The organism is Curvivirga sp. (assembly GCF_965219885.1).
In the GTDB taxonomy this organism is placed as follows: Bacteria; Pseudomonadota; Alphaproteobacteria; order UBA8366; family Aestuariispiraceae; genus Curvivirga.
Map to the genome: position 1 here is coordinate 2,097,501 of NZ_CBDCOT010000009.1, position 57,671 is coordinate 2,155,171.

The 57,671-nt window shown below is 42.7% G+C and carries 55 protein-coding genes, 1 tRNA gene and 2 rRNA genes (2 of these 58 cut by a window edge); 32 read left to right on the forward strand and 26 right to left on the reverse strand.

Translation table 11 applies throughout. The features are described 5' to 3' along the window. The 9 genes from ACOQOA_RS15380 to ACOQOA_RS15420 all read left to right on the forward strand — a co-directional run. A 23S ribosomal RNA gene (locus tag ACOQOA_RS15380) occupies positions 1–2,660 on the forward strand; it begins 83 nt to the left of the window's first position. 161 nt (positions 2,661–2,821) lie between these two features. Then, positions 2,822–2,937, forward strand: a 5S ribosomal RNA gene (gene rrf / locus ACOQOA_RS15385). 153 nt (positions 2,938–3,090) lie between these two features. Beyond that, positions 3,091–3,167: transfer RNA gene (locus ACOQOA_RS15390), tRNA-Met, on the forward strand. A 461-nt stretch (positions 3,168–3,628) separates the two neighbouring features. After that, on the forward strand, positions 3,629–4,477 hold the full coding sequence (locus tag ACOQOA_RS15395; RefSeq protein ID WP_420549494.1) for a LysR family transcriptional regulator: 849 nt from the start codon (positions 3,629–3,631) through the stop codon (positions 4,475–4,477). 130 nt (positions 4,478–4,607) lie between these two features. Beyond that, on the forward strand, positions 4,608–5,654 hold the full coding sequence (locus tag ACOQOA_RS15400; protein ID WP_420549495.1) for an LLM class flavin-dependent oxidoreductase: 1,047 nt from the start codon (positions 4,608–4,610) through the stop codon (positions 5,652–5,654). Position 5,655: 1 nt separating this feature from the next. Next, on the forward strand, positions 5,656–6,162 hold the full coding sequence (locus ACOQOA_RS15405; protein ID WP_420549496.1) for a flavin reductase family protein: 507 nt from the start codon (positions 5,656–5,658) through the stop codon (positions 6,160–6,162). A gap of 23 nt (positions 6,163–6,185) precedes the next feature. Then, entirely contained in the window at positions 6,186–6,383 is a 198-nt protein-coding gene (locus ACOQOA_RS15410; RefSeq protein WP_420549497.1) for a tautomerase family protein, read from the forward strand. Positions 6,384–6,394: 11 nt separating this feature from the next. Next, positions 6,395–7,174 carry an alpha/beta fold hydrolase gene (locus tag ACOQOA_RS15415; protein WP_420549498.1) on the forward strand — a complete coding sequence of 260 codons (780 nt, stop codon included), beginning with the start codon at positions 6,395–6,397 and terminating at the stop codon, positions 7,172–7,174. 145 nt (positions 7,175–7,319) lie between these two features. Beyond that, positions 7,320–8,447, forward strand: coding sequence for a response regulator (locus tag ACOQOA_RS15420; protein WP_420549499.1), 1,128 nt, complete (start codon positions 7,320–7,322; stop codon positions 8,445–8,447). 8 nt (positions 8,448–8,455) lie between these two features. On the opposite strand, the gene ACOQOA_RS15425 is transcribed toward ACOQOA_RS15420, so the two are convergent. Beyond that, positions 8,456–9,427 carry a DNA-binding response regulator gene (locus ACOQOA_RS15425; protein WP_420549500.1) on the reverse strand — a complete coding sequence of 324 codons (972 nt, stop codon included), beginning with the start codon at positions 9,425–9,427 and terminating at the stop codon, positions 8,456–8,458. Between the two features lie 249 nt (positions 9,428–9,676). Here ACOQOA_RS15425 and ACOQOA_RS15430 point away from each other — a divergent pair, with 249 nt between their 5' ends. The 3 genes from ACOQOA_RS15430 to ACOQOA_RS15440 all read left to right on the forward strand — a co-directional run bounded on the left by ACOQOA_RS15430 (position 9,677) and on the right by ACOQOA_RS15440 (position 13,718). Then, on the forward strand, positions 9,677–10,903 hold the full coding sequence (locus tag ACOQOA_RS15430; protein WP_420549501.1) for a response regulator: 1,227 nt from the start codon (positions 9,677–9,679) through the stop codon (positions 10,901–10,903). A gap of 77 nt (positions 10,904–10,980) precedes the next feature. Further along, the gene (locus ACOQOA_RS15435) at positions 10,981–11,844 is read left to right on the forward strand and encodes a phosphate/phosphite/phosphonate ABC transporter substrate-binding protein (RefSeq protein WP_420549502.1); all 864 of its coding nucleotides are present in this window, start codon (positions 10,981–10,983) and stop codon (positions 11,842–11,844) included. Beyond that, positions 11,829–13,718 carry an ATP-binding protein gene (locus tag ACOQOA_RS15440; RefSeq protein WP_420549503.1) on the forward strand — a complete coding sequence of 630 codons (1,890 nt, stop codon included), beginning with the start codon at positions 11,829–11,831 and terminating at the stop codon, positions 13,716–13,718. Before ACOQOA_RS15435 ends, ACOQOA_RS15440 begins: the two co-directional genes overlap by 16 nt. A gap of 74 nt (positions 13,719–13,792) precedes the next feature. On the opposite strand, the gene ACOQOA_RS15445 is transcribed toward ACOQOA_RS15440, so the two are convergent. Both ACOQOA_RS15445 and ACOQOA_RS15450 read right to left on the reverse strand, forming a co-directional pair. Further along, positions 13,793–15,151 (reverse strand): sensor histidine kinase, encoded by a 1,359-nt coding sequence (locus ACOQOA_RS15445; RefSeq protein ID WP_420549504.1) that lies wholly within the window; start codon positions 15,149–15,151, stop codon positions 13,793–13,795. Between the two features lie 3 nt (positions 15,152–15,154). After that, the gene (locus ACOQOA_RS15450) at positions 15,155–15,700 is read right to left on the reverse strand and encodes a heme NO-binding domain-containing protein (RefSeq protein WP_420549505.1); all 546 of its coding nucleotides are present in this window, start codon (positions 15,698–15,700) and stop codon (positions 15,155–15,157) included. A gap of 268 nt (positions 15,701–15,968) precedes the next feature. Here ACOQOA_RS15450 and ACOQOA_RS15455 point away from each other — a divergent pair, with 268 nt between their 5' ends. Then, positions 15,969–17,969, forward strand: coding sequence for a methyl-accepting chemotaxis protein (locus ACOQOA_RS15455; RefSeq protein ID WP_420549506.1), 2,001 nt, complete (start codon positions 15,969–15,971; stop codon positions 17,967–17,969). A 7-nt stretch (positions 17,970–17,976) separates the two neighbouring features. On the opposite strand, the gene ACOQOA_RS15460 is transcribed toward ACOQOA_RS15455, so the two are convergent. Continuing rightward, positions 17,977–18,846, reverse strand: a complete 870-nt coding sequence (locus ACOQOA_RS15460; RefSeq protein ID WP_420549507.1) for a LysR family transcriptional regulator — start codon at positions 18,844–18,846, stop codon at positions 17,977–17,979. A 146-nt stretch (positions 18,847–18,992) separates the two neighbouring features. Between ACOQOA_RS15460 and ACOQOA_RS15465 the strand changes: the two genes are divergently transcribed. After that, positions 18,993–19,418, forward strand: a complete 426-nt coding sequence (locus tag ACOQOA_RS15465) for a DoxX family protein (RefSeq protein ID WP_420549508.1) — start codon at positions 18,993–18,995, stop codon at positions 19,416–19,418. Positions 19,419–19,484: 66 nt separating this feature from the next. After that, positions 19,485–20,225 carry a pirin family protein gene (locus tag ACOQOA_RS15470; RefSeq protein WP_420549509.1) on the forward strand — a complete coding sequence of 247 codons (741 nt, stop codon included), beginning with the start codon at positions 19,485–19,487 and terminating at the stop codon, positions 20,223–20,225. Positions 20,226–20,263: 38 nt separating this feature from the next. Here the strand turns inward: ACOQOA_RS15470 and ACOQOA_RS15475 are convergent, their stop codons facing one another. Continuing rightward, the gene (locus ACOQOA_RS15475; protein WP_420549510.1) at positions 20,264–21,250 is read right to left on the reverse strand and encodes a GlxA family transcriptional regulator; all 987 of its coding nucleotides are present in this window, start codon (positions 21,248–21,250) and stop codon (positions 20,264–20,266) included. A 267-nt stretch (positions 21,251–21,517) separates the two neighbouring features. Between ACOQOA_RS15475 and ACOQOA_RS15480 the strand changes: the two genes are divergently transcribed. The 4 genes from ACOQOA_RS15480 to ACOQOA_RS15495 are packed head-to-tail and all read left to right on the forward strand — an operon-like array spanning position 21,518 to position 25,667. Then, positions 21,518–23,071 (forward strand): trimethylamine methyltransferase family protein, encoded by a 1,554-nt coding sequence (locus ACOQOA_RS15480; protein WP_420549511.1) that lies wholly within the window; start codon positions 21,518–21,520, stop codon positions 23,069–23,071. Positions 23,072–23,086: 15 nt separating this feature from the next. Beyond that, complete coding sequence (locus ACOQOA_RS15485; RefSeq protein WP_420549512.1) at positions 23,087–24,193, forward strand: mandelate racemase/muconate lactonizing enzyme family protein; 1,107 nt, start codon at positions 23,087–23,089, stop codon at positions 24,191–24,193. Between the two features lie 11 nt (positions 24,194–24,204). After that, positions 24,205–24,936, forward strand: coding sequence for an SDR family NAD(P)-dependent oxidoreductase (locus ACOQOA_RS15490; protein WP_420549513.1), 732 nt, complete (start codon positions 24,205–24,207; stop codon positions 24,934–24,936). Next, positions 24,933–25,667, forward strand: coding sequence for an SDR family NAD(P)-dependent oxidoreductase (locus tag ACOQOA_RS15495; protein ID WP_420549514.1), 735 nt, complete (start codon positions 24,933–24,935; stop codon positions 25,665–25,667). Before ACOQOA_RS15490 ends, ACOQOA_RS15495 begins: the two co-directional genes overlap by 4 nt. A gap of 18 nt (positions 25,668–25,685) precedes the next feature. On the opposite strand, the gene ACOQOA_RS15500 is transcribed toward ACOQOA_RS15495, so the two are convergent. Genes ACOQOA_RS15500 through ACOQOA_RS15515 form a run of 4 tightly spaced genes read right to left on the reverse strand, consistent with a single transcriptional unit; the run spans position 25,686 to position 30,168 of the window. Then, positions 25,686–27,029 carry an NAD(P)/FAD-dependent oxidoreductase gene (locus ACOQOA_RS15500; protein ID WP_420549515.1) on the reverse strand — a complete coding sequence of 448 codons (1,344 nt, stop codon included), beginning with the start codon at positions 27,027–27,029 and terminating at the stop codon, positions 25,686–25,688. Then, positions 27,026–28,522, reverse strand: coding sequence for an aldehyde dehydrogenase (locus tag ACOQOA_RS15505; protein WP_420549516.1), 1,497 nt, complete (start codon positions 28,520–28,522; stop codon positions 27,026–27,028). Before ACOQOA_RS15505 ends, ACOQOA_RS15500 begins: the two co-directional genes overlap by 4 nt. Positions 28,523–28,524: 2 nt before the next feature. Then, positions 28,525–29,442: a dihydrodipicolinate synthase family protein gene (locus ACOQOA_RS15510; protein ID WP_420549517.1), complete on the reverse strand. Its 918-nt coding sequence runs from the start codon at positions 29,440–29,442 to the stop codon at positions 28,525–28,527. A gap of 21 nt (positions 29,443–29,463) precedes the next feature. After that, a complete protein-coding gene (locus tag ACOQOA_RS15515; protein WP_420549518.1) occupies positions 29,464–30,168 on the reverse strand; it encodes a GntR family transcriptional regulator in 705 nt (234 codons plus the stop codon). 172 nt (positions 30,169–30,340) lie between these two features. On the opposite strand from ACOQOA_RS15515, the gene ACOQOA_RS15520 reads away from it, so the two are divergent. From ACOQOA_RS15520 to ACOQOA_RS15535, 4 genes are all read left to right on the forward strand, one after another. Beyond that, positions 30,341–31,411 carry a quaternary amine ABC transporter ATP-binding protein gene (locus ACOQOA_RS15520; RefSeq protein WP_420549519.1) on the forward strand — a complete coding sequence of 357 codons (1,071 nt, stop codon included), beginning with the start codon at positions 30,341–30,343 and terminating at the stop codon, positions 31,409–31,411. A gap of 18 nt (positions 31,412–31,429) precedes the next feature. Further along, on the forward strand, positions 31,430–32,374 hold the full coding sequence (locus ACOQOA_RS15525) for an ABC transporter permease (RefSeq protein ID WP_420549520.1): 945 nt from the start codon (positions 31,430–31,432) through the stop codon (positions 32,372–32,374). Positions 32,375–32,425: 51 nt separating this feature from the next. Then, complete coding sequence (gene proX, locus ACOQOA_RS15530) at positions 32,426–33,412, forward strand: glycine betaine/L-proline ABC transporter substrate-binding protein ProX (RefSeq protein ID WP_420549521.1); 987 nt, start codon at positions 32,426–32,428, stop codon at positions 33,410–33,412. A gap of 98 nt (positions 33,413–33,510) precedes the next feature. Then, positions 33,511–34,494, forward strand: a complete 984-nt coding sequence (locus tag ACOQOA_RS15535) for a GlxA family transcriptional regulator (RefSeq protein ID WP_420549522.1) — start codon at positions 33,511–33,513, stop codon at positions 34,492–34,494. Between the two features lie 10 nt (positions 34,495–34,504). Here the strand turns inward: ACOQOA_RS15535 and ACOQOA_RS15540 are convergent, their stop codons facing one another. The 7 genes from ACOQOA_RS15540 to ACOQOA_RS15570 form a co-directional block, all read right to left on the reverse strand. Continuing rightward, entirely contained in the window at positions 34,505–35,107 is a 603-nt protein-coding gene (locus ACOQOA_RS15540; RefSeq protein WP_420549523.1) for a hypothetical protein, read from the reverse strand. 65 nt (positions 35,108–35,172) lie between these two features. Next, positions 35,173–36,075, reverse strand: a complete 903-nt coding sequence (locus ACOQOA_RS15545; RefSeq protein ID WP_420549524.1) for a flagellin — start codon at positions 36,073–36,075, stop codon at positions 35,173–35,175. Positions 36,076–36,085: 10 nt separating this feature from the next. Continuing rightward, positions 36,086–37,813, reverse strand: a complete 1,728-nt coding sequence (gene flgK, locus ACOQOA_RS15550; protein ID WP_420549525.1) for a flagellar hook-associated protein FlgK — start codon at positions 37,811–37,813, stop codon at positions 36,086–36,088. Positions 37,814–37,861: 48 nt separating this feature from the next. Beyond that, on the reverse strand, positions 37,862–38,332 hold the full coding sequence (locus ACOQOA_RS15555) for a hypothetical protein (RefSeq protein ID WP_420549526.1): 471 nt from the start codon (positions 38,330–38,332) through the stop codon (positions 37,862–37,864). Positions 38,333–38,342: 10 nt separating this feature from the next. Continuing rightward, entirely contained in the window at positions 38,343–38,603 is a 261-nt protein-coding gene (locus ACOQOA_RS15560) for a hypothetical protein (RefSeq protein ID WP_155154627.1), read from the reverse strand. Further along, entirely contained in the window at positions 38,603–39,856 is a 1,254-nt protein-coding gene (gene flgE / locus ACOQOA_RS15565) for a flagellar hook protein FlgE (RefSeq protein WP_420549527.1), read from the reverse strand. Before flgE ends, ACOQOA_RS15560 begins: the two co-directional genes overlap by 1 nt. 22 nt (positions 39,857–39,878) lie before the next feature. Continuing rightward, positions 39,879–40,541 (reverse strand): flagellar hook assembly protein FlgD, encoded by a 663-nt coding sequence (locus ACOQOA_RS15570; protein ID WP_420549528.1) that lies wholly within the window; start codon positions 40,539–40,541, stop codon positions 39,879–39,881. Between the two features lie 270 nt (positions 40,542–40,811). Between ACOQOA_RS15570 and ACOQOA_RS15575 the strand changes: the two genes are divergently transcribed. The 6 genes from ACOQOA_RS15575 to ACOQOA_RS15600 all read left to right on the forward strand — a co-directional run bounded on the left by ACOQOA_RS15575 (position 40,812) and on the right by ACOQOA_RS15600 (position 45,687). Beyond that, on the forward strand, positions 40,812–41,645 hold the full coding sequence (locus ACOQOA_RS15575; RefSeq protein ID WP_155154624.1) for a flagellin: 834 nt from the start codon (positions 40,812–40,814) through the stop codon (positions 41,643–41,645). An 83-nt stretch (positions 41,646–41,728) separates the two neighbouring features. Next, the gene (gene fliD / locus ACOQOA_RS15580; RefSeq protein WP_420549529.1) at positions 41,729–43,411 is read left to right on the forward strand and encodes a flagellar filament capping protein FliD; all 1,683 of its coding nucleotides are present in this window, start codon (positions 41,729–41,731) and stop codon (positions 43,409–43,411) included. A gap of 11 nt (positions 43,412–43,422) precedes the next feature. Next, the gene (fliS, locus tag ACOQOA_RS15585; RefSeq protein WP_420549530.1) at positions 43,423–43,845 is read left to right on the forward strand and encodes a flagellar export chaperone FliS; all 423 of its coding nucleotides are present in this window, start codon (positions 43,423–43,425) and stop codon (positions 43,843–43,845) included. 57 nt (positions 43,846–43,902) lie between these two features. Next, a complete protein-coding gene (locus ACOQOA_RS15590; RefSeq protein ID WP_420549531.1) occupies positions 43,903–44,640 on the forward strand; it encodes a sigma-70 family RNA polymerase sigma factor in 738 nt (245 codons plus the stop codon). Between the two features lie 89 nt (positions 44,641–44,729). After that, positions 44,730–45,170 carry a hypothetical protein gene (locus ACOQOA_RS15595; protein WP_420549532.1) on the forward strand — a complete coding sequence of 147 codons (441 nt, stop codon included), beginning with the start codon at positions 44,730–44,732 and terminating at the stop codon, positions 45,168–45,170. Positions 45,171–45,189: 19 nt separating this feature from the next. Further along, entirely contained in the window at positions 45,190–45,687 is a 498-nt protein-coding gene (locus ACOQOA_RS15600) for a hypothetical protein (protein WP_420549533.1), read from the forward strand. Between the two features lie 45 nt (positions 45,688–45,732). Here the strand turns inward: ACOQOA_RS15600 and ACOQOA_RS15605 are convergent, their stop codons facing one another. From ACOQOA_RS15605 to ACOQOA_RS15620, 4 genes are read right to left on the reverse strand one after another with little or no spacing between them, the layout of a single operon-like run. Continuing rightward, entirely contained in the window at positions 45,733–46,539 is an 807-nt protein-coding gene (locus tag ACOQOA_RS15605) for an SDR family NAD(P)-dependent oxidoreductase (protein ID WP_420549534.1), read from the reverse strand. Positions 46,540–46,550: 11 nt separating this feature from the next. Then, entirely contained in the window at positions 46,551–47,519 is a 969-nt protein-coding gene (locus ACOQOA_RS15610; RefSeq protein ID WP_420549535.1) for an LLM class oxidoreductase, read from the reverse strand. A 15-nt stretch (positions 47,520–47,534) separates the two neighbouring features. After that, a complete protein-coding gene (locus ACOQOA_RS15615) occupies positions 47,535–48,314 on the reverse strand; it encodes a CmcJ/NvfI family oxidoreductase (protein WP_420549536.1) in 780 nt (259 codons plus the stop codon). A gap of 48 nt (positions 48,315–48,362) precedes the next feature. Further along, positions 48,363–48,665: a DUF1330 domain-containing protein gene (locus ACOQOA_RS15620; protein WP_420549537.1), complete on the reverse strand. Its 303-nt coding sequence runs from the start codon at positions 48,663–48,665 to the stop codon at positions 48,363–48,365. A 117-nt stretch (positions 48,666–48,782) separates the two neighbouring features. On the opposite strand from ACOQOA_RS15620, the gene ACOQOA_RS15625 reads away from it, so the two are divergent. Then, positions 48,783–49,691, forward strand: a complete 909-nt coding sequence (locus ACOQOA_RS15625) for a LysR family transcriptional regulator (RefSeq protein ID WP_420549538.1) — start codon at positions 48,783–48,785, stop codon at positions 49,689–49,691. A 101-nt stretch (positions 49,692–49,792) separates the two neighbouring features. After that, entirely contained in the window at positions 49,793–50,497 is a 705-nt protein-coding gene (locus ACOQOA_RS15630; RefSeq protein ID WP_420549539.1) for an NAD(P)H-dependent oxidoreductase, read from the forward strand. A gap of 45 nt (positions 50,498–50,542) precedes the next feature. Here the strand turns inward: ACOQOA_RS15630 and ACOQOA_RS15635 are convergent, their stop codons facing one another. From ACOQOA_RS15635 to ACOQOA_RS15650, 4 genes are read right to left on the reverse strand one after another with little or no spacing between them, the layout of a single operon-like run. Then, entirely contained in the window at positions 50,543–51,310 is a 768-nt protein-coding gene (locus ACOQOA_RS15635; RefSeq protein WP_420549540.1) for a maleate cis-trans isomerase family protein, read from the reverse strand. Further along, entirely contained in the window at positions 51,310–52,482 is a 1,173-nt protein-coding gene (locus ACOQOA_RS15640; protein WP_420549541.1) for a M24 family metallopeptidase, read from the reverse strand. The genes ACOQOA_RS15635 and ACOQOA_RS15640 overlap by 1 nt, the downstream gene beginning before the upstream one ends. A gap of 29 nt (positions 52,483–52,511) precedes the next feature. Continuing rightward, on the reverse strand, positions 52,512–53,735 hold the full coding sequence (locus ACOQOA_RS15645) for a diaminopropionate ammonia-lyase (RefSeq protein ID WP_420549542.1): 1,224 nt from the start codon (positions 53,733–53,735) through the stop codon (positions 52,512–52,514). 24 nt (positions 53,736–53,759) lie between these two features. Beyond that, the gene (locus tag ACOQOA_RS15650; protein ID WP_420549543.1) at positions 53,760–54,938 is read right to left on the reverse strand and encodes a M20 aminoacylase family protein; all 1,179 of its coding nucleotides are present in this window, start codon (positions 54,936–54,938) and stop codon (positions 53,760–53,762) included. A gap of 130 nt (positions 54,939–55,068) precedes the next feature. Between ACOQOA_RS15650 and ACOQOA_RS15655 the strand changes: the two genes are divergently transcribed. Continuing rightward, positions 55,069–55,536: an Lrp/AsnC family transcriptional regulator gene (locus ACOQOA_RS15655; RefSeq protein ID WP_155153447.1), complete on the forward strand. Its 468-nt coding sequence runs from the start codon at positions 55,069–55,071 to the stop codon at positions 55,534–55,536. Between the two features lie 4 nt (positions 55,537–55,540). On the opposite strand, the gene ACOQOA_RS15660 is transcribed toward ACOQOA_RS15655, so the two are convergent. Continuing rightward, the gene (locus ACOQOA_RS15660; protein WP_420549544.1) at positions 55,541–56,749 is read right to left on the reverse strand and encodes a GAK system CofD-like protein; all 1,209 of its coding nucleotides are present in this window, start codon (positions 56,747–56,749) and stop codon (positions 55,541–55,543) included. 76 nt (positions 56,750–56,825) lie between these two features. Beyond that, positions 56,826–57,671, reverse strand: the 3' portion of a protein-coding gene (locus tag ACOQOA_RS15665; protein ID WP_420549545.1) for a CaiB/BaiF CoA transferase family protein. It continues 381 nt past the right edge of the window; the window shows 846 of its 1,227 coding nt (coding positions 382–1,227); the start codon falls outside the window, past its right edge; its stop codon occupies positions 56,826–56,828.

Genomic DNA, 57,671 nt, shown 5'->3' on the forward strand with positions numbered 1-57,671 from the left:
GAGTTGCCAAAAAACTTTGATACCGGGATGTCCGAATGGGAAAACCCACCTCTTTGAGGTACCGGCATCTGAATATATAGGATGTTGGGGCGAACCCGGGGAACTGAAACATCTAAGTACCCGGAGGAAAGGAAATCAACCGAGACTCCCTGAGTAGTGGCGAGCGAAAGGGGACCAGGCCAGTGGCCTGTCATTAACAACTGGAACACTCTGGAAAGTGTGGCCATAGTGGGTGATAGCCCCGTACAGGTACAGTTGATGACAGGTCCTTGAGTAGGGCGGAACACGTGAAATTTTGCCTGAATATGGGGAGACCATTCTCCAAGCCTAAGTATTACCATGCGACCGATAGTGCACAAGTACCGTGAGGGAAAGGTGAAAAGTACCCCTATAAGGGGAGTGAAAGAGACCCTGAAACCGGATGCCTACAAACAGTCGGAGGGACATGAGTCCTGACGGCGTACCTTTTGTATAATGGGTCAACGACTTAATCTAGCGAGCGAGCTTAAGCCGATAGGTGTAGGCGCAGCGAAAGCGAGTGTTAATAGCGCGTATAGTTCGTTGGATTAGACCCGAAACCGAGTGATCTAGCCATGGGCAGGTTGAAGATGCAGTAACATGCATTGGAGGACCGAACCAGATAATGTTGAAAAATTACTGGATGACCTGTGGCTAGGGGTGAAAGGCCAATCAAACTCGGAAATAGCTGGTTCTCCGCGAAATCTATTTAGGTAGAGCGTCGAGTGAATACCCACGGGGGTAGAGCACTGGATGGGCTAGGGGGGCGCGAGCCTTACCAAACCTAACCAAACTCCGAATACCGTGAAGTACTACTCGGCAGACAGACTATGGGTGCTAAGGTCCATAGTCGAGAGGGAAACAGCCCTGACCACCAGCTAAGGTCCCTAAATCGTGGCTAAGTGGGAAAGGATGTGAGAAGGCCAAGACAACCAGGACGTTGGCTTAGAAGCAGCCATCGTTTAAAGAAAGCGTAATAGCTCACTGGTCTAGTTAAGCCGTCTTGCGCCGAAGATGTACCGGGGCTAAAGCCACGTACCGAAGCTGTGGACTTACATTTATGTAAGTGGTAGCGGAGCGTTCCGTAAGCCGCTGAAGCGGGCACCGTGAGGGTCCGTGGAGGTATCGGAAGTGCGAATGTTGACATGAGTAGCGATAAAGAGTGTGAGAAACACTCTCGCCGAAATCCCAAGGGTTCCTGCGCAAGGCTAATCCGCGCAGGGTGAGCCGGCCCCTAAGCCGAGAGCGAGAGCTGTAGGCGATGGGAACCAGGTTAATATTCCTGGGCCTGTGGATGAGTGACGGATGGCGTAAGTTGTATTTGCTTATCGGATTGTGAATGCAGCGAAGCTGTTCCAGGAAATAGCCTCCACATGTAGACCGTACCCTAAACCGACACAGGTGGGATGGTAGAGCATACCAAGGCGCTTGAGAGAACTGCGTTGAAGGAACTCGGCAAAATACTCCCGTAAGTTCGCGAGAAGGGAGACCTGTACTTGGGCAACCAGGTATGGGTGGCACAGAAATGGGGGTGGCGACTGTTTACTAAAAACATAGGGCTCTGCGAAGTCGAAAGACGACGTATAGGGTCTGACGCCTGCCCGGTGCCGGAAGGTTAAAAGGAGTAGTGAGAGCTGCGAATTGAAGCCCCGGTAAACGGCGGCCGTAACTATAACGGTCCTAAGGTAGCGAAATTCCTTGTCGGGTAAGTTCCGACCTGCACGAATGGCGTAACGACTGCCCCACTGTCTCCAACGCAGACTCAGCGAAATTGAATTCCCCGTGAAGATGCGGGGTTCCCGCGGTTAGACGGAAAGACCCCGTGCACCTTTACTACAGCTTCGCAGTGGCATCAGGATCTATATGTGTAGGATAGGCGGGAGGCTTTGAAGCGGGTACGCCAGTATTCGTGGAGCCAACCTTGAAATACCGCCCTTGTATATTTTGATGTCTAACCGCGGTCCGTTATCCGGATCCGGGACCCTGCGTGGTGGGTAGTTTGACTGGGGCGGTCGCCTCCCAAAGAGTAACGGAGGCGCGCGATGGTGAGCTCAAGACGGTCGGAAATCGTCTGATGAGTGCAATGGCAAAAGCTCGCCTGACTGTGACACCGACAGGTGGAACAGAGACGAAAGTCGGTCATAGTGATCCGGTGGTCCCGCATGGAAGGGCCATCGCTCAACGGATAAAAGGTACGCCGGGGATAACAGGCTGATACCCCCCAAGAGTCCACATCGACGGGGGTGTTTGGCACCTCGATGTCGGCTCATCACATCCTGGGGCTGGAGCAGGTCCCAAGGGTATGGCTGTTCGCCATTTAAAGTGGTACGTGAGCTGGGTTTAGAACGTCGTGAGACAGTTCGGTCCCTATCTGCCGTGGGTGTACGAGACTTGAGAGGAGCTGTCCCTAGTACGAGAGGACCGGGATGGACATACCTCTGGTGGACCTGTTGTTACGCCAGTAGCACAGCAGGGTAGCTATGTATGGACGGGATAACCGCTGAAGGCATCTAAGCGGGAAGCCCCCCTCAAAACTAGGTCTCGCTGAGAACCGTGGAAGACTACCACGTTGATAGGCTGGGTGTGGAAGCGTAGTAATACGTGTAGCTTACCAGTACTAATTGTTCGATAGGCTTCAATCCTTAATCGTCGCTTACAGTGACATTGATCTTTGAAGTATACATTCGCTGAACGAAATATAGATATCTGATGAAAATCAGAAACTCGTATCAAGCAAATACAACTTATAATCTTATTAAGTGGCACTTAGTGTCCTTCATTAACTTACCTTGTCTATCGATGGCTTGGTGGTTATGGCGGGGGAAGATCCACCCGATCCCATCCCGAACTCGGCAGTGAAAGCCCCCAGCGCCAATGGTACTTCGTCTTAAGACGCGGGAGAGTAGGTCGCTGCCAAGCCTTCCATAGACAAGATCACAATGATCAAATTACATAAACCCATTCAGTTAACGCTGAATGGGTTTAATCTTTAAAGATTATCGCGGGCCCTTCCCGAAGCAGCGTGAGCTGCGTGGGAAATCAATACCCTCCCCGCGATAATAAATATATTATCGCGGGGTGGAGCAGCCCGGTAGCTCGTCAGGCTCATAACCTGAAGGTCGTCAGTTCAAATCTGGCCCCCGCAACCAATATGTAAGAAGGTCGTCCTATAGGGCGGCCTTTTTACATTTTAGATTACTGAGATTAGGATTTGAATTGACGAATAAAGTCAGGGCAAACGCAGGGATAAGGAGGGCGGTAGAACGCCGCTTCGCGATAGCGAATAGACCAAGTACAAGGAGCATTGACGAAGTCAAGCGCACTAAAATCTGGCCCCCGCAACCAACGAAATAAGCCTCAGCAGGAATGTGGAGGCTTTTTTTATGGTTGATATCCAAGTAGATGCATAAAATACCTAGGACCTTTGGGGCACGTTGAAATGCAAGAAAATTTAGTGTTACTGTTCAGTTTAAAGATTTTACGTAACATATTGTCCCATATAAATAAGATTGTAGAATATATATCGTGATCTATCTTCCACTCCGTTTTGAAACAGAACTATGCCTTAAAGAGGAATGGCATAGCTTGAAGCTAACTGAGGCTAGAAAATATGAATTTATACTTTGTTAAAACATTTCTTGAAGTTGTTGCTGCAGGTAATCTAGTACAAGCTGCGGATCGGTTAAATGTTACTCAATCTACAGTGACAACCCGAATAAATTCATTGGAAGAATTATTAGGACAAAAGCTGCTTATCAGAAGTAGATCCGGTGTAGAACTAACATCGGCGGGTTTTAAGTTTCAACGCTATGCTGAACTGCTAATACAAACTTGGAAACAAGCGAATTACGAACTGTCTCTTCCGAGTGGGTATGACAATATATGTAACCTTGGATGCCATATGGACTTATGGAATGAGGTCGGTGATTATTTTTTAGAATTTATGCGAAATGAAAATCCGAATGTCGCGATATCTATTTGGTCAGGTAGTGAGAAAGAAATCACACATTGGCTTGATACGGGATTAGTGGATCTTGCATTTTCTTTTGAAGATACGCTTACAAGTACTTCTGTAGCCACCCCTTTATTTGCGGATGAGCTGATTTTAATTTCTACGAATGCTGATCAAATTGGGATCAACGAAGATGATTATGTATATGTGGATATGGGGCCAGAAATACGCCGACAACATGCGGAAGTATTTTCGGAAGAAATGAATTCTGGCTCTTTGATATCCACGCCAGGATGGGCCTTGGATTATATCCTGAAATTTGGGGGGAGTGCCTATTTACCTCGTCGTCTTGCATCAAAGCATTTGCAAGCAGAATTAATTTATGAAGTAGGTAATTGCCCCAGTTTTTATCGACAATCGTTTGTTATCAATAATTTGCACGCTAAGGATAATTGGCCTTGGTTGGAAAATGCTATTCATAAAATGCAATTGCATTTGAAACAATAATTTGACTATGTATATAAAAATTAGTTTGATTAATTTCAAGTAATCGCTGAATTAATTTCGTTTTCAAAAATTAAAAGATTGTGACAAGTTATCTATCAATGTTGAGCTTTAGATAGATTAGGAGCAATCAATGGATTTCTGTTTCCAATTATCCCCCATTGCAAACTCTCATGAATATACAGCAGATAAAGTATGTAATGAGATGGTTGAACAAGCTGTTCATGCCGAAAAGTTAGGTGTTGAATCTGTTTCTATTACAGAACATCATATGTTGAATATCTTGATGATGCCTGCTCCGCTGCAATTAGCAGTAAAAATTGCTGCACTGACAAAGCAATTGAACATCATCACATCCATTGTTGTTCTGCCTTTACATGACATGCGTACTTACGCAGGTGACGTGGCAATTGCGGATGCACTTTGTGAAGGACGATTATTACTTGGTGTAGGGCGCGGTGCTTTTAAATATGAGATGGAACGCCTTGGTGTCACTATGGAAGAGACACAGGCAAAGTTTAATGAATCTCTGGATGTTTTAAAGGCTCTTTTATCGGAAAAAGAAGTTTCCTGGGACGGTGAATATTATAAATTTGAACCGATGACATTAATGCCCCGTCCGGTTCAAGCTGGTGGTCCGGGAATGATGATGGCAGTGCTAAATCCAGAAGGAATTTATCATTGTACAAAGCGTGGCTTTCATATTCAGACAACGCCACTTTCTGGTCATCATCAACTACTGCTTGATCAAGTTGATGCTTTTAATCGTGCGAAAGAGGAAATGGGTGCACGAGGCGCACATTTGACCCTTTCATTATCGCGGGTTGGTTTCCCAACCAAATCGGAAAGCGATCGTCAGCGAAAGTTGGATTTGGCTTACGAATATTATTCGCGCTTCGATAATGTTTTTACGGGACCTGGTATTGTTGAGGAAGGAATCATCAAACCATTGCCACGAAAACAAACGCGAGATGAGATGGATGCATCTTTAATGATTTGCTCACCACAAGAAATGATAGATCGATTAGGTGTCTATCAAGACCTTGGCATTGACCGTGTGATTGTGAATAGCAACTTTGGTGCAGAACAGCAGGAAATACTAGATACAATGCAATTATTTGCAGAAGACGTCATGCCAAGTTTTCAGAATATAGAAACTGATGTGAAGAAGGCTGTGTAATATGTCTGTTGAGAATGATATTGTCGATTTTCGCCATCGATTTATTGATGGAATGCGTGGTGTTGCACAAGTTGTGACTGTTGTTACAACGGATGGACCAGCAGGACGACATGGAGCGACTGTTAGCGCATTTAATTCTATAACTGCGGATCCGCCATCTGTTTTTGTATGCCTTAAAGCAGATAGTCGAATTGCACAATCTGTGCGAATAAATGAAAAATACTGCGTAAATGTATTGCCCTACGATGGACAAGGCATAGCTAATCAATTCGCGGGAAGGATTGATCAGGAGTTTGAGGATAGATTTCAGGGCATACCGCTAAAGGATGGTGTGTCAGAGGCACCAGAAATCATTGGTGCAACCACGTTTCAATGCAAACTTGTTGAAACCGTTACGCATGGAAGCCACCACATTTTAATTGGCAATGTACAAGATGTGCAGAGGAGTTATCAAAAACCTTTGGCTTATTATGATGGTGACTATCACATCGTGAAACCACATAACTAAACTAAAAAGAGGAAGATTAAATAATGCCTATTATCAGAGTAGAGATGTTTAAGGGGCGAAACCGCGAGCAAAAACGCGAGTTAGTTAAAGAATTAACAGAGACATTTGTTCGTGTTGCAGGCGGTAACAAAGAAGGGGTGACCGTACTTCTAAGTGATGTAGATAAAGAAGATTGGGGTGTTCGTGGGGAACTATGTTGTGACTTGGTGCCAGATAAATAAAGGGGCAGGACATGGTTAAAGCATTGGAATGTGAATATACAATTGAAGGGAATGGGAAACCGTTATTTCTTATTCATGGGATAGGGGCTGCAAGAGACACCTGGCGATTTGTTATTCCTGAATTGGTGAAAGATTTCACAGTGATCAGCTATGATTTGAGAGGTCATGGTGAGTCACAAAAACCGACTGAGGAATTCGGCTTAGATGAATTGGTTGCTGATCTTGAACTGTTGCGTCAGAAAATTGGTATAGAGAAGGCACATTTCGCCGGTCATTCGTTAGGGGGTATGATAGGGCCTGCATACGCGCGCTTATATCCTGAGCGTGTTCATTCTTTGGGCATTCTTTCTACAGCTGCAGGTCGAACACAGGAAGATAGTGATAAGGTTTGGGCGGTCGTTCATGCTATGGAAGAAAAAGGGGTCTCCAATGTTTTACCTGCGTTAAAAGATAGGTGGTATACAGACGGCTTTTTAGATAAACATCCGGATATTGTAGAACGGCGACTGAAACAAGTAATCAACACTGATCCTGAAATATTTATGAATGTATTTCGTATTTATGCTGGCACGGAGATGTTGCCTTGGTTACATGAGGTTAAGGTCCCATCTCTGGTTTTAACAGGTGAGAAAGATGGCGGATGCAACCCGCGTTTGAACCAGTTAATCCATGATGAACTTGCCAATTCCGAATTGGTAATATTACCTGAATTAAAGCATTCGATCTTATTAGAAGATGGAGCCACGGTTGCGAAACACTTGATTAGGTTTATCCAAAAACTCACTAATTGATTACAGGTGGATCTGAGGCGAGCTAAGCAAGTAAGAAATATATTTTAATGATTGTTCCCATTTAGGGACAGTCATTGCTTACGATTTAAAGTACTTTTTGAATATGGCAAATTTTCTGTATTTCAATTTCTGAAGGGAATAGCTGATGAGAAAAGTACTTTTAGTCGATGATGATGCTAATCTGTTATCCGGATTAAAGAGACATTTTCGGAAGAAATACAGCCTTTTTACAGCTACAAGTGGTGCTGAAGCCCTTAAAATTGCAAATGAAAATGAAGATATTGCTGTTGTTGTAAGTGACATGAGCATGCCTGAGATGACAGGTTTGGAATTTTTGAAAAAACTGAAAGTTCAAAACAAGTCAATTATCGGTATCATGTTAACAGGTAATATTGATCAGCAAACCGCTGTGGACGCCATCAATGAAGGTGAGATTTTTAGATTTCTTAAAAAACCCTGTGATTCTGATGCATTATCCAAAGTGATAGATTCTGCGATTAAGCAATTTAATCTGATTAATGCAGAGAAGGAATTATTGGAATCAACACTTGCTGGAAGTTTGAAATTCCTTGTGGATTTGTTTGCGTTCACTGCCCCACGTGAGTCTGCCCAAGCGGGGCAGGTTCGCGAGTTGGTGATGCAATATCAAAAGAATTTATTGTTAGAAAATTTCTGGCAAGTGAATTTAGCTGCGATGCTATTACCATTTAGCAACTTTATTGCCTCAGAAGAATTACAAGAAAAACGCCGACAAAAATTACCTTTGAACGCAGATGATATTCAAGAAGCGAAAGATAGTTTAGGCGTTATGAATGGGTTACTGCAAAACATACCTCGCGTGAATGAAGTATCTTCTCTAATCAATGATAATGGATTATTTGACCTTGAAGGTGTCATTCCTCAAAATATGGAAAGTCAGCTATTAACGATTACAAATTATATTGTCAGTGAAACAAGTAGTGAAACTTTTCTTTCCACTAAGAAGCAAGAGTTTCTAGATAAATTTCAAGGATTTGATGAACGTATTTTAGATACGGTTTGGCATTATCATGCTAATAGCACCACTGCAGAAGATGTGGAAACGATCTCTTTGCCAATAGGTCTATTAGAAGCAGATTATCGCCTGATGGAGGATTTGATATCTGACGCAGGGAGATTGCTTCTCGCCAAAGATACAGTCATTTCGGCAGCACATTTAAAGAAAATAGAAAAAATTATTGAGGTTGAAAAAATCTCAAACCCTATTACTGTGCAGCGTCAAGTTTCTGATTAAGAGATAAGTTAGGCACTTGTTTGTAATTGTGGTGTTAACAAGACTGTCCGAATGAGAGATAACTGGCTGTTCGTATTGGTTTTCATAAATATACGTTTCAGATAAGTCCTCGCAGAGCTATCCGTTAACCCAACTTTATCAGCTGCATCTTTCAGGTTCTGTCCATTCACCAAATGATGAAGTAATCGAGCCTCTGATGGTGGAAGAGAATATAGGGATTGTAAGGTTTCAACAGATGGTGCGATATGCATATCAGGATCAGATAGGAGCAGGCATAAATCATTTGTATCTTCAAACCCCGATGCGATAATCGTCAACGTTGTATCGCTATGCTCTTTATCTAATGAAATTGCGGTTTCTTCAGCTAAAGGCACTTTCAGTATTTCTGTAATTTTATCGCGATGGCTAGCTTGAACCGCACGTAGAATATTATCGCGGTCGATAACGACTGAATCAGCCTTGTTACATATTTCCTGCCCATATTTGTTAATGGATGAAATTTTGCCAGATCGATCACATATAATAACACCAACAGACAAACGATCTAGGGCCGCTTTGTGATACATATCAGAACTTTGAGTTTTGGAACTGACCTCTGTCTTTTTTTCAAGTGAGTCTAGGATACAGCTTTGTAATTCTTCATTATCACAAGGTTTGGTGCAAAAACGGAAAATTTCGGTTGTGTTAATAACTTGGGTTACAACTTCTAAATCCGCCGTACCTGTTAACATGATTATTTGAGTTGTCGCATCTATCTCGTGAATTTTTTGTGCCAGTTGGATGCCATTTAATTGAGGCATGCTATAGTCTGTGACCACAACGTCAAATGCGTTTTCTTTCTGCATTTCAATAGCCTCAAATGGGCTGGCAGTAGATTGTATTATCCAGTCATTTTTATTTGATCTTAGAGTAGATCGAATGATCCCATCTAATAAAAGTTTTTCATCGTCTACAAAAAGAATACGTGGTTTTGCTGACATTCTACACTTTCGCTTTTGATCAAAAATTGACGAATGAAGGTCAGTCCTCAAATGGGGATGGATATCAAACAGCCAATTCTATTATTGTTTAATGAATTCTATATCTAAAATATAAATATTAGAAGGGATTAATGTTGTTTTGTGATTTAAAAGTTTATTGAAAATAAAGAATTTAGCAAAGAATAACTATCGTAATAATAGATTTTTAAGAATAAATACAATAAAATAGTAGCGAAAGATGAGGGAATAATGTCGCAGAAACCACATGTTTTATTTGTAGATGATGAAGAGAATATTCTTCAGGGATTGCGTCGTGGTTTTCGTGGGAAGCGTAAAGAATGGTCAATGAGTTTTGCTGTTGGTGGCAAGAATGCATTAGAGATTATAGAAGATAATGAGATTGATATCATCGTTTCAGATATGCGCATGCCAGAGATGGACGGCGCTGAATTATTAGAGAAGGTGAAAGAAAAGTCACCGGGCACGACACGTATTGTGCTTTCTGGATATGCTGAGAATGAAGCGATTTTGAAAGTTGTTGGACCAGCCCATCAATATTTTGCTAAACCATGCGACTTTGAAGTTTTAGAACAGAATTTAACTCGCATTCTGAACTTGCGTTCTATGATTGATGAAAAAGGCATTCGTGCCAAAATTACGGGCTTGGAATCTTTACCATCCCTGCCAGATCTCTTTTTAAAATTATTAAATACTATTGCTGATAAAGACGCACATGTTCAGGATATTTGTGCTCTAATTGAGCAAGATTTAGGCTTAAAAAGTCAAATATTGAGGATTAGTAATTCAGCATTCTTCAGTGTACCACAGCAGGTTACAAAAATGGAAACTGCGTTGAATTTACTTGGTTTAAACACCATTAGAAGTCTTGCTTTATTGGAGGGGTTTTTCAGGGTCTTTGAAAAACAGGATGATCTCATAAATATTCTGAGCAATCTGAGTGAAAACTCAATGTCTATTGCGAAACTATCAGGACAATTAGCTAATAAATTGGAGCTAAATGAGCAGCAACGTGACTGGGCATCTTCTGCAGGTGCTTTAGCTCATATTGGCACATTGTATATTGCGGCAGAAGAACCCGAGGTTTTTAAGCATGCTGCTAACAAAGCGGATACAACATCCAAGCCCATATTTGAATTTGAACAAGAATTTATAGGGTATCATCATGCAGCAATTGGCGGATATATCTTGGGGCTATGGGGGTTCCCAATAGAGATTTGCGAAGCTGTTGCTTATCATCATAGCCCAGATGACTGGCAGGGCGAAAATGCCGCGATCATCACTTGTGTTTATTTCGCCCAACTGCTTACCAATCTAATTTCTGACGTAAATCAGGACGAAACTGAAATTTTCCCTATACTAAAACAGGATAGTTTTTTGCGAAGCCAGCTCGACTTTGATGACCAAGAGATAGAAGCATTTATTCAAAAAATCATTCAGAATTTCAAATCTAATTAAGTTTGTCACCAAATGAGGATGTTTTCACTTCGGTGGATGTGGAAAGTTAAAGAAGATTTAAATTATAGGAGGCTGTCATGAAGAAACTATATCATACTGTAATCGCTACCGCGTTTTTGGGTTTAGCTATCTCTGCTTCCAATGTCGCATCTGCATCTGACAATAGATTGTATTTTGGTATTGTTCCACAGCAAGCGGCTAGTCGTTTAGCAAAAATGTGGGGACCGTTTATGAATGAAATCTCAAACCAAACTGGGATGACAATTCAGTTTGCGACCATGAAAGATATTCCAAGTTTTGAAAAATGTTTAGCAAAAGGCGCTTATGATATTTCTTATATGAATCCCTATCATTACACTGTTTTTAGTAAACAATCCGGGTATGAGGCTATCGCCCATCAAACAGAGAAAAAGTTAAAAGGACTGATCGTGGTTAGAAGCGATTCTGATGTGTTGACGTTAAAAGATTTACGAGGTCAAAAAGTCGCTTTTCCATCTCCAGCTGCCTTTGGGGCAAGCGTTTTACCACGCGCGGAAATGCAGGGGCAAAATATTGATTTTGAACCTATTTATGTAAAATCGCATGATAGTGTATATAAGGCAGTTGCAAATAAATTAATGCCGGCAGGTGGTGGCGTACAACGTACCTTTAACAGTATTCCTGATGATTTGAAGGACCAATTGAAAGTTATTTACCGAACAAATGGTTATACACCTCATGCATTTGCAGTGAAGGGCGATATGGATGAGAAAAGAAAACAGGCAATACAAGCCGCTATGATTTTAATTTCTCAAGAACATCCAGAACTTTTAAAGAATATCGGTATGAAAGGTATTCAAAATGCAACCAATGATACCTGGAATGATGTCCGCGATTTAGAACTGTCGATGGCTGATACGAAAATTGAACAACAAGGTGAGGTTAAATGTCGTTTCGATTAAAAACGATTTTAGGAATCGCACTGATTGAAATTGTTCTTTTATCCATCTTAGTATTCAGCAGTATGAAATATCTGCAGGATTCGAATGAAGAACAGCTTTTAGAACGTGCACGTACTTCCGCCCAATTATTTGCAACGATGACGACAGACGCTGTTATTTCTATGGATATCGCAACTTTAGATGCGATGGTTGAAAAGGCGCTCACTAACCCAAGTTTTCTATATTTGCGCATTATTCATGGATCTGGTGCGGTTCTATCACAGCAAGGCTCAGACGATATTCTCAATCGTGAATTTTTTGAAGACACTAGCATTAAAGATGCCCTTCAGGATCAAATTCTTGATGTCAGTTTTCCCATTACTATTGATCAGGAAGAATTTGGCAGAGTTGAGTTGGGATTAGATACAAGGCAATTGGAAAGTTTAATTGATGATGCAGGCCAACATATGTTGGTTTTAGCGTTAGTTGAGATTGCGCTTGTTGGTGTATTTGGATTCATTTTGGGTGGGATGCTTACCCGTCAGTTAAACTCTATACAAAAAGGCGCAAAGAAGGTGGCATCAGGTGATCTTGGTTACACAATCAAGGTTAGCGGAAAAGACGAACTTGCGGATACAGCTCATAGCTTTAATGAGATGTCAAAATCATTGGCACGCTATGCCTCTGAATTAGAAGATGCACGTCTGCAAGAAGAAAGTAAACGTGTTGTCGCTGAGTCCGTTTTATATGATGCCATTGCCAGTCTCTCTCAGGGAATATTAATCATAGATAGGGATGATAAAGTTATTCATATGAATAAATCATATGGAGATATTCATGGGGTCAGTGAAACAATACTCGAAGAGGAAGGCTTGAGTGAAAGTCTTGGGCAACAATTTGCGTCGCATTATCAAGATATTTTCGAAAAAGCATCAAAAGGTGAATTGCCGATTTCCAGTTTCCCGGGGGCGCGACATGTGATGCATAGCTTTCGGGAGATGTCGTCCGGTGGTAAAGTATATGTAGACACAGATGTGTCAGATATTATCGTTGCAGAAGAAAAAAATAGACAACTTGAACGTGACTTGTTGCAAAGTCAAAAGATGGAATCCTTAGGCACACTTGCCGGCGGTATTGCTCATGAAATCAATACGCCAATTCAATATATTGGCGATAATATCAGGTTTATGGGGGAAGCTGTTGAAGACCTTCTTGAAACATTGGATATGTATGTAGGATTAGGTAAAGAAGCAGAAGTAAATGAAGTTTGTACCGCTAAGCTAAAAGAGTGTCTTGAGGCCTATGAGGAAGCAGATATTGATTTCTTGAAAGATGAATTACCTCTTGCAGTTTCGCAATCGATTGAAGGGGTAAAACAAGTTTCAAGTATCGTCCTGGCCATGAAAGAATTTGCACATCCTGTGTCCAAGGAGATGTCTACCATCAATCTAAATAAGATTATTGAGCGATCCAGTGTCGTGTGTCAAAGCGAATGGAAGAACCGTGCTGAATTGAAGTTTAATTTGGATCAGGATTTACCATCTATTCAAGGTCTGGAAGGTGAGTTAAATCAGGTTATGTTAAATCTGATTGTGAATGCTGCTCATGCTATTGAAGAAAATGGAAAAGGGATTGGGGAAATTGTAATTACAACCCATTCCAATGATAATACTGTATCCCTTAAAGTGGAAGATAATGGCACGGGTATCCCCGAAGAAATTAAAAGTAAAATCTTTGAACCTTTCTTCACAACCAAAGACGTTGGAAAGGGCACAGGACAAGGTTTGTCTATTTGCCATGATATCATTGTAAACAAACATAAAGCCGAATTTTTAGTAGGGGATTCCGCTGCTGGTGGTGCAAGTTTTACAATCAACTTTTATATGAATAATTGATATTCGTGGATTAAAAAAGAACTTCCCCTGATTTGTTTGAGGGGAAGTTTTCGAGTCAGGGAAGGGGGAATAAATTATTCATTTGAGTCGATCGGCATATTTATAACGAAAGTTGTTCCCACACCGGCTTGTGTTTCAAAGTTTAACTCACCTGCATGTTTGTTGACGATAATATCATGAACAATGGATAGCCCTTGTCCTGTGCCTTTGCCGACATCTTTCGTCGTGAAGAACGGATCGAAAATCTTCGCGTGATGTTCTTCCGGGATACCACCCCCTGTGTCAGAGATACGAATTTCCACTTGGTCATCAAGCTTCTTGGTAGTAACCTTTAGCTCTCCCTGCACACCATTCTTATGATCCGCAATAGCATGTGCAGCATTCACAATAAGGTTCAAGAAAACCTGATTTATGGCGCCTGGGATGCATTTCACCGCGCCGATGTTTTCATCAAATTGAGTTTCAAGTGAGGCGACTGTTTTCCATTCATTGCGTGAGACAGTTAACGTGGTATCAATTGCCTGATTAATATCTATTGGTTCTTTGTCTTCTGTTCCGGGATGAGAGAAGTTTTTCATCGCCAAGACGATGCGGGATACTTGGGCAATACCTTCACTTGATTGTTGGAAGGCAAGTGGTAATTCTTCTAAGAGGAAAGGTAAATCATATTCCTCGATAGCTTCATCAATACTTTTAATTAGAGACGCATATTCTTCTTTCCCATTACAGGCGACTTTTAAGGACAGCGCTTTTTCCAAGATTGCGAAAACATCCTTGGAAGCGTCTGATAAGAATTTTAGATTATCGCCAATATACTGTGAGGGTGTATTAATCTCATGGGCAATACCGCCTGCTAACTGACCAACAGCTTCCCATTTCGCTACTTGTGCAAGTTCTCCTTCCATACGTTGTTGCTCACGCATCATAACCTTGCGTCGAGAAATATCGCGTAGAATATGTAACAGGTAGGTTTCTTCGTTATGTTGAAAAGATGAAATAGATAACTCGAAACAAGTTTGCTCATCATCATTGAAAAAGATTTCTATATCTTGGACCTCCGAATTTTCGTCCAGAAATTCTCTAATTAAATCTTGATATTGAGGAGGGTTGGATACCGGAAGCATTTGCAATAGGCTTTGATCTTTTAAGTCGGGCAAAGCTTTTCCTAAAAACATAATTGCCTGAATGTTTGCATCATGAATATTTAACTGCTCGTCAGTTGCAATAGCTATATCCTTCATAGAATTCATAATGGCATTCACACGGGCTGAGTCATTTTTTGCCTTACGTACTGCATCTTCCAAAGATTGATTGACCATATACAGTTCCAGAGATTTGTTTTCTAACAAATCTTCAGCTTGCTCACGTGCAGCTTTTTCACGTTCTAGCCGTGCTCTTAAAATAGCTTCCATGTCTTCAGGAGTATCTGTCATATATTAAACCTGTTTTGTTATACGAAAGAGTGCCTTGGAACCAACTTCCACCTCAAAATCCTCACGCTCAATAAGAACTTCTTCACCAAAATGTGCCTTCGCCCCACGTATCAACCCTTCTGCTACATCTGCGAAGGGGCGTTTCGATTGATATGTTAATTCTAACACATGCGGGAAGGGACGGGTATTTTCAAAAGTTGGTAGCTCAGCTTCCGGGTAAAGTTTTTTTACCTGAACATGAATAGAGTTTTCGATTTTCTCAAGGAAGGTGAATAGCGTATCATCATCCGTTTGGAACATAGGATATTTGGCGGCTAGTTTACCGAAGAGATATTCACCAAATATCTTTTGTAATTCATTTCCTGGCAGGTTCGTTTCTTTGCTGAGTGCAGTCACTAATGCCACCATTTCTTTGAAGCAGTAGGTTCCTACGCCAGTATAAGCGCCTTTGGAAGGAAGGTCACTTTGGGCAATGAGTTTTTCTGTCATCTCTTCCCCAAACTTCTCATCAACCATACCCGTGAAAACGTTAAATACGATACCTTTCATCTTCCTATCCTCAAATATTAATTGATGATCAAGTATTCCTTAAACTGAAAATAGAAAATATCCCCATATGGGGATGGTGCCTTAGAACAAAATGACATGATGAAATTTTAAGGAAAACGTATAGCTTTACTTGGGTTTTGCCCGCTAAGATCATGATTAATCACAAGAAAAACATAAAAATATTGTAAATATTAGTTGTTTATTAAGATTAGTAAGCTATGCTTTTAGGTGGTGGGGAACTTTTAAATAAAGTTAAAGGATCGAAATCGTGCTAGGCGACAAGAAATTCTGGACGTTACGCAAAATTCTTCTAACAATCGCTGTACTATTTACAATTGGCATATTTGCAGATGCAATCTGGACAGCCAATACATATAAAAAGCTTTTTTCTGAAACAGTTTCATCAAGCTTGGCAACCAGTTTACAGGGGCTGGTTAATGACAGGATTGAACGTCAATATTGGACAAAGATTAATAATGAGACGGCAAATTGGACCCGTCTGCCAGACCGTGTGAAGTCTGTTAAAGAGAATAATCTACGAAAAATTGAAACATCAGTGACAGCCATTGTGCAGGAACCAATTTTTGCTTCAGGCGAAATGATTTATGTAAATAGTGCCATCTTTGATAAAGATTTCAACTTGATTAGCCATTCAACAAAAGGCCAAGGGGAATCTATTTTTAATTCTCATGCGAATTTACTCGAAGAGTTAAAGGCAAGAGATAAAAAAGAACAACGTAAAGCGGTTGGTTATCATTGGACAACTGATCAAGGGCGCGCGGTTCATAGTATTGTGGCACCCGTTGGCGGTTTCCGTGTGATTGGTTTCTTGGAAGTCGTCACGGATCCAAGCGTTGCCTTAACAGGACTTTCTGATCCTTTAGGCGGAGGTTTCATTCTTAATAACTTATCGGGTGAGTTGGTTATTGATGAAGGGCTTGCGCAGGCATCTGACACATCTGCGCCTGAAGAGACACAAGGCTCTGAAGTAGACGAAACAGAAGCCGCTGAAGTGACAGAGGTCGCAGACCCGGAAGTTTTAGACCAACCCGGTTTAATTAGAACCAATGTGACGTTATTAAATGCCTTTGATCAACCTTGGGCAAATGCGATTATCGAAAGTGATATTGCTGATTTGAACGATCAGTTGAATGATCAACAATTCATCGCATTGGGTACGTTAAGTGCGTTTATTGTTATTGGAATTTTATTGGGTGCGGTGATGTTGCAATTCATCACTTTCAAGCCAATGAATAAATTTGCAGAAGCTATGCGTTCTATCGGGAATGGGGAGACGGATGTTGATATTCCTCAAACTGGTAATGACGAAATGGGAGTTATGGCTGAAGCCTTGGTCTTACTGCGAAAAAGTTCTATTGATCTTAAAGAAATTCAGGAACGCGTAGCCATTGAGAATGAGCAACGTCAGGCTGAAATGCGTGATAAACTGCAAAGCATGTCTGACCGTTTGGATGCAGAATTAAAAGATACTGTTTCATCTATTCAGGATAATATGAGCAATCTTGGGAAAATTTCTTTAGAGATGGCTGAAACAGCAAAATCGACAGAAGAGACATCTCAATCTGTGGCTCAAAGCTCTACTCAAGCAACGGATAATGCAAATGCCGTTGTGGAAGAAACACGGGCAGTTAGTGCATCTTTTGTTGAAATTGCTAAATTGGCAGAACGTTCTTCCGATGTGGCGACACAGGCTTCTGATGATGCAGATAATGCAAATAGCGCTATTCAAGGGCTTGCAGAGGATGCACGCAAAATCGGTGATGTGATTAATCTTATTGATGAAATTGCGGATCAAACAAATATGCTGGCTCTGAATGCAACGATTGAGGCTGCGCGCGCTGGTGAAGCGGGTAAGGGCTTTGCTGTGGTCGCAAACGAAGTAAAAAGCTTAGCGACACGCACTGGTCAGGCAACAGCAGATATCAGTCAGCAAATTCGCCAGATTCAAGATCAAACTGAATTGGCGGTTAAAGGTATCTCGACTATTGCTTCTACCATTGGCGAAGTAAATGAAATGGCGACGTCAATTGCTGAAACGGTTGTAGAACGCAGTGAAGGTGCTGAAAAAATTGCGATGAATGTTCAACAAACTGCAGACGCAACTCAGATGGTTACCAATGAAATCGGTGGTATTACAGGGCAGGCATCTCAGGTAGGTGTATTATCGGAACAAATTCAACAAGGATCTCGTGAAGTTGCGGAAGGTATTGAGAACCTAAAAGATAGATTAGCGGGCATTATTCAATAGGATCGAATTAATCTATTTCCCATGGCGGGGTATGTTTAAATTTTACTTGTAAGAAATCGATGAAAGCACGGGTCTTGTTAGCTAGATGTTTACGATGAGGATAAACTGCAAACAGACCTTGTGCAGGTAGCTCGTAGTCTTCAAATAAAAGTTTTAAATGCCCCGCTTTTATATCTTTACTCACAACAAAAATCGGCGAGCGACTAATCCCTGCATGATTTAAAACGGTGTTTCTGACAGCTTGTGCACTATTCACCTGAAATGGGCCTTTAGTCGATATATTTACTGGTTTTCCATCTATCTGGTATGGCCACCGATCTACTGTTTTCATATTACTATCTAAGATGCAGGCATGGTTACCTAACTCAGATGGATGGGCAGGATAGCCTTGTTTGTTTAGATATTCTGAGGATGCACAAGTAACGAGGCGTATATCTCCCAATTTTCGCGCAATTAAGCTGGTATCTTCTAGTATACCGATACGTAACGCTAAATCGAAGCCTTCTTCGATAATGTTCACAAAACGATCTGTTAACGTTAGTTGGATTTCTACAAAAGGATGTTGTGATAGGAAGTCGGAAATAGCTTCTGTGAGATATAATTCGCCAAAGGTAGTTGGTGCTGTGATTTTAAGTTTTCCATGCGGTTTGCTGTCTCTGGCTTGTATAGAAGTTTCCAGATCATCGAGATCTTCTAGAAGCTGTTGACAACGCTCATAATAAAGCTGTCCTGTTTCAGTTACAGAAACATTTCTTGTTGTTCTATTTAATAGGCGTGTCCCTAGATGTTCTTCTAGCTGGCCAACATATTTACTTACTAATGCTTTTGCGATCCCAAGATGGTCTGCTGCATTGGTAAAGTTACCTTGTTCTACCACTGCGCATATTTGTCAAAATATCCATTGTCAATAAATTGAATACAATTAATCAATAATAACTATATTTATCTACAAATAAGAAATTGGCAATATCTTTCTCAGACACGCGAAGATGGTTCGCAATAATCAAATTGATGGAGAAAGATATGTTACAAGAAAATTTGAATAAAGCGGAGTTAGCTGCTCTGGTAAATCGCCTGACATTAGGTGTTATGTTTTTAGCACATGGCTTATTAAAACTATTAGTATTTACACCTGCCGGGACCGCTGGTTTCTTTGAAAGTGTTGGCTTTCCGGGCTTTTTTGCCTATTTGGTGATCCTAGCAGAAGTCGGTGGTGGTGTTGCATTGATCTCTGGTATCGCAACGCGCTTGGTATCGGTTGCATTATTACCTGTGTTACTTGGTGCTTTGGTTGTTCATGCAGGTAATGGATGGCTATTTAGCGCGCCAAATGGCGGATGGGAATTTCCGGCATTTTTGATTATGTCGACAATTGTGCAAATTATCCTGGGAAGTGGCGCATATGCTATTCGCCTGCCTTTCTTAGCAAATGTAAAATTCGCTCAATAATAAAAGGGATGAGGCTTGATATGGATTATATCAGGCCTTTTTTACCATCTATGGAAGAGAGAAGTCATGACCAAGCAATATACTAAAGTCGCTGCAGCAAATTTACACTATACGCCTGCGAGTGCGCGTCATCCGGCCAATACCTATTTTCATTTTTCTTTTGCGGATTATTACGATCCAGAAAATATGAATTTCGGTGTTTTGCGGGTTATTAATGATGATGTTGTTGCCCCGAAAGGCGGCTTTGATCGACATTCCCACAAGGATGTTGAAATCGTGAGTTATATGATCAAGGGAGAACTAACTCATTGGGATAGTGAAACCCAAGAGGAAGATAAAATTCACCGTGGAAACGTACAAACGATCACTGCCGGTAACGGGGTTTGGCATTCTGAATTGAACAAGTATCACGACTGGACGAGGTTTTTACAAATTTGGATCATGCCGCCCCAAAAGGGGTTGCCGACACGATATGAAAATAAAAAGTTTGAGTTGTCTGACCGTGAAAACAGATTGCTTCACATTGTAGGCAATCAAACAAATAAAAATGAAACACCGCTTTATCTGGAAAGTGATGTGAATTTTTATGCGAGTGAATTAACCAATTCCGAGGTTGTCGTTACATATACCCTTCAAGAGACACGGCAAGCATATATCAATGTGGTGGAAGGCAGCGTTAATATTGAAGGAATAAGCGATTTAGCAGAGCGGGATTCATTAAAGGTTAAAGGTCCAATAGAGTTAAGCTTTTCCACGAAAGCTGAACATGGTCATTTTGTAATGATTGAAATGACTGAAGATGAATAAGCAAAAAGCCAGATGGAACACCGTCTGGCTTTTTTATCTCAAGAACGCGCCTGTTTCACGTCACTTTGTGAAGATTTATTACTTCTCAAGCTTAAAGGTGTTAACCCGAATTTATCTCTAAACCGTTTACTAAAATGAGAGGCCGAACGGAAACCGCAAGCGAGGGCAATTTCTGAAATCGGCATGGCTGTGTTCAATAATAAATTACGGGAACGTTTTAATCGTACATCCACATAATAAGCAGCGGGGCCCATTTTAAAGGCGCGTTGGAATAGGCGCTCGATATTGCGGATACTAGCACCGCATTCATCGGCTAACTCCTTACGGGTCAGCGGTGCTTCCATGTTATCTTCTATGAGTTGAATAGCTTTTACAAGGGTTGGATGATAGCGTGCTGATCGACTGACAAGAGTAGAACGTTGATAATATTGGCGATCTTCAAGGCTTTGATTGATGAGCAGCTGACAACGTATTTCATCAGAGACTTCCGTACCAAAGTATTTTTCACAATATGTCATCATTAAATCCAGAACGGCAGCCCCGCCAGAACAAGTAAAGCGGCGATCATGGATGATATGTAAGTCGAGTGTGAGATCTAGTTCTGGGAACTCTTCTTGCATAGAATTTAAATATTCCCAATGAATGGTGCTGGATTTATCACGTAATAATCCACTACGGGCCAGGATATAGGTAGCGGAACCGCATCCACCGACAATCGCACCAAAACGATCTAGCATATTGAGATAGCTATATAATTTGGAAGATTTCGTTTCTGGCACTAAATCTTCCGAACAAACACAAAGCCATGGTACATAATTGGTTTCACTAATCATGCCATCTACTGGCATCAACATACCATTGGAAGATCGCACTGGATTTCCATCTAAACTTAACGCCTGCCACTCAACAGTATCCGCCCCCATAACTTTGTTCACTTGGCGTAGAACTTCAATGGCAGAAACGTAGGACAGCAGAGTAAAATCAGGAAGTAGCAAGAAACTAAATTTCTTTGGATTTATATGCATTTTTCCTCCTCTCTATGTGGCGTGCTTACTCTTGGGCTTTATACGCTTTTATTGATCCTAAAAACATCACTTTTATATTGTATACATTTTAAATACATAATTTCATAGCTTTGTAAATGGGATATCATACCACTCTTGTCATAAAAATTACATATGTCGGATTCTTTTACTGCAAGTTCGGAAAATTACCTCATCAGTTTTTTGCATAGGCCTATGATGCACACAGCTTAAAATGGACCCTAAAAGTATAAGAAGGAGTCGTGTGAAATGACCGTTCAAGCCAGAGCGCGCAATCGTTCAGGAGGCCGCGCCGCCCGCCGTGAAATTAGAACTGCCCCAAAATTTGATATGTTGCCGGGGTTGGAACGCAATATTCCACTTTGTGAAGTGATGGATGGTGCGCAAGTTGAGAAAATTGATAACGCGTCCATGGACATTCTGGAAAATGTCGGCGTTCAATTCCGTGACTCGATAGCACTTGAAGATTGGAAAAAAGCAGGTGCGAAAGTTGATGGAGAAATCGTTTATCTGGATCGAGGTTTAGTTCGTGAACTGATCAAGACGATCCCGGAAACATTTACATACCATGCACGTAATCCAAAAAATAACGTGAAGCTTGGTGGTAAAAACGCTGTATTTGTGCCTATGACCGGTGCGCCGTTCTTAAGAGATCTGGACGACGTTCGCAGAAATCCGACTTTGGATGATTTGGCAATGTTCCATAAACTCAGCCATATGATGCCGGCCTTGCATAGTTCCGCGCATCATATCGTGGAGCCCTATGATCATCCTATTAGTCAACGCCATTTACGTATTACTTATTCTTCTATGAAACATTCCGACAAAATGTTTATGGGAATGACCACAAGTCCGAAGAATGCAGAAGATGTGTTGGATATGTGCGCAATCTTGTTTGGAGAAGATTTCATTGATCAAAACCCCGTGACGACAGGGAACTGTAACGGGAACTCCCCACTTGTTTGGGATGAAGTTATGTTAGGTGCGATGCGTGCTTTCTGCAGACGTAATCAACCGGTATTATGTTCACCATTCGTGTTGGGTGGGGCAAATACGCCTGCTTCAGTGCCTGCGACTGTAGCGCAACTTAACGCGGAAGCTTTATCTGCATTGGCTTACACACAGGTTATCCGCAAAGGTGCGCCTGCGATTTACGGTCATTATCTATCAACTGTAAGTATGAAATCCGGCGCACCGATGGCGGGTACACCGGAAATCAGCTTGATGAACTTCATGATTGGTCAGATGGCGCGTTTCTATAAGGTGCCATGGCGTACATCTAACACATTGGGTGGCGCAAAGACTTTGGATGCCCAATCGGGGTATGAAAGTGCGACAACTTTATCAGCTGTTACACATGCAGGTGCTAATTATATATGGCATTCCGCAGGTTGGAATGAGGCTGGTATGCATTGTTCGGTCGCAAAATTTGTAGTGGATGCAGAACAATGTGCCATGGCTTACCGTATGGCAGAAGGGCCTAAATGGCATGACTTTGATACGGCTTTGAAAGCTGTGCCTGACGTTGGGCCGGGCGGTCATTATTTAGGCCATCCTCATACACAGGAAAATTTCCAGGAAGCGTTTTTCATGCCGGAACTATTCGATAATAACTCAATTGAACAGTGGATTGCGGAAGGCAGCAAAGAAATCACCGCACGTGCTTTGGAACATGCTCGAAAGCTTTTGAAAGAATATGAAGAACCAAAACTTGATGACGCCAAAAATGAAGAGCTGCTGGATTATATCGCACGTCGTGAACGTGAAATCCCGGCCGCTGATGCATTGAACCAGTCACACTAAGGGAAAGGAAGTTTCATGAAGATTAAAGAGATTCATCTCTATCAACATGATCTTCCGGTAAAGAATGGGCCATATACCATGGCAAATGCCGAAGTATGGTCCCTTCAAACCACATTGGTGAAGATCGTTGCGGATAACGGTATCGTTGGGTGGGGGGAGACATGCCCTGTTGGTCCAACATATGCAGAATCCCATTCAAAAGGGGCACTGGCTGCGTTGTCTGAAATGGGACAAGGGTTGATCGGGGCGGATATCTTGCCGCTCTCTATTCATCGGCATATGGCAGGTTTACTGAATGGTCATAATTATGCCAAGGCAGCTATTGATATTGCGGTTTATGATGCTTTGGGCAAGAACCATAAAATATCTGTATCTGACTTACTTGGCGGGGCAGTTACGAACAATGTGCCTTCATATTATGCGTCAGGTATTGGTGCGCCTGATGATATTGCCCGCCTTGCCAAAGAAAAGCTGAAAGAAGGTTATCCACGTTTACAGGTGAAACTTGGTGGGCGACCTGTTGAGTTGGACATTGAGACGCTTCGCAAGGTTTGGGAAGTCGTTCAGGGAACTGGTATGCGCTTGGCAGCGGATGGCAATCGAGGTTGGTTAGGTCGTGATGTATTACGTCTCAGCCGTGAATGTCAGGATATCCCTTTTATTTTTGAACAACCTTGTAACACTGTCGAAGAATTACAACGTATTCGTCCGCTTATTAATCATCCGGTTTATATGGATGAAAATAGTGTGAACTTAAATACAGTGATTTCCGCTACCGGAAGTAATCTTGTTGATGGTTTCGGGATGAAAGTAACCCGTATCGGTGGATTACAGCAAATGGCGGCTTTCCGGGATGTTTGCGAAGCACGTGCGTTACCACATACATGTGATGATTCATGGGGCGGTGATATCATTGCGGCTGCCTGTACGCATATTGGATCAACGATCAACCCGAAATTAAGTGAAGGTGTTTGGTTAGCTGCCCCTTATATCGAAGGGAATTACGACAGCGAAAATGGCATTCAAATTATCGATGGACATATCAGGAAACCAACAGGTTTTGGCTTAGGTATCGAACCTGATGAAAGTCTCTTCGGTGTGCCGGTAGCGTCATTCGCATAAAGGAAAAATAGATGGAATTTGCAAGGAAGAAAGCGCTGGTGACAGGGGCTGCAGGCGGTATTGGTGCTGCTATTGTAGCAGGCCTTCGTGAACAAGGGGCGAAAGTAGCTGTTGCTGATCGTGATACATCAGGTATTGAGGCCGATGCACATTTTTCAGGTAATTTACTTGAAAAGGATTATGCAGATAATTTGCCAAAACAAGTAGCCGATGTGCTCGGTGGGCTAGATATTGTGATTAATAATGCGGGTGTCATCACCCGTGGATCGGTAACAGAAACATCCGATGATGATTGGAATTTATCACTAGGGGTGAATGTGGAGGCTCCTTTCCGCATTTGCCGGGCCGCTATTCCGATCATGGCAGAAACCGGTGGCGGTGCGATTGTGAATACTGCGTCTTGCTGGGGCGTGCATCCCGGGCCAAATCATGCTGTTTACTGTATGACTAAGGCGGCAATTGCGTCACTTACCCAATGTATGGGGCATGATCATGCGCATCTAGGTATTCGTATTAATGCTGTTTGTCCTAATGAGGTAAATACGCCGATGTTGCGCACGGGGTTTGAAAAGCGTGGTTTTGACCCTGATACGGCTGTTGCTGAATTGGGAAAAACCGTGCCGTTGGGACGGATTGCTGAACCTGAAGATATCGCGGATGTCATTCTGTTCTTAGCTTCTGACAAAGCACGTTACATGTGTGGGGCGCTGGTTGAAGTCAATGGCGGAAAGTCAGTTTCATGATGCGTTTTGAGGGCAAGGTTGCCTTAGTTACAGGCGGTAACGGTGGCATTGGCAAAGCTATAGCCCAACGTCTTGCTAGCGAAGGGGCACGTGTCTTTACCGCGCAGCGTAGTGTTGAAGAAGAATTCGAAGGTGTTTTGGCAGATCTTAGCGATCCAAATGCCGCGGGAGATACTATTTCCACTATTGTCGCGAAGGCCGGACGTTTGGATATTCTTGTGAACAACGCAGGGATGATGCAGGAAGCCGCCATTGAAGATATGTCTTTGGAAGATTGGGACCGTAATCTTCGTGTAAATCTTACAGCTCCTTTTTTATTGATTAAAGCTGCATTGCCCTATTTGCGTGAAAGCAAGGGAAGTATCGTCAATATAGGTTCTATCGAAGGATTGGGGGCGAACCCGTTACATGCGGCCTATTGTGCTACAAAGGCAGGCTTACATGGCCTCACACGTGCCGTTGCAATTGATCATGGGAAAGACAGCATTCGTTGTAATGCTGTGGCACCGGGTTGGATTGATACAAAGTTAAATAACGATTTCATAGATTCTATGCCTGACCCAGATACGTTTCGTGCAGATATAGGCACTATTCATCCTATTGGACGCACAGGTCACACAGAAGAAATTGCTGCTTTGGTGGCATTTTTAGCGGCTGAAGAAAGCGGCTTTATTACAGGACAAGTTTACACCGCTGATGGAGGGCGTATGGCAAAACTAAGTTTGCCATAACGCTTGTCCATCCTCCCACTACTCATCCCTCGCAACCCATTCCTTATAACGCAAAACAAGGTTCGCCCCGATTTGCTGGAAGGGTTGCGGGGGTAATTTTTTCGGGGCGGTTTCCTGATTAAAGAAAGCCGCAATATCGCTTTCTTCACCACATGCAAGTTCTGCAGCCCCAATACCTGTTAAGGTCCCTCGTGCAGTTCCAAGACCGTTTTGAACACATCCTGCATAGACATTGTCATCTATTTCGCGCATTACGGAGACATTATTCAGGCTAAGGCATAGATGTCCTGCCCAGTGATATTCCATTTTCATTCCGGCAAGTTGTGGAAAACGCTGATCAAATTTCCTTTGCATTGTTGCTCTTGTCCGTTCCATGTCGGATTTGGAAATATCCAGATTTGGTTTTAATGATGCACAAGTTCGCGTCACAATACGATTGCCGCCTTGGCCTGTATCAATCCGGCGCATGGTTGTCCCCATTGGATCTGATGGCGTAATACCCCAGCGGGGTTGTCCTCCTAGTTTTTTTAATGCATCCGCATCCAGTTCTGGCGTCATAACAGCATAGAGGAAAAGCTGCATCAGGCGGCCTTTCTCAATCCCGAAACTTTCCAAATGGCCATTCACGGTTAGAATGATCTTTCCGGTGGAGATAGCCCCCTTTGGTGTATGGACCAAATATCCCGTGGCTTGTTTTGCAAAAGAAGTAACAGGGCTATTTTCGTGGATGATGACATCCTGACGTTTTAGGCCATCAGCCAAACCACGAATATAACCTGCAGGCTGTAACATCACGGTGCCAGGCGTATAAAGGCCTGATACATAGTGATAACTGCCTGTTAGTTCATGCATTTCTTTTTGATCAAGGCGCTGGCTTGCTTCGCCTAAAGATGTGAGATGTTTTTGATAGCTTGTATTGTGATCATCTGCACGGATGCTAACCGCACCATTCACTTTGCCAACTTGATCGAAGTAATTGGGATCGATGTGGTATTCTTCAACGGCTTGTCCCGCAAAGGAGATTGCTTTTCGGTTTAGTCGTATGAGTGTTTTATCATCCCCGGCACCGGCATAATCTTCTGAAGTCAGTTCATGCGGTAAATCGATCATGAAACCAGAGTTACGTCCGGCACCACCTTCTGCGATAATGCCTGCATCTAGTAAAACGATTTTGGCATTTGGTTGAAGTTGTCTTAACCGCCTTGCGGCGGAGAGGCCGGCAAAGCCAGCCCCTACCACCACAAAGTCAGCTGTAATATTGTCTTCCAATATAGGATTTGGAACCCGTGGGCCTAGAATTCTATTCCAGGCTGCTGGTCCAAATTGTGTTGGGAGACGGGAGGCTGTGTATCTTTGGGTCAAGCGACAGCCTCATCTTCATCATCCGCCAGATCAATCCAGATGGTTTTCAACTGGGTATATTGATCATGGGCATGAACACTGTTGTCACGTCCGCCAAAACCGGATTGTTTAAACCCGCCAAATGGGGTTGTGATATCACCTTCGCCAAAGCTGTTCACGGTAACGGTACCTGCGCGTAAGGCACGGGCACCGCGGATCGCACGTTTTGTATTTGCGGTGAAAATTGAAGCACAAAGACCATATTCGGTATCATTGGCGATTTTGATCGCTTCATCATAAGAAGAAACAGTAATCACGCTTAATACAGGACCGAAGATTTCTTCACGGGCCAAAAGGGCATCATTACCGGGAACTTCCACCACAGTTGTCTCAACGAAACCGTTTTCTGCTTTACCACCAAAGACAATGCTTTCAGCTTTTTCGATATAGCTGCAAACTTTCTTGAAATGTGCTTCAGACACCAACGCACCCATACGTGTTTCCGGGTCAAGCGGGCTGCCCACATTCCATTCTTTCGCATGATGAGTAATGCGTTCAAGTAGTTCGGCCTTTACGTCTTTATGCACGATCAAACGTGAAGAGGCAGAACAATTTTCACCCATATTCCAGAAAGCGCCATTCACAATATGCTGTGCAACACGATCTAGATTTTCAGCATCATCCATCACAATGGCCGGGTTCTTGCCACCCATTTCCAGAACAACTTCCTTGGCATTGGATTCTGCGGAATAGGTCAGGAAACGTTTGCCCGTTACTGTAGAGCCAGTGAAAGAGACCATATCAATATCCATATGACGCCCAATTGGTTCCCCAACATCTGCACCGCCGCCTGGAAGAATGTTTAACACACCTTTTGGAAGACCTGCTTCACTGGCGAGCTCTGCAACGCGAAGGGCGGTTAATGATGTTTCTGCTGCTGGTTTTACAACAATGGAACAACCCGCTGCCAAGGCAGGGCCGATCTTCCATGCCAACATCAATAATGGGAAATTCCATGGCAGAACAAGGCCAACAACACCAATGGGTTCACGAACCACCATAGCGATATGATCGTCAGACGCAGGGGAAACTTGATCATAAATCTTATCGATTGCTTCTGCATGCCATTTTAGGCAATGGATGGTTTCAGGTACATCCACAGTTTCACAATCAAAAATGGTTTTGCCTGAATCAAGGCTTTCCATTACCGCCAGTTCGCGACGGTTACGGGTTAATAATTTGCAAAAACGAATGAGGATATCTTTGCGATCGCTAGGATGCATGCGAGACCAACGACCATCGTCAAAAGCCTCACGTGCTTTTTCTACCGCGAAATTTACATCTTCACTGTTACATGCTGCGATTTCAGCAAGGGTTTCACCTGTTGCTGGATTTGTTGAGGTAAATGTTTTTCCAGAAATTGCCGGACGATACCCACCATCAATGAAGGCGCTGGTTGGGAATGTCATGTCTGCAGCAAGGGCTTCATATTCTTTTTGTGTTAACAGATCCATGATTAACCTTCCTTCACAATATCAGCGATTGTTCGCTTTAAGACCTTCATCACTTGTTCTAATGCGCGTTTGTCATCTTTATTCAGATTTTTTAACGGCGCCCGTACATGTTCAGCATCGATCCCGTTAACGGTCACTCCATATTTAATGGTTTGAATGAACTTACCGCCCTGTTCCAACACATGCATTAAAGGCAGCATGGCGGACATAATCTTACGTCCTTTGGCAAAATCGTTTTCAACAACACATGCGTTATAAAGTGCAACATGTTCTTCTGGTAGGAAGTTGGATCCACCACATACCCAGAATGGCGCACCCCATGCAAAAAACTCAAGGGCTTGGTCATCCATACCACATCCCATTTGGATATGCGGATAATCGCGAGCCAATAGATGAACGCGGTTGATATCACCAGAACTTTCTTTGATGCCACAGAAGTTGCGGCTGCGTCCAACGCGATCCAGAAATTCTTCGCCCATCATCGTTCCTGTACGATGTGGGTAATTATACAGCATAATCGGAAGATTAGCGGCTTTATCGATTGCTAATGCATTTAGGGCATTTTCGCGATCTGTCGGTACGGAATATGGCGGGCTTGCAAGTAAAAGCGCATCTGCGCCCATGTCTTTAGCACCTTTTGCCAAAGTAATAGATTCTGCAGGTAACCATGCACCTGTACCGATAACCAAGGGCACACGGCCATTAATCCGTTCCTTGGTGAAACGGGCAATTTCCAATCTTTCTTCGATGGTTTGAGTGTAATTTTCCCCGGTTGAACCACCGGAAATAATACCATGGACCCCTTTTTCAATAAGATAATCAATCATGTCTGCCAAGGCATCCCAATTGACCGTATCATCCAGGAAGTAGGGGGTTATAACGGGGGTGTAAATCCCATCAAATTTAAAGACTGGAGTCATGTATGTCCTCTCGCTTTGTCGCTAGGTTTTCATAGACACACTTCCCAATGGAATTTCCAGAGAAGAAGGTGTCACAAACATTTCGATTTGATCACGGGAGAGATTCCAGTGATCAATCGCTAATTGCGCCGCCGCATTCTCATCACCAGCTTCGATAGCTTTGATAATCGCATCATGCTGGTTGCTTGCTTCAGATAGGTTTTCTTTCATATCCGTATTGTTCGGACGATAGAAAGTCATCCCAATCCTTGCGTGATCAATAAGCAGGCGTCGGAAAGATGGAAGCAGATAAACATTACTTGCCATCTCACCAGTGATTTCATGGAACCGATTGTTATTTAAAGCCCGCGCGGCAGCATCATCCGTTGCAAGGGATGTTTTGAATTCGTTTTGGACTTCCTTAAGTGCAGCAATTTGCGTAGGGGTCGCGTTTATTGCTGCCAAGCGCAGGATCGCACCATAAATCATCGGTGCTGCCAAAAAGAAATCACGTAACGTGGTGTAAGACATTTCACTTACCCACGCGCCGCGATTTTCACGTAATTCAATATATCCTTCACCGGATAACTGTCGCAGGACCTCTCTTAACGGTGTACGCGATAATTCAAATGCATCACATAACTGTGTTTCATCCAAATCCGCACCTGGTCGTAACTCCAAAGTTAGAATGGCACGCTTTAGATAGTCATACAGTTTTGTTTTTCTTTGTTTTGCTGCGTCTTTCACCGTTTCGGTCTCCTCACGTCATTGCCTGATTATCGGGATGCATTTTATGGGATTGCACCACGATCAAGCAATTCCTGAAGATGTGTTTATCAAAAATAAATCTTGTATACAATATGAATTTATGATGTATTCAAAAAATATTAAGACAGAATACTTCAGGGAGATGGAAGAAATGTCGCATAAAGATGAGGTCGTCATCGATTGCAAAAACCTATGGAAAGTCTTTGGTAGACGCGCTGATGAGGCGATGAAAGCGATCACCGAAAAAGGCTTGGGTAAATTAGAAGTACGCGATCAATATGATTGTGTTGTTGGGGTACAGGATGCCAGCTTCACAGTTGGGCGCGGTGAGATTTTTTGTATTATGGGCCTGTCCGGGTCCGGTAAATCCACACTGATTCGCCATGTGAACCGTTTGATTGAGCCTACATCCGGTCAGCTATTTATCGAAGGTATGGACGTAAATGCGTTATCTGCCACGGAATTACGTGAAGTGCGGGCAGAGAAAATCGGCATGGTTTTCCAAAATATGGCCTTAATGCCGCATCGTACTGTTTTGGATAATGTATCTTTCAGTCAGGAAGTCCGCGGTCATGATCGTAAGGAACGTCATGAGAATGCCATGCGTGCAATTGATGCAGTTGATTTGAATGGTTGGGATCAAAAATATCCAGATGAATTATCCGGCGGTATGCAACAACGTGTTGGTCTTGCTCGTGCCATCGCAGCTGATCCGTCTATTTTATTAATGGATGAACCATTTTCAGCATTAGACCCGCTTATTCGTCGTCAGTTACAGGATAAATTTATGTCCTTAGCAGCTGAGATGAAGAAGACAACTCTCTTTATTACTCATGATTTGGATGAAGCGATCCGTATTGGGGATCGTATCGGCATCATGAAAGACGGCGTTCTTGTACAAGTCGGGACACCTGAAGAAATCGTGACTAATCCAATTGATGAATATGTAGCGGATTTTGTCGCAGGTATCTCAAAACTGGAACTGATTTCAGCCGGAAAAATTATGGAACCAGTTGAGGCATATGAGCAACGACGTGGTTCTGTTGATAACTTAAACGAATGGCCGGAAGCCCATCCTGAACATTCTTTGGACGATCTAGTCAATCTATCAATTTCGACCCAGCATCCAATTGTTGTTCGCTTTGAAGGTAAGCCAATTGGGGTTGTAACCAAGAATGCCCTGTTGCGCGGCATTCAAGGTGAAACAGAATTAACGCAATAGGGATGGAAGGATAGAATTATGGCTGAACAAGAAGAAAAATTTAGTTTGCTCGATCCCTTTGCTTCTGTGGATTTAGGGATTGCAGAAAGTGCGAATGGTATTAAGCAATGGGCCATCGCCAATCGTGAATTTATACAACCTATAAAGAAATTCTTTAATGACATGATTGTGGGGATTGATGTTGGTTTGAATGCAGTGCCGCCATCAATCATGCTGATCATCTTGGTTTTAATCGCTTGGCAAGCTGCGGGTCGTCGGGTGGCAATTCTCGTCGGGATTGCCATGGCCGTTCTTGGTGTTTTGTCACCGGGGGCATGGGGGCTGGCGATGACCACCTTGGCTATTGTTATTTCTGCCGTCTTGCTTTGTTTTATCATCGGTCTGCCGTTGGGCGTATTAGCAGGTAAAAGTAATCGATTTGAGGCGATGGTGCGTCCTGTATTAGATACCATGCAGACAATTCCGGCCTTTGTGTATCTGGTTCCTGTAGTGATGTTGATCGGTATTGGTAATGTATCTGGGGTGATCGTGACCATTGTCTTTGCCTTACCTCCATTGATCCGATTGACCTCGCTAGGAATTCGCAATGTAAACCCGTCTGTGGTGGAAGCCGCCCGCGCTTTTGGTGCAAGTCCTACGCAAATCCTGTTCAAAGTGGAATTACCTTTGGCGACCTCAACCATTTTGGCTGGGGTCAACCAAACCATCATGTTGTCCCTTTCTATGGTGGTGATTGCCTCCATGATTTCAGTGAAAGGTCTTGGTAACGAAGTTTTACGTGCCATGGGACGACTAGATGCAGGTAAAGCCATCGTTGGCGGATTAGGGATTGTGATTTTAGCAATTGTTTTAGACCGAATTACGCAAGGGATGGGCCGTTCAGGCCGTGAACGTGGTCATCGTCATTGGTGGCAAGGCGGTCCCGTAGGGTTAGTGACCCGCTTGGCCGGTAAAAAATCTTAAGTTTCATTTAAATAAAAAAGAAAATTGAACATTTAGCAGAGGAGAAAACTTATGTTCAAAAAAGGTATTCTAAGTAGTGTAATTGCAGGTGTGATGTTGGCAGGTACAGCATTTGCCGCAGAAAAACCGGGTGAAGGCGTGACCGTACGTCCTGTTATGGCACCTTCTGTGGAAGAGATGTTCCAGCATCGCATTCTTTTTAAGGCATTGTCAGATTTAGGTTACGAAGTTGATGAACCACAAGAGGTTGAATATCAAACAATTCACTTGGCTTTAGGTACGGGTGATGGCGATTTTACAGCTGTGCACTGGAATGAGTTGCATCATAATTTCTTCGAAGAATCCGGTGGTGATCAAGTTCTTGAAAAAGTTGGTACACTTATCGACGGCGCCTTGCAGGGGTATTTGGTGAACAAGGCTGCTTATGATGCAGGGATCACAAGCCTTGAGGCATTAAAGGATCCAAAGAATGCTGCCATGTTTGATGCAGATGGTGATGGCAAAGCGGATTTGGCAGGTTGTGTGCCGGGCTGGGGCTGTGAACGTGTGATCGAACATCAACTAACTGAATTTGGCCTTCGTGATACAGTGTCCCATAACCAAGGGGCCTATAATGCGATTATTGCGGATAGCATTGCACGTAATGAAGCCGGCGAAAATATCCTTTATTACACATGGACACCATATTGGGTGTCTGGCGCGTTGGTGCCGGGTGAAGATGTGGAATGGTTGTCTGTTCCATATACATCTCTACCAGATGGTAAAGAAGGTAACACAACTTTCAATGGCAAAAATTTAGGTTTCTCTGTTGATAGCATTCGTGTTGTTACAACAGATGAGTTCTTGGCTGCAAATCCGGCAGCCGCTAAATTATTCGAAGTGGCACAAATCGATATTAATGACATTTCTGCCCAAAACAAAAAGGTTGCAGATGGTGAAAGTGATTCCGCGGATATTGACCGTCATGTGGATGAATGGATTGCAGCTAACCAAGCCGCATATGACAGCTGGTTAGCTGCTGCACGTGCTGTAAACTAAGCTTTGCTTAGGCAAACATAGAATAAAAAACTGGTGTAACGACTGAAACTGGACCACTATGTAGATAGAGATATCTGCATAGTGGAACTTTTAGACTAATGAAGAAACCTCAACATTTCTTATTTCTACTAGTTGAAGAATTTGCTCATATCGCCTTTTCTTGTGCGGTAGAACCCCTCCGTATTGCCAATCTAGTTAGCGGTGAAGAGCTTTATACTTGGTCCTTTGCCTCAGAAGACGGGACGTTGGCAACCTGTTCAAATGGCTCACAAATGTTGGTCCAACATAGTTTTGATGATCTACCCAACTGTGATCGGGCTTTTGTTTTGTCCGGTGGCAATATGACCGATTATATAACACCGAATTTAGTAGGTGCCCTGCGTCAACTTCGATTAAAGGGAGTAAAGCTTGGTGGCCTTTGTTCCGGTGCCTGGATTTTGGGGGAAATCGGATTTTTAGATGGAAAACGTGCAGCCATTCATTGGGAATTCCATGACGGGTTTGTCGAACGGTTTCACAATATCAGCTTGATCAACAGTATTTTTGTTGCAGATGAAAATATCATTACTGCATCAGGTGGTACGGCGACTGCGGATTTAATGTTGCATCTGGTAGAGATAGAGCATGGGTATGACTTGTCTTTAACCGTAGCTGATCAAATGGTTTATTCAGCAAGCCGGGATGCGGAATCAACACAAAAACGATCTTTTCAGTCGCGTTACGCAGTACGCAATGCATATCTTGCACGTGCTGTTCAGATGATGAAGGATCAGATTGAAGAACCTGTTTCAACGGCTTCAATTGCTGAAGAAATTGGAATTTCTGCACGACAATTAGAACGTTTATTTGGAAAATACACACATACATCTCCAAAGAAATATTATATGGATTTAAGGATGGAACGCGCGCGTCATCTGCTTAATCAAACGGAGGCGTCTATATCTGAAATTGCTTTGGCTTGTGGGTTTGATAATCCCGCTTATTTTTCCAAGATATTCAGATCAACTTATGGGCATCCGCCTTCGCAAGCCCGACAAGATCGGATTGTGACAAAGGCGGCATATCAGTCTGTCTCATTCTAGCGGTTAAGATCTACACATCTTCCTCTGTGGTTCCGCCAAAACTATTTCGAATTGCGGGACCAAAATCAGATAATTCCTGCTGTGATAGTTTTCCATCACCGTCGGAATCGATCGCCATAAACAATTCTTGCCCGTGTCCTTCGATGTGTTCTGTATCAGTACTAGATTGGGAAGCTTCCATTTCTTCTAGTTTTTCAAGAATACTATCCACGGTTTCACTACGTGATTTCGTAGCTGTCGATGTATAATCTGATTTGCTTTGCGATGCTTCATTTGGAGGCGGAGGCGCTATACCCGCATCACTAAACATATTCTGTGATTGCAAGTCCAAAAGGCCTTGCATTGTGGTTGCACTCATATTTCCTGATCCAAACATATTGGACAGGTTGTCGCCGGATTGAAAGTTTTCACTTGATCCATTTCCAAGATCTGCAAGAGCCTGAATTGCCCCCATCTGATCGGCATTACCTTGACCAATTGCATGCATCAGATTGGCAAAATTTATGTCACCGGAAATGTTGCTATTTCCTTTGGTGCCTGTGCTATCAGTCTGATTGTTTAATTGGGAAATCAGGCTGGCGCCATAAGCAAGATTATTGGATGTAACATCCATGACTGATCATCCTTAAATTGAGGTTTAACTTTTATTGATACGTATGAAAGTCAGAAATACTGGCGCTATAAGTAATCAATAAGATTTAATGAAGTCGCATTTGAAATCGCGGAGAATGAAGCCTCCAATTGAGCCTGCAACTGGTTAAGTTCTGCTGTGGCTTCAGCCACATCGACTTCAGTTAGATCACCCAACATGCTTTCCGTAATCAGTTGTGCATTTGTATGGGCATCAATTGTGTTTTCAATATTGCTGGCTGTAACGGAAACTTCTGCTTGTAGAGCTGCGATTTCCGCTGTGGCTTCATTCATTAAATCATGTGCTTCCGCGATGGCATCTTCATCATGAGGGTCCATATTAGCCATCATGCTCATCGCGCGGATTGCTTTTTCAAAAGCGGACTCATTGGCTGTGACGCCATAATTGATTTCATAATTATCATCCGCATGAAAACTTCGCGTTTCATCATTGCCTGAATAATAATCAGTACTGACCGTTGATGGATAGGTTTGTGCTGTATAACTGGCAGAAGACACATCAACCGGTGCCTGGCCAGTATCCGTCCCACCAAATAAATATATATCCCCATATTGCTGGTTTAGTAAGGCGCCCATTTCCTCTAATGAGGCTTGGGCAGTTGCATTTAATTCTTCGACATCATCTGTTCCTCCAAGGGAGGCGGTTACAGAACTTGTGAAATTTGCCATTACATCAACCATACTGTTTAAAGCTGCATATGTTGCCTCAACTTGCGCAGACACCTGTTCAGCATTGTCAATGTATTGTTCGCTGGTGGACATGCTATGTTCCAAATCCAGAATGAGATTGGTGGAACTGGCAAGATCGTAATAATTTTCACTTATTTTGCCTGAAGCAATATCCAATTGTTTCGAAGACACATCTGATTGGACATTCATACTCATATTTAGAAGATTTTGATAATTGGAAAACGTGGCTACTCTTGTCATTTTCTTTTCCTTAGGTCACGGCATTCATCAGCACATCAAACATTTCCTGTATGGTGCTTAGAATATAGGCGCCAGCTTCATAAGATTCTTGATAGGCATTCATCTTGGCGATTTCTTCGTCAAGATTGACACCTGTTTCATTCGCGAAGGAGGTTGCTAAGTTGTCGTAAGCAGAAACAGCGATTTCTGCATCGGTTATGGCACTGTCCGTCTTTACGGCAAGCGCGCTGGTTATATTTGTCGCGTAATTGGCGAAGCTGGTTGTATCTGCACCTAAATTGCCGGCAGCATCAAAGGATTGATCTTCGGAAAAAGTCGATATTAAACTGGATATAATACTTGTATCACCGCTATTTAGACCCGTATCACCGACAGACAAAGTTGAGCTATCGTTTAGTTCCGCAGTTGGTAGCAGGCTGGGATCATCTAATAGATCGGCACTTACCGAAATGTTGGTAGCAGAATCCCCACTAAGAATGGAATTAAAACCGAAATAGTTAGATATACCAAGAGAATCGCCGCCCACAGCGCTATCCATTTCATTAAATGATAATCCTGTATCTGTTGTTGTCGTTGTTATTTCCAGATATCCATCTGCATTGATTGAGGCGCTCACACCTGTCATAGAATTTAGATCATCAATAAAATCTTGTACCGTTGAATAAGTTGAAGCATCAAAATCTGCATATTCGTTAACAGCTCCATCGCTATCAGTGACTGCAATGCGAAATGTACCACTTCCGGTCATCGCATCACTTGCAGAGACAGTTTGTTGGCTGGTTAAAGTTGCAGGCGATGGGATGGATGTTGCTTTGTTAGAGATTGCATTAACGCTGTCAATGAGTGTGGATGCAAGTTCGTCTAATTCAGCTTGTAGGTCAGGCAGTATTTCATCACGCAATTCAAGAGAAGCTCCGATTTCGCCTCCCGTGATTTCGGATGTAATATCTTTTCCAGCAACAGTAATACTATTGAAACTAGTCGTTGAGGTTACCGGCGATGTGGCCTCATAGGAAAGTTCTTGTGGTTCCGATAATAGTAATGCGGTGCCACCTTCGGTATAGATTTGAAGTTGATTGTTGCTATCGGTGAAAGAATTCACATTCATATACCCTGATAATTCTTGTAAGGCTGTGTTTCGGCTATCTTCAAGGTCAAGGGTGGAATTCCCATTGGCTTGGGCAATCGCGATTTGCTCATTCAAGTTATCAATTTCATTTAATAGGGAATTAACGCTTGAGATCGCTGTTTCAATATCTTCATCTATATCAGCGCGTTGATCCTGAATATCGTTTGACGTGTTGTTTAATTGAGTTGTCAGATCGTTAAGGCTATCCACTAAAACGATTTGATCAGAATTGCTGGTTGGATCTAGCTCTAGCGAAAGCAGAGCCGTTTCAATATCTGTGATTGCTTCTGATAAGCTGTTATCCCCAGAGACAGACCCTAACGAGTTTGAAATGTTTTCCATACCTGCTTGTAGTGTCTCTGTATATTTTGCTTCATTTGCGGCTTCGTTCAAATCATCAAGTAGGTTTTGATCCACCATATTTGTCAGGGCTTGTGATTGAACACCCACTGCTGTGCTACCCGCCATTTGTGTCGTGTTGCTTGTTGATTTCGCGGTATAGCCTTCTGTATCCGCGTTGGCCACATTGGCAGAGGAAACAGAAATATTGTAACTTGCAGTCTGCATTGCCGTTAAGCTTGCATTTATGCTGATGCTTGTTGTGCTCATGGCTTTGCCCTCTGATTATTAAAATGAAAATGAATAAATAGGAATTTATTAAACGCCGAGATCAGTAATCATGGCCTGGTTCGTTGTCGCAGAAGATTTACCACCCAAAATCAGTTTGTAGCCGTTATGTTGGGTGCGTTTTTTCTCCATCGCGGTAGCGACAGCATTGATGCGTTTACTGGTGGATTGTTTCCGTGCTTCCAGCATGGATTTGTTATTTAACAAAATCTGGGAAAGACGTTTGGTCTTTTCCATTAAGATATCGTTCTCAGTTGCACCTGATGCGATGATTTTTTGTTGATCTCTTTTATATTCGCAAAATAGATCAAAGTATGTTTTGGAGAGGGTAACTTTACGCTTAACGATATCTTCTAATCCGGAGGTATTATCTGATTTATTATGTAACCAGGTTGCTTCTTCGGTTAACAATTGCATCAACTCATCAATCACGCGTGAAAGCTTACCAATGATTGGCAACTCTGCATTATTTTCAATTTTCAAGGCTAATGTTTCAGACATATCTATCTCCTTATTTGCTTGCTCTATGATAGGCGGCGAGGGCTAGTTTACGTTTGGTTTGACGTAAAATATTTGTGCGTATCTTTGTTTGGCGTTCTTTCAATTTATGCATGTGATTTCGCAGATCATCCTTGCAGGCGAGGACTTCATTTCGTGAAATGATATCCGGGTGTTGGTTCATCAATTTTTTACCAAGTAAGCGAATACGTTCACCTTCCATGATCAGTAATTGATTAGATCGCGGTTTGTGTTTTTCAGGTAAATTACTCATTAGCGTGTCGCCGATAATAAGGCGTCAAACATGTCATCTGTCGCGGTGATCACCTGTGCGGCAGAGGAATATGCCTGTTGCGCAACGATAAGACGGGTTAATTGATCCGCATTATCTACCGTAGAAGCCTCTAGTGAATAACCACTCACTGTACCCGCTGATCCTTCACCAGAAACATTCAAGGTGACATCACCGGCATCATAAGTTGCGGAATAGGCATTGCCGCTTTCCATTTGTAATTCGTTTGGATCACTAAAAGTGGCAACAGGAACCTGATAGACAGGATAACTGGTACCATTTTCAAAGGAGGCAATGACATATCCTTGATCATCAACGGTGATTGATTTCAAGTCGCCATATTGGACGCCATCTTTAGAGATGGAATCTAACGTGACGGTTGTTGTAGAATCTGCATCGGTAAATTGTGTTACATTGCTGAAATCAAAAGTAATGCTGCTATCGGACGCGCCTGTTGTCCATCCTGTTATATCAAGTACCGCTGGATCGGGTGTGGTGGTTGTTAAATTACCATCGCTATCAAAGTTCAGTGTAAAGCTACCTGTTGAATCCCCGATATCGGATGAAGTATCGCTGGAATAAGACGGGTCGGCATAAGTTGCAGTCCACTCATTGGCTGCTGTCTTGGTCCAGGTTAATTCCACAAGCGCGCTTGTGCCAAGTGAGTCATAAACCTCAATATCGGTTGTGAATGTGTCACCGATCGCTGCATCTGCGGGTAAATTGGCATCAATTGCGACATTTTCCGTGGCGGATGCATTACCAGTAATACTGTCTAGGTTAATTTGTTCAAGGCTAGCTGTTGATCCGGTTCCTGAAAGGGCTTCACCACTTTCATCAACTGGATATCCCATTAAATAATACCCGGCATCATTGACGAGATAACCTTCATCATTTTCTTCAAAATCACCAGCACGAGTGTAATAAACACTATCGCCGCTTTCATCGGAAACAACAAAGAAGCCCTCACCATCAATTGCCATATGTGTTGAATATGTTGAGTTCTCAACAATCCCCTGAAGTTCTATATTCTGATTGACCGTTGCAGTTACACCGCTACCGGAATAACTGGAAGAACTTGTGTTGTTGGTTACCAATGTTGAAAAACTGGTATCTGCTTCTTTATAGGAAACCGTATCAACATTGGCGATATTTGTTGATATTGTTGAAATTGCTGTGCTTTGTGCATAAAGCCCACTTACAGCAGCATTGAGCGCGCCACTTAATGTACTCATGGTTTAGCTCCTTTCCGTTAAGTTACGCCGCGGTTGCGACGGCAGTTACTTTGTTGGATGTGATTGTTTCGTCATCTACGGTCAGTACATATTCACCACTGACCCAATTGACTTTGCTGACCGTGCCTTGGGTATAGATGTCATCAACGTCCGTGACGGTTCCGTTGGCATCAGATGCAATAACTTGAAGCGTATATGTGCCACTGGTGTAGGTATTTCCGTCAGTGCCTGCACCATTCCAGATGAAGTTATTTATGCCGTCGTTATTATAGGAAGCCGTTGCTTCATAAACGGTATTACCTTCGTTATCTGTGACGGTTAGATCAGCAGATGTCGTGCCTTCAGGTAGATCGAATTCCCAATAGGCACCATCTGATCCCAAACTTGCTTCATCGCTTACATATGTAACCGTATTGCCGAGATATTCAGTTGGATTTCCAGTTGATCCATATTGTGTTTCTAATACCAATGTATTGAGAAGCTCATTGGTCATCACTTGTTGCTCTAACGTGTAATACTCACCTAGTTGATTGGTTAGGTCAGTAGTGTCCATTGGATTGGTCGGATCCTGATTTTGAATTTGCGTTGTAAGCAAAGTCAGGAAATCTTCATAATTGGTTTCAATTTCCGCGCTATAAGTTGCAGCGTCATATCCACTGGATGAAACAAGTCCGTAAACTTCCATAATTTTAGTCCTTTCCTAAAACCCCTTTTCAAAACGGGGCGGACAGCTTTTCAGCCGAAATAATTAAGGGCGCTAAAGCTGTCGGAAATTCATGTCCGGCTTTGTCGGCCTGTTATGACCATTTACGGAAGGGCGGTGAAAATACTGGCGAAAAAAAATAAAAAAATTTTTTCAAAAAAGATGCGCCAGTATTCCAAAGGCTCCTTCGTACAAGCCTATGTGTGACATGCGGAAGAATCCGCTGGCGATTTCAACAGAAGGAGAAAGAACATGCCTACAATTTCTACTAACACAGCGGCGAATACAGCTTTGCGTTACTTGAATGCTAACTCTATGGATCAATCTGACTCATTGGCGAAAATTGCCAGTGGTTCCAGTATTATCCGTGCATCCGATGATGCGGCTGGATTGGCGGTTGCGACACGTATCCAATCCGATATTACGGTGATGGAGCAGGCAGCAACAAACGCTTCACACGGCATCAATATTCTCGAAACAGCGGACGGAGGTCTTTCAAATATCAGTGATATTTTGCAACGGATGAAATCTCTTGCAACACAATCACTTTCTGGTGCTGTGACCGATACAGAGCGTGCATATATCGATGCGGAATTTTCAGAACTGATCGCCGAGATCGATTCTATTGCACAATCTACCCAGTTTAATGGTGACTCTTTATTAGATGGTACTTCTGATTGGGTAACGGGTACGGGTGTGGACTTCCTTTTGGGAACAGATACCACAAACGATGTTTTAAGCGTTGAAATCGATGATTCAGATGCGACTGCACTTGGTGTGAATGCATTGTCTGTAGATACACAGGCAAACGCAACAGCCGCTGCGGCTGCAATTGATACAGCGATTGATTCAATTTCAGCAACACGTGCGAATGTTGGTGCGACGATGTCTCGTTTCGAGTTTCGCGCAGATAATATTGCACAGGCAACAGAAAATTTGGAAGCGGCAAACTCCTCCATTGTGGATGCGGATATTGCTGCAGAACAAGCTGAACTCTCCTCTGCGGAAGTAAAAACCAATGCGGCGATTTCAGCACTGGCTCAGGCGAATTCTATGTCTTCTCAATTGATGAGCTTGTTCCAGTAATTGAGTGGATGGGAAAGCGGCCCCCCTTCCTTGTACCTCACCGCTTTCCCGTCTCTCAACTTTAATTTTAGGATGAATAAAAAATGACTGATGTGTCAGGCACAACAACATTAACTCAAACCACCTCGACCACTTATGTATCCGGGACAAGTGGGTATGACTATTCATCTTTGATTGAAGCAGAATATCAAGAAGCCTTGAGTGAATCCTACACCTTGGCAGATGAGGTATCGGAAGATCAGGCCATTGTTGCAGCTTACGAAGAAATGGAAACCTATCTCCAGGAATTTGAAGATGCGTTAACGACACTTACAGATACAGCAACAGACACTGATGATAATGTGTTTGATGATAAAGCTGCCTATCTAACCAGTGACAGTGATGTGCCTGCAGATAACATCATGGGGGTCCTTGTTGAAGATGACGCCGTCAGTGGCAGCTATCAAATTGAAGTAGAACAAATCGCAACTGCACATAAGATCGCATCCGATACAGTCGCAGATGCTGATGCTGACCTGGGATTAGATGGCACTTTTAATCTTTCAACAGCGACGGGCGGATCCGTTGATATTGTGATTGATGCTACAACCAGTTTGAATGATTTGGTTGATCTGATTAATTCGGAAACGGATGCGACCGGTGTAAGTGCTTCTGTTTTACAAGTTTCTGAAACAGAATTTATGATGGTGTTAACCGCTTCAAACACCAATGAAGAAATTACCTTTGCCACTGTCTCCGGCGACGATGTCGCACAAAGCCTTGGTATTATTGATGGTGCTGGCATTTATCAAAATGAACTTCAAGCAGCGGAACCCGCTATTTTAACGATTGATGGCGTGACTGTTGAGAGAGACAGTAATTCAATTGATGATCTTTTAGAAGGCGTCACTATAAGCCTTTATACTGCAAACCCGGGGACTACTATTACGTTAGAGGTGGCAGAAGATTTGTCTGGCATCAAGGAAGCTGTTCAAGCTTTTGTTGATGCGTATAACAACTATCGAAATTTTGCCATTGTACAGCAAGCAACCACAACATCCGGTGAGGCTTCTGCAGATGCAGTTCTTTTCGGGGATAGCCTATTAAGAAACGCAAATAGTGAAATCTATAACCTTTTGAACACATCTGTTGAGTATGGGGATGATGAGGTTCTCAGTCTTGCGTCATTCGGGATCACGTTTAACTGGGATAACACGCTGACCATTGATGAAGATGTGTTAGATGAAGTGTTGCTATCTGAACCGGAAAAAATCGAAGCTTTCTTTTCCTTTAATGCGACCACGTCTTCCTCTGATCTGGGGATCACGGCTCATGACGGCATATTCGGTGATATGGATTTCGATATGAATATTACAGTCGATGGGGCAGGAGATATGACTTCCGTTGATGTGGGCGGGGACACATCTCTATTCACGATTGATGGTAAAGTTATTTCCGGCGCGGAAGGTACTGAATATGAAGGGCTTTCTTTCATTTATACCGGGGATGCCACTACCACAGTGAATATATCTATTTCTCAAGGGATCGCTGATCAAATGCGATATTCCCTTGATAATTGGGCAAATGAATCCAGTGGGATCTTGTCCGAAATTATTAATGATATGGAAGAATCCATATCCGACAAAAATGAAGAAATCTCCGAAATTGAGAGTGATGCAGCAAACTACTATGACGATTTAGTGGAATATTACGCAGAACTGGAAGCAGAAATCGCGGAATATGAAGCCGTCTTGGATACGCTGACCGCTCTCACCAGTGAAGACTAGGAGTTAGACCAATGTATCAAGCTTATGCCAATGCGATAAATGCATATGCCCGTGCAAGTGAGGCACAAACTGGCGTGCGTGCTATCTTACGCATCTATGATCGAATGTATCATCGTCTATATTTGGCAAAAGAGGCCCGGTTGAACGGGGACTTTGAGACAGAATTCAATTCAGTTGAGATAGTGTTAAAAGCTTTAATAGGCTTGAGATCCAACCTGAATTTCAAGCAAGGCGGGAAAGTCGCTTTAACCCTTAAAGAATACTATACAAATCTGATTTCACAGATTAATTATAGGTATAAAGCTGCGGATAAAATCGAACATTACGATAATATCCTACAGCAGGTTAATGTGATGCGTTCTGCTTGGGCAGCGCTTGCGGGAGAACCCTCAAGTCAATCCTTACAACGTGAGGAAGAGCATGTGCGCGCTTAATGGTTAAACCATGAGTGTGTATTTTGAGGGGCTAAGACAATTAGTAAGTCAGCATATATGGATGGCTTGTTGCTGGATTCCAGTCACGAGGCATCGGGGAATTATGCTTTGCATCAGTCCAATAAGGATATGGATGCAAAGAAGTATAAATTGGCTGAAACATTACCTGCTGTTGCCAAGTTGAAAGGGGCTTTAGCGAAGCGATTAACACGCCATAAACCAGAATCTCAGAAATTATCACCGGAAACAGATAGTGACGAAGCTTTGATGGTTTTGGTCGTACAGGGCGACAAGTCGGCCTATCGGAAATTGGTGGAACGTCATGTGGATCGCACGGTTGCATTAGCGAAACGCATTGTATCTGGTGATAGTGACGCTGAAGATATTGCACAGGACGTATTCTTAAACCTATGGAAAAGTAAGGAGAAATGGAATCCTGAAAAAGCATCGTTTCGAACATGGTTATATCGCATGACCCTTAACAGGGCGATTGATTATCAACGTAAAACCAAATTTGTCAATATTGAAGATGTGCAGGAACCAGAAGACGAGCGTCCAAATGCGGAAACCCACATTCAACAAAATCAGGTTTCTGCAAGGATACGCGATGCCATCAAACAGTTATCTGAAACACAACAAGTTGCAATTTCCTTATATTATCATGAGGGGCTAACAGCTGCGCAGGTGGCAGAAGTAATGGGTATAAAGTTGAATGCAGCAGAATCACTTTTAAAACGTGCGCGACAACGCCTTAGGGAGATTATGAAAGATCAGCAAACTGTGAACGGATTGTGAGAGAAAAAGTGATGGAAATCATTGAAACTCTTAAAGTTCTCAATTAAGTTAATATTTGAAACTTATATATTAGAGGCAGAAGCTTCGACATGACAAAAGAAGAATTTAACGACCATATGAATATGTATGGTGGTGACCTAAGTAAGTGGCCATCCGAATTGCAGAAGCAGGCATATTCGTATTTGCAAGATAATCCTCAAGATTTTGAGGAGCTAGAGTTTTTCAAAGATATAGAGCGAGAGTTATCTATGCGTGAAAAAACGCAAACTTCCCGTTCACTTGTCGATGAAATAATGGCAGATCTTCCAGATGATGAAGGTAATTTGGATGAACAGCCGTCGGGCTTGATGAAAAAAGCGGTTGAACTTTTGTCAGAATTATCAATGGGCAAAATTCCTGCTTTTGCATTGGCTGGGAGTTTAGCATGCGGGATATTAATAGGGGTTCTATCCGGTGTGTCTAAAGGTGATATGGTTGAGGATGTTGCGTTGGCAGAAGATCCTGCCTACAACGTTTTTTACCTTTATTGATTAAAGCTGGGTTGGCCTGATGCAATTGAGTAAATCTGCTTTGAAAGGCATTATAGTCCTTTCTTTATGCCTGAACTTTTTCTTTCTAGGGAAGTTTGGCTCTATGACCTTCTTTGATGATCGTGTGGAAATTAGTGAGAAAAATAAACCCGATGGGCGTCCTATGGGCCCTCCACCGCCGCCACATAAGATCGTTTTGCGAATTTTGGAAATGGCTCATCCACAATTAAGCCCTGAAGGACAGCGTGTTGTTGAAGATTTAGCTTCAAATGTAAAAGGACATTTTGATACTTTGAAACGGCATATGCGAGAGACCCGTAAACGAGGACTGGAGTCTTTACGCGCTGAAAATTTTGATCTTGCGGAAGCTGATGAAATTTCAGCGGATATCGTAAGATATCAAAAAGAAAGCTTCGAAGTTATTCTAGATATCACGACCAAACATTTTGCCATGCTAAGTCACGAAGATCGCATGATTATACATGACTTATTTGCGCGTCGACAATTTGCTAAATAATTAAATAAAAATAAGCCAATGTGATTTAATACATTGGCTTATTCTTTACGTAAGTTGTTTAATCAAGCTTTCCATAGTGGTGATTAATTCGCTCGTTTTTGGGCGATTTAATCCGTCAGGATGAGGATCAGCGAAACAACCATTGTCATTATCAAAATATTTGCCTGAGGCATTCTTAAAGTCATCAGATAACGATGCTTTTACCAAAATATCCGCACCAATGCTTAAATCATGTCCGGCCATTCCATATGCTTCTTTTACCATCTTACTGCCAAGGAAGGAGGCTGGATTTACTGAAACAATCATTGGGCTTGCATCATTCATAGTATGGACTAAACCACGTGACCACATGATGATAGCAAGTTTACTTTGGGCATAAGCTTCACCATCATTCATTGATATATTGCCATTCAGCGCTGCCATATCTACTGGGGCTTGTGCTGCTGAAGAAAGATTAACGACACGGCTGTTCTTATCCATGATCGGCATCAGGTGTTTCGTGAGTAAATATGGGGTGATTGTATTTACCACAAAGCGTATATCAAGATTGTCTTTCGTGGTCGGGTTTGATGTTTTAAAGATGCCTGCGTTGTTTATAAGCACATCAATTGAAGCATGCTTACTTTTTACTTCGTCAGCAAGTTTCACTGTTTCTTTGAAATCTGATAAATCGGCTAAATAGCTTTCGATCTTGGCGTTACTATTTATTGCTGAAACAGCTTTAATAGCTGCCTGCATTTTGTCAGGGTTGCGACCATGCAATAGAAGGGTATGTCCCTTTGATGCAAGTTTTTTGGCTGTTTCTAGCCCAATACCATCCGTGGCGCCTGTAATTAAGATCGTTTTTGTCATTGTTATATTCCTTATTGGGTGAATTTCGGTAAAATTTCTTCTGATATCTGCTTCAAGGTTTCTTCGATATCGTTTCGATTAAAGCGTAAGTTAATAGCGACATGGTTCATCCCGATTTCTTCCAAGGATTTGAGATAATCAATCAGATATTTAGTTCCTGATCTAAATCCTAAATGGATGGGGGAGGGCGCTTCGTCTGGTCTTTCTGTAAGATCAATATATAAGGATTGTGACGCAGGTTTGATTGAAAGCTCTGCATCTTGGGTTCTGCTGCGCCATTCGTTGATAATGGCGGATTGTGTGGACACATTCCTTGGATAGGTAATCCAACCGTCTCCATTTTTTGCCAACCAATCTGGCGATTGCTGACTTGCACCTGTGATCAGAAGAGGAAGTTTGCCATTGGATGGTTTCGGTAACATATCCATATGCCCGTTTGAATTTCCAAAATCATTTTGGAAGTCTGGGTTTTCTAACCACATCTGTTGAATGTATGCGAAGCTTTCGCGAAAGCGCTCTCCTCTATTTTCAAAAGGCAGGTTCATTGCAGGATATTCTTCTGGTCTATCACCGGATGCGACTCCCATGATCAGTCTACCATTAGAAAGAACATCCACACTTGCTGCCGCTTTTGCCACATGCGCTGGATGTCGAAGTGGCAATATGATACTGCCTGTGGCTAATGCGATATGTTTTGTATGGGCTGCTAGAAAACCAAGATATGTGAATGGATCAAATGTCTGACCTGCATCTCCAAAACTTGGAACATTAAATGGGACATCGCGCAACCAAATAGCTTCGAATCCCAGGCTTTCAGCAAGCTTTACACGTTCAACATGGTTTGCCATACCGGGAACGGGGCTTGTCGCATAATTTTCTATAGGCACCACAAGACCTAAGCTAAGTCTATTTGGTTTGTAGACCGCATTATATGCCTTGTTAATAATGGGAAAGTTGTTTTCAGATGTCATGTCCAGCATCTTAGAGTTTCCTTTTCAAGAATATCGAACAAGCGCACGGCTTTCCAAACTCATTCTAATATTGGGTTGAGAGACATCTTCGATACCGTCTAGGGCGCTATGACCAATTGGTGCTAATCCTTGATTGTCGTATACGTTAAAAATAGCAACTTCGTCGGGTGTCATCTTAGACATATAAATCCATTGATGATCTGCATTTTGTACCAATCCGAGGATATGTCCTTTACGGTCAGGGTATATAAGGCCGATATTAACCCAATCATCAGACTTTACTGATTTTGGATGAATAAATCCTAATGGGGAACTGTTCACAGGTGCATGTAATGGACGCCAGATGTTGACGAAGCCAAAATGCCCTTTCTCCCATTCTATAGATTTATCTGATCCTAAAATGTCATGTAATCGATGATGAGCACCTTTGACGCTGTAATCGCCATGGACATTACGAGCTGGTTTACGTAATGCATCCGGGTCATCAAGACGGATGGTGTGATCAAACACAATTACGTCCTTTGCGTTGAGCTCTTCTACCAAAAGATTATTGATTTCTTGATTATACAATTCTTTCCAATCTGTTTTGTCACCGAAATCTTTAATTTTCGTTGGGAAGTTAACAAAGGTGATGCTGTCAGCGGAGAATTTTAAATCAAAATTGGACTTGCGAATATCTTCTAGTTCGATCTCATGAGCCTCTAAAATTGGGCTTACTAAATTTCCTTTTACGCCATTGGCATCAATATGAAACGCCTGTGGTTCATGACTGGTAACATGATAGTTAACTTTTGCTGTTTTCATGATTGTGTCTCTTCCATGTTTGAGTGAGATCGCAATATCAGACACTATTTAGGAAAGGTCGTCTTTACCTTCGATTAAGGCATGGTGACTGATAGAACCTTTGGTCCGTGCTTCTAAATGAGGTGCATATTCAGGGTCATTCATAAAATTTACTGCGGCATCACGGTCAGGCCATTCAAGGATGATGCGCAAAGCAGGTGTATCACGGTTACCTTCCATACGCTCATGACTGCTGGTGCGTGCTAAATATTTCCCACCATATTTGTTAACTAGGGCGTTAGCTGGACCAATATAATCAGCGACCCAGTCATCTGCAGTCGGTGTTACCTCTAAAATGGAATAGTATGTCATGGTCGATCTCCAAATGATTTAATTAGATTCAATTTTGTTTTGTTGACCTCAATATATTCTTCTGAAAAAATAAAAAAATAATTTAAATGTTAATAGATAATTCGGATTTTGAATATAATGTCGATGGATATTGATAGCATTCGCTTATTTGTTCTCGCGGCTGAAAAGCTAAATATCAGCGGAGCAGGCCAAGAATTGGGCATGGCACCTGCTGTGGCCAGTAACCGTTTGGCTAAACTTGAACATATTCTGGGCGCTGACTTACTGCACCGATCTACTCGTAAAGTATCTTTATCTTTGGAAGGTGCAGAATTTTTGCCTTTCGCTAAAGAGATATTAGCGCAAGAGAAGGCTGGACGCGCTGCCTTGGGCAAAGGAAGTGTCGAAGCAACTGGTACATTACGATTTACGGCCCCTGCAAGTTTTTCTCAGTTATATATCGCGCCCATTTTGCCTGATTTCTTGGAACGACATCCAGGCGTGAATTTGGAGCTACGCTTATCTGATGGACGTTATGACTTGATTGAGGGAAGCTTTGATTTAGCGCTTAGGAATTCTGCAATTGAAGATACAAGTTTAAAGGGGCGAAAACTGGCATCAGACAAACGAATTTTATGTGCCTCACCGGAATATCTTGTGAAAAATGGTACACCGTCCCATCCAGATGATTTGATGGATCATCAGTTGATCAGTTTTAAGGATATGACCCCACGAAAGCTAACCGGTTTGAATGGGGAAACAGGTGCGTTTCATCCCATGATGGCAAAGCGCCGTTTGATTTTGGATGATGGATTAAATCAAAAAGTAACCACATTGGCAGGGGCAGGGGTTTCATTAAACTCCATGTGGAGTATTCATCAAGAATTGAAGGAAGGAAAACTTGTTCAAGTTTTGTCTGACTATGAAATAGATGACACATCTGCACTTTGGTTACTCTATCCAAAGTCAAATGTACTCACGACCAAGGTGCGGGTTTTTATTGATTTTCTTATAGAAAGAATTGGTAAAAATCCGATATGGCTTTGATTATATAGATTTTCGAAATTATCAATTTATAAATGAGGCATAGTTTCTGATATCAGGATTCATTATCTGTTGGTTCAAATTTACCAACGGAGCTTTGAGCCATGAAAGAAATTAACAATATCCCTGAAGTGCAAGCACAATTGATGGAAGCTTTTACATCCCGTCATGCCTGCAAAGTATTTGATGCCGACCGTAAGATTGATGAAGCTATCTTTAATACCATTCTTGAGGCAGCACGTATGTCCCCGAGTAGTTTTGGTTTTGAACCATGGCAAATTCTAGTCATTCAAAATGATGAAAAACGCGAATTATTCCGTGATTTTACTTGGGGTGCTAATGGCGCTGCCAGCGGAACTGCAGGTCAATTGGGAACAGCTAGTCATTTTTGTATCTTTCTTGCACATACAGATGTGAATATGAAAGCTGGGTCTGATTATCTTCAAAACTTTATGAAGGAAGTGAAACAATTACCAGATGATGTAATTGAGCTATTTGGTCAGTTTTACAAAAAATTCCAGGATCATGATTTTCAAATCGAAGGCGCACGCCAGATTACAGATTGGTCAGCTCGCCAAGCCTATATTGCACTTGGCAACATGATGAATACAGCAGCTTTATTAGGTGTGGATTCATGTCCGATTGAAGGATTTGAGATTAAGAGAACCCAAGCGACGTTGGAGCAACATTTTGATATTGATCCAACAATTTACAAGCCTGCTGTTATGGCCGCATTTGGCTATCGTGCTGGTGATCCGATGTTCCCAAAATCTCGTCGTTCCATGGAACAAACTGTCGCTTGGTATTAAGGCAATATAATGTAAAAGCCCCGAAATATTTTTCGGGGTTTTTTATTAGAGATCAAATAATTGACCATAACCTTTCAATTTATCTTGGATGCCAACTTTTCTGAGGCAATGCCAAAACATAGCTTGGTTACTGGTCACAACAGGTTTTTGAATGGTTTGTTCTATACGATCAATTACTTGTGCCGAACGGATACCCCCACAACTTAAGAAGACGGCATCTGCTTCTGGTTGGTCAATTTTACAGGCAAACTTGTACCAGAAATCTGCGGTGACTGTTCCAAATTCAATTCCTGTTTCCAGATTTAATCCTTGCAGATCGAGGAGTTGAAACCCCTTGTTCGTTAAAAATTCAGCTTCGGCCAAGTTAATTTCATCCAGGTAAGGTGTACCAACAACTATCTTTTTTGCGTTTAGTTTACGGAGTGCTTCAACTACACCTGTCACAAGGGTTGTTGGCTGAGTATATGGGGCACCTTTTTTAATCTCAGCCATAACAGGTTCTTCGCCGTTTACAATAGATCCACTGGTACAGCTATAGCAGATTACTTCAGGCTTCATATCCGGTTGCAGACGTGATGCTGCATCCGCCATTGTATCTATATGACGCGCTAAGGTTTCATTCGTTGTATAGTCTTCGGTTTTTAAGCGCGTGATATGGATACCGACCCCTTGAGGGCGCATCGCATATAAGTCATCTTCCGCTGCTAAATCCGTGGACATTAGAATAAAGCCTAACCTCGCACGGGCGTGGGCCCCTTCATCAAATTCCACATCCCACTTTTTGGATTTAAGCTGATCTCCTGATGTAAACATTAATCTATCTCCACAATAGGTATTTCTGCTGGGGCACGTCGGGTGAGCCAGATCGGTGCATCTTCAGTGATCAAGATATTTTCTTCATGTACCATCTGTTTACCGGGCGAAAACTCCATACCCGGCTCCAAAGTGACGACCATGCCCGGTTTTAAGACAGTATGATCATCTGGGGTGACGGATGGTCCTTCGGTAAGTTGAATGCCAAGGCCGTGGCCCATACGGCCCACGTCATTACCAAGTGCGCCGCCTGCCTCAAGAACGTCCCACATGGCTTTCCATATATCACTATAAGTCGCACCCGGTCGCGCAACGGCAAAACCCGCATCAGTCGATTTGAAAACGGTTTCATAGGCACGCTTACTTTCATCTGCAACTTCGCCAAAACCATAGTTGCGGTCAAAGTCACAGAAATAGCCGTCATAAACTGTACCGGTATCAATGATTAGAATATCTCCGCGTTCCAAGATACGATCCGTAGGGCCCATAATGATGTTATCATAACCACCCTGGCCTGAAGCTGAGATTAAGTAAGGAGAGTGATCCGCGCCGCGTTCTAATAAATCAATACGCATGCGCTTACAATTATCACGTTCTGACTCACCCGCCTTTAAAAGGTTTGGCAAGTTTTCGAAACAAGTAGAGGTTATATCGCAGGCATAGTGAATTTTCGCGACTTCCTGTTCAGATTTTACATTACGAAGGGCACGCATCATCATGGTTGCATCTGCAATTTCATGAGGTCGAATTTGGTCACATAAAGATTGGAAATTACCAGCCGGCATACGTAAATGGCTTTCATGTCCCATCTGTATGCCAATTTTGCCACCTTTCATACATTCCTTGATAGTTTGAGCCAGTAAGCTAATACCATCATCCTCTGGGCGTGGAGCTGGCCATGTACGGATATCTTCGACCCAAGTGGTGCGCATGCCTGCTGCTCCGATTTCAGGGATAACAGCAATGGGCTTTCCATCGGCAGGAATAACACAAAACCAAGGACGTGTCGGGCTTTCCCAGAATTGTGTGAGGAAGCCAGTGAAGTAACGTACATTTGGTTCTGTGGTGAGTAAAAGAGCATCCATGCCCAAAGCTTTCATTTCGGCTTGGGCACGTGTTGTTCGATTTTCAAATTCATCTAGGGTGAAACCCCGATCCGGTCTTGCGATCATATTAATATTTTTCCTTTTCTTATTATACTTTAGGCCGCAAGGCTGTCGGCAGCAACACCAACAAGTTCCTCATAGATGGCAGGGTCAGTCGCACCTTCGGTTCCAAATACCAAGATGCGGGAATTTTCGTCCAACCCCAAAGCCTCTTTGATGCCCTCATTTTGAAGTGCAGCCAGAGCACCTGCTAAACCTGCAACAGCAGATTCTCCGGCTGCAAAGCTAACATCATCACCACTGCCGTTTGCCAGCAGTTTCATTGTCGGGGCAACGATGTCATCGCTAATGGTTAAAAAGTCGGCTGTGCCTGATTTTAGAATTTCCCAACCTAGATTGGAAACCTCGCCACAGGATAGGCCAGCCATAATTGTTTCTTCGGTAATGTGGACATCAACAGCTTCCCCTTTGATGCCACTTTGGTAGAGGCAATCAGCACGATCAGGTTCAACAATCACAAAACGTGGTTTGTTTTCACCGAAGATTTGCCAAAGATGGGTGCACATCGCGCCAGCCAAACCACCAACACCACCTTGAAGGAATACGTGAGTTGGGGCAGGCGCACCACCAAGTTGTTCTTTAATTTCATTGGTCATAACAGTATAGCCGGCCATCACATTACGTGGTGGGTTTACATAACCTTCATAAGAGGTGTCGGATACTACGAACCAACCGTTATCTTCTGCATCTTGGGCTGCCTGACGTACGGATTCATCATAGTTACCATCCACCCAGATAACTGTGGCACCTAAATCTTCGACTGCCTTTGCACGACCTTTACTGACACCTGCATGCATATAGATAAAGCATCTTGCACCGAAGCTTTGTGATCCCCAAGCCACAGAGCGGCCATGGTTACCATCTGTTGCTGTGACAATGGTGACTTCGGATACTTCTTTCGCGTAAGAACCACCTTGAATATCCGCAATTGATACATCTTTACCTGTGCGTTTGGATACTTCTTCAGCTAATAAACGGAGTACCGCATAAGCACCGCCTAAAGCCTTGAAACTACCTAAACCAAAGCGTCCGCCTTCATGCTTGTAAAGAATATCGGCAACACCTGCTTCGCTTGCTAAATTGTGTAGATGGTAAAGGGGGGTGGCTTCATATCCTTTCCAGCTGCTGATTGTTGTATAGGCGTCTTCAATCGTCTTTGCGCTTAGCACAGAATCTAAAGAAGAAGGATAAACGCCTTCGTCGTAAGAGGTATTTTTATGGTGGTTTAAGGTTGCGTTCTTATAAGCATCTAAAGTCATTTTTATTATCCGTTCTATCGTATCTTATTTGTTTAGGGGAAGCTGATCTTTCACCAGATTGACCCAGAAGGTCGCCCCTAAAGAAAGAATTTCATCGTTAAAATCATAATTCGGGCTATGTAGGCCACAGCCGCCCGGGCCACCACCGCCATTGCCCAGGAAAATATAGGCGCCTTGTTTCTTTTGCAGCATGAAACCGAAATCTTCAGACGCCATAACGGGACTGCAATTCTCATCGACAAGTTCTGGCCCGATAAGGTCTTTTGCTACACGCGCCGCTTGTTCGGCTTCTTCTTTCGTGTTGATGGTCGCCGCGAATTCTCTTGAATATTTGAACGTGAATTCCACGCCATGAGCTGCACAGACACCTTTCACAATGCGATGCATACTGTTTTCGATAAAATCTTGCATATCGGGTGTGAAAGACCGTGTGTCGCCTTTTAGCGTAACTGTGTCAGGGATGACGTTACGCGTGCCATCTGTTGTGAATTCTGTAACAGAAATAACACCTTGAGATAACGGGTCCATCCTGCGGGCAATAATAGTTTGTAAGGCGGTCACGATTTCTGCACCAATGACAATTGGATCAATACCCAGATGGGGCAGGGCCGCATGGGTACCTTTCCCTTGAATATGGATTTCAAAGTTATCTTCACATGCCATCATTGGTCCCGGGCGCACAGCAATATGGCCCGCAGGAATATTTGGCATGTTATGAATGGCGTAGATAGCGTCCATTTCAAAGCGCTGGAACATATTGTCACCCATCATGCCCAAGGCACCGCGACCATGTTCTTCCGCAGGTTGAAAGATAAAATAAACGGTGCCGTCAAAATCAGGATGGTCGGCAAGATGCTTAGCCGCACCCAATAACATAGCTGTGTGGCCATCATGGCCGCAGGCATGCATTTTACCGTCATGGACTGATTGGTACGGAAGGCCGGTTTGCTCTTGAATTTCCAAGGCATCCATATCGGCACGTAGGCCAATAGATGCGCCGCTTTTACCATTGTTCAGCACAGCAACAATGCCGGTTTGGCCAATGCCACGATGAACTTCCAAGCCAAAATCGGTTAGAAGTTTTGCGATTTGATCACTGGTTCTAATCTCTTCAAAGCCAAGTTCTGGATGTTTATGGATATCATGACGCCAGTCGCGCATATCCTGATCCAGTTTTTCGGAAATAAGTTTATTTGTAAGCATTTTTCTTCCTGAACACTTTTGCTGGGAAGAGGATTATATGCATCTTTTAAGACTGTATTTGGTTGAATATTTAATTTATAAGGCTTATTTTCGTATCAAATGTTCATTTTGAGGCAGAAAATAATATCATATGGATAAATTTAATTTAAAGCTGTTAGAATTAGTTCAGAAAAACAATCGCCTGACTGCTGAACAGCTTAGCGAGAAAGTAGGCTTATCGCCCACAGCTTGCCAAAAGCGTCTAAAAAAGATGCGAGAAGATGGGGTGATCCGTGAAGATATTGCCGTGGTGAACCGCAGCAAGGTTGGGCAAAGTGTAACTTTGATTGTTGAAGTGACCCTAGAAAGTGAGCGACCAGAATATTTAGATCAATTCAAGAAAACCATGCGTAATACACCTGAAGTGATGCAATGTTTTTATGTGACGGGGAATGCAGATTTTATTGTGATCTTATCTGCCAAGAATATGAAGGCTTATGAAGACTTTACCCGTCGGTACTTTTTTGAAAATCGCAATGTGAAACGGTTTCATACCAATGTAGTGATGGATGAGGTAAAACTTGGACTTTCAATCCCCGTAGAACTACTTGAGGAATAAAGAGTTAGTTTAAAGTTAATAGGTTAGAAAGAAGTAGGTCGGGATCATAATAGGGCGCAGTTTCTTCGCTTATCAAATTTGCTTCGATGACTTGAATATCTAACTCTTTCAGTTTTTGCATAGTGTCTTCTTGGAGTGAGACGCCATGTTCAGGGTCGATCATGACATGGTTCAACAACTCATTCATTTTGCATGTGTTGTCCACATCTCTTTTTAGAAGATCCAGTAGAATAAAAATACTATCATCGATAGTTCTGCCAAGCCTTTCGGGGTCGTTACCAAGGCTCGGAAAATAGACTTTGGGACAAGGATTACTTCGGATCGCCTTTCCAACACCACGTGGTAACAGGTTTGCAGCAACACTTGAATAGAGACTGCCGGGGGGATAGCAAATCATTTCTGCGGATTGGATCAAATCAATGCGTGATTGGTCAATTGCAACATCAATAGGCGCTTGCTCATCTTTGGAACGTGCTACGAAAAAATCTTTAATAGGGCTTGTAATAGGCCCCGTTTCTTTACCGGTTACGAGATGTTGTCCAACGATTATTTGGCCGTTTTCAAGTTCTACACCAATATGCAGTTTTTCATTTATAATGGCGCGGACACATCCTTGTACATTGACGAGGGTAGAATAATTATCAATGACCTCATCTAACTTTTCATTATTACTCAGATAGTCGCCGGTTAAAATGAGGTTGCCAATACTTGCGATACGCAAATCAAAATCGTCAGGCATCGCGTTATAAAAGGTTTGTAAATGCCCAACGATAATATCATGCATCGGGTTCTTAATCGCTTTTATTAAATCATGTTCCCCATTCACGATGGATTTTAAGTAAGCTTTTAGTTGTTCTTGTGGGCGATCCTTTGGCAGCCTATAGACAAAAAGCTTATAGATATCTGATTGTCCATTTATGCTTTCATCCGCCAAAGCCATGAGGCGAGATCGAATGTCACCCACAGCAGGCATATTAAAAGCGTGACGCAGGATAGCAGAGCTGCCTCCGCTATCGAATGGTGTGATCAAGTGAATGGAATTATGGGTGTATTTTTTTAGATGGCGACTAATACCGTTCAGGGCTGTGCCTCCAGAAAAGAATAAAACCCTTGGCCCGTTCTTTGGGTCATCTTTATAACGTTGTAAACGCTTTATATCTGGGAAACTGGATGTCATTAAATAATCTGCGCCAAAGGAATCATCTTTAGGCATTAATACAAGATATCTAAGGCAAGTCCATGGGGAAGTGGATAATAAAAAAACGGGCCGGCATAAACCGACCCAACTGTTATCCAAGAATATTGTCTGCCTTTAACTTGGTTAGCGTATCAGCATCTAGGTTTAACAACTCACCAAGTGTTTCATCTGTATGTTGCCCCAAGGTAGGTGGGGCCGATTTATATTCCACAGGTGTTTGTGAGAGTTTTAAGGGCGATCCGACAGATGGCACTTGTCTTGCAACTGGATGTTCAAGACTTTGCTGCATTTCACGATGTTTTACTTGCGGGTCTTCAAACACACGATCAATTGTATTAATTGGACCACAAGGAACAGCTTGCGCTTCTAGATTTGTTATCCACCAATCAAGGCTTTGTGTTTCAATACGTGCTTGTAATATTGGTGCGAGAGCCTCACGATTTTTCACGCGTGACGCATTGGTCCTAAATCGTTCATCTTCTGCAATCTCTGGAATGCCAGCTATTTCGCAGAATTTTACAAATTGCCCGTCATTTCCAACCGCCAAAATCATATGTCCATCGGAGGTGGCAAATGTTTGATAAGGAACAATATTTGGATGTGCATTGCCTAGGCGTGTTGGGGCATTGCCACTCGCCAGATAATTTAATGCCTGATTGGCAAGGGTTGCGACCTGTACGTCCAGTAAAGCAACATCAATATGCTGACCTTCTCCTGTTTTGTCGCGATGAGCTAGGGCAGCTTGTACACCAATGACGGTATACAAGCCTGTCAGGATATCGGCCAATGCGACGCCGACTTTCATCGGACCAGCACCGTCTGCCCCATCCGGTTGGCCTGTTACGCTCATAAGGCCGCCCATTCCTTGGATTAAGAAGTCATAGCCTGCACGATTGGCATACGGACCATCTTGTCCAAAGCCAGTGATAGAACAATA

Excerpts from the sequence above, each read along its gene's own strand:
- ACOQOA_RS15640 (WP_420549541.1), bottom strand. The coding sequence starts at position 52,482 with ATGATCGCAAGACCGGATCGGGGTTTCACCCTAGATGAATTTGAAAAT.
- ACOQOA_RS15655 (WP_155153447.1), top strand. The coding sequence starts at position 55,069 with ATGGATAAATTTAATTTAAAGCTGTTAGAATTAGTTCAGAAAAACAAT.
- ACOQOA_RS15635 (WP_420549540.1), bottom strand. The coding sequence starts at position 51,310 with ATGTTTACATCAGGAGATCAGCTTAAATCCAAAAAGTGGGATGTGGAA.
- ACOQOA_RS15590 (WP_420549531.1), top strand. The coding sequence starts at position 43,903 with ATGGATGGCTTGTTGCTGGATTCCAGTCACGAGGCATCGGGGAATTAT.
- ACOQOA_RS15560 (WP_155154627.1), bottom strand. The coding sequence starts at position 38,603 with ATGAGTAATTTACCTGAAAAACACAAACCGCGATCTAATCAATTACTG.
- ACOQOA_RS15630 (WP_420549539.1), top strand. The coding sequence starts at position 49,793 with ATGAAAGAAATTAACAATATCCCTGAAGTGCAAGCACAATTGATGGAA.
- ACOQOA_RS15535 (WP_420549522.1), top strand. The coding sequence starts at position 33,511 with ATGAAGAAACCTCAACATTTCTTATTTCTACTAGTTGAAGAATTTGCT.
- ACOQOA_RS15595 (WP_420549532.1), top strand. The coding sequence starts at position 44,730 with ATGACAAAAGAAGAATTTAACGACCATATGAATATGTATGGTGGTGAC.
- ACOQOA_RS15480 (WP_420549511.1), top strand. The coding sequence starts at position 21,518 with ATGACCGTTCAAGCCAGAGCGCGCAATCGTTCAGGAGGCCGCGCCGCC.
- fliD (WP_420549529.1), top strand. The coding sequence starts at position 41,729 with ATGACTGATGTGTCAGGCACAACAACATTAACTCAAACCACCTCGACC.
- ACOQOA_RS15625 (WP_420549538.1), top strand. The coding sequence starts at position 48,783 with ATGTCGATGGATATTGATAGCATTCGCTTATTTGTTCTCGCGGCTGAA.
- ACOQOA_RS15415 (WP_420549498.1), top strand. The coding sequence starts at position 6,395 with ATGGTTAAAGCATTGGAATGTGAATATACAATTGAAGGGAATGGGAAA.
- ACOQOA_RS15660 (WP_420549544.1), bottom strand. The coding sequence starts at position 56,749 with ATGCCTAAAGATGATTCCTTTGGCGCAGATTATTTAATGACATCCAGT.
- ACOQOA_RS15450 (WP_420549505.1), bottom strand. The coding sequence starts at position 15,700 with ATGAAAGGTATCGTATTTAACGTTTTCACGGGTATGGTTGATGAGAAG.
- flgE (WP_420549527.1), bottom strand. The coding sequence starts at position 39,856 with ATGAGTACATTAAGTGGCGCGCTCAATGCTGCTGTAAGTGGGCTTTAT.
- ACOQOA_RS15495 (WP_420549514.1), top strand. The coding sequence starts at position 24,933 with ATGATGCGTTTTGAGGGCAAGGTTGCCTTAGTTACAGGCGGTAACGGT.
- ACOQOA_RS15600 (WP_420549533.1), top strand. The coding sequence starts at position 45,190 with ATGCAATTGAGTAAATCTGCTTTGAAAGGCATTATAGTCCTTTCTTTA.
- ACOQOA_RS15440 (WP_420549503.1), top strand. The coding sequence starts at position 11,829 with ATGTCGTTTCGATTAAAAACGATTTTAGGAATCGCACTGATTGAAATT.
- ACOQOA_RS15465 (WP_420549508.1), top strand. The coding sequence starts at position 18,993 with ATGTTACAAGAAAATTTGAATAAAGCGGAGTTAGCTGCTCTGGTAAAT.
- ACOQOA_RS15520 (WP_420549519.1), top strand. The coding sequence starts at position 30,341 with ATGTCGCATAAAGATGAGGTCGTCATCGATTGCAAAAACCTATGGAAA.
- ACOQOA_RS15445 (WP_420549504.1), bottom strand. The coding sequence starts at position 15,151 with ATGACAGATACTCCTGAAGACATGGAAGCTATTTTAAGAGCACGGCTA.
- fliS (WP_420549530.1), top strand. The coding sequence starts at position 43,423 with ATGTATCAAGCTTATGCCAATGCGATAAATGCATATGCCCGTGCAAGT.
- ACOQOA_RS15490 (WP_420549513.1), top strand. The coding sequence starts at position 24,205 with ATGGAATTTGCAAGGAAGAAAGCGCTGGTGACAGGGGCTGCAGGCGGT.
- ACOQOA_RS15485 (WP_420549512.1), top strand. The coding sequence starts at position 23,087 with ATGAAGATTAAAGAGATTCATCTCTATCAACATGATCTTCCGGTAAAG.
- ACOQOA_RS15645 (WP_420549542.1), bottom strand. The coding sequence starts at position 53,735 with ATGACTTTAGATGCTTATAAGAACGCAACCTTAAACCACCATAAAAAT.
- flgK (WP_420549525.1), bottom strand. The coding sequence starts at position 37,813 with ATGAGCACAACAAGCATCAGCATAAATGCAAGCTTAACGGCAATGCAG.
- ACOQOA_RS15400 (WP_420549495.1), top strand. The coding sequence starts at position 4,608 with ATGGATTTCTGTTTCCAATTATCCCCCATTGCAAACTCTCATGAATAT.
- ACOQOA_RS15615 (WP_420549536.1), bottom strand. The coding sequence starts at position 48,314 with ATGAAAACAGCAAAAGTTAACTATCATGTTACCAGTCATGAACCACAG.
- ACOQOA_RS15435 (WP_420549502.1), top strand. The coding sequence starts at position 10,981 with ATGAAGAAACTATATCATACTGTAATCGCTACCGCGTTTTTGGGTTTA.
- proX (WP_420549521.1), top strand. The coding sequence starts at position 32,426 with ATGTTCAAAAAAGGTATTCTAAGTAGTGTAATTGCAGGTGTGATGTTG.
- ACOQOA_RS15405 (WP_420549496.1), top strand. The coding sequence starts at position 5,656 with ATGTCTGTTGAGAATGATATTGTCGATTTTCGCCATCGATTTATTGAT.
- ACOQOA_RS15510 (WP_420549517.1), bottom strand. The coding sequence starts at position 29,442 with ATGACTCCAGTCTTTAAATTTGATGGGATTTACACCCCCGTTATAACC.
- ACOQOA_RS15470 (WP_420549509.1), top strand. The coding sequence starts at position 19,485 with ATGACCAAGCAATATACTAAAGTCGCTGCAGCAAATTTACACTATACG.
- ACOQOA_RS15555 (WP_420549526.1), bottom strand. The coding sequence starts at position 38,332 with ATGTCTGAAACATTAGCCTTGAAAATTGAAAATAATGCAGAGTTGCCA.
- ACOQOA_RS15545 (WP_420549524.1), bottom strand. The coding sequence starts at position 36,075 with ATGACAAGAGTAGCCACGTTTTCCAATTATCAAAATCTTCTAAATATG.
- ACOQOA_RS15620 (WP_420549537.1), bottom strand. The coding sequence starts at position 48,665 with ATGACATACTATTCCATTTTAGAGGTAACACCGACTGCAGATGACTGG.
- ACOQOA_RS15475 (WP_420549510.1), bottom strand. The coding sequence starts at position 21,250 with ATGCATATAAATCCAAAGAAATTTAGTTTCTTGCTACTTCCTGATTTT.
- ACOQOA_RS15425 (WP_420549500.1), bottom strand. The coding sequence starts at position 9,427 with ATGTCAGCAAAACCACGTATTCTTTTTGTAGACGATGAAAAACTTTTA.
- ACOQOA_RS15575 (WP_155154624.1), top strand. The coding sequence starts at position 40,812 with ATGCCTACAATTTCTACTAACACAGCGGCGAATACAGCTTTGCGTTAC.
- ACOQOA_RS15570 (WP_420549528.1), bottom strand. The coding sequence starts at position 40,541 with ATGGAAGTTTACGGACTTGTTTCATCCAGTGGATATGACGCTGCAACT.
- ACOQOA_RS15605 (WP_420549534.1), bottom strand. The coding sequence starts at position 46,539 with ATGACAAAAACGATCTTAATTACAGGCGCCACGGATGGTATTGGGCTA.
- ACOQOA_RS15650 (WP_420549543.1), bottom strand. The coding sequence starts at position 54,938 with ATGCTTACAAATAAACTTATTTCCGAAAAACTGGATCAGGATATGCGC.
- ACOQOA_RS15505 (WP_420549516.1), bottom strand. The coding sequence starts at position 28,522 with ATGGATCTGTTAACACAAAAAGAATATGAAGCCCTTGCTGCAGACATG.
- ACOQOA_RS15525 (WP_420549520.1), top strand. The coding sequence starts at position 31,430 with ATGGCTGAACAAGAAGAAAAATTTAGTTTGCTCGATCCCTTTGCTTCT.
- ACOQOA_RS15420 (WP_420549499.1), top strand. The coding sequence starts at position 7,320 with ATGAGAAAAGTACTTTTAGTCGATGATGATGCTAATCTGTTATCCGGA.
- ACOQOA_RS15610 (WP_420549535.1), bottom strand. The coding sequence starts at position 47,519 with ATGCTGGACATGACATCTGAAAACAACTTTCCCATTATTAACAAGGCA.
- ACOQOA_RS15540 (WP_420549523.1), bottom strand. The coding sequence starts at position 35,107 with ATGGATGTTACATCCAATAATCTTGCTTATGGCGCCAGCCTGATTTCC.
- ACOQOA_RS15395 (WP_420549494.1), top strand. The coding sequence starts at position 3,629 with ATGAATTTATACTTTGTTAAAACATTTCTTGAAGTTGTTGCTGCAGGT.
- ACOQOA_RS15430 (WP_420549501.1), top strand. The coding sequence starts at position 9,677 with ATGTCGCAGAAACCACATGTTTTATTTGTAGATGATGAAGAGAATATT.
- ACOQOA_RS15410 (WP_420549497.1), top strand. The coding sequence starts at position 6,186 with ATGCCTATTATCAGAGTAGAGATGTTTAAGGGGCGAAACCGCGAGCAA.